Below are 55,627 nucleotides of genomic sequence, written 5' to 3'. Positions count from 1 at the left end.
CAGGCGTGGACCTCTCCGAAGCCCGCCTCGGACAGGGCGCCGAGCAGCGCCAGGATCCGCCCGCGCATCCGGCCGAGGTTCTCCTCGAAGTCGGCGGGGCGGCACCCCGTCACCGTGACCACGGCCCAGGCGGCATGGCGACGGTGCAGGGGCGGCCGGGCGAAGCCGTCCGCGGCGCCGGCTTCCAGGGCTTCCCAGGCCGCGTACAGCTCCCGGCAGAGCAGGTCGCGCGTCGCGGGTCCGACCTGGGTGGTGCAACTGCGCACGGGCGCGGAGGGGGTGAGGACGCGGACCGGGCCGGAGCCCCCGTCCGGGGCGGTCTCCGGGGCCGCCGCCGCCCCGCCCTGGACCGGACCGGGTGCGGGTACGGCTGCGACTGCGGGCTCGGGAGGTCCCGCAGGCCCCGCAGGCCCGGGCAGGGCCACCGGGGTGTGCCAGTCCCATGCGGCCCAATCGGCGAAGAACTCCTGGAGCAGGGGGACGGGGGCGAGACCGGGCGAGGTCCGCACCGTGTGCGCCGCCAGGACCGCCCAGGCCAGCCCGGGGAGCCCGCCGAAGGGGGCCGAGTCCAGGCCGCGGGAACGGGCCCAGGCCTTCACCTTGCGCGCCAGCCGGGCGAACGCGGCGTGTTCCGGGCCCACGAAGGCCCGTACCGCGTCCGCGTCGCTCACCGCGCTCAGGGCCACCGCCGCGGCCGGGCCGAGCTCCGCCCGCCTGGCCACGGCTTCCTCGGGCGGTACCGACCCGGTGGCCACTAGGACGAGGTCCACGTCCAGCGCGGGCCCGAACGGCTCCGCCGGTCCCCGCTCCGCCGATCCCCGCTCCGGCGGGTCCGCCCCGGCGGGGCCGCGCTCCGGCACGCGCAGGCGCAGCCCCGGTACCCGGGCGCCCCGTACTTCCCGGAGGCGGTCGGCCTCCGGGAAGGCTGCGGCGATCCGTGCCCGTACCTCCGCGAGGCCGGCATTACCCGGCAGGCATGCCACCAGGTCCAGGTCCGCGTCCGGGAGGGCGCAGCCCATCGCTCGCGAGCCGGCCACGTGCAGGGCCGCCTCCGGCAGCGCCGCGGCGATCCTGTCCGCGATCCGCGTCGCGAATCCGGATGACACCGGGTCGGTGCCGGGGCCGCCCGGGCCGCCCGGACCGGCGGCCGGTCGTCGCGTCGGCTCCGGTTTCCGCTGCGCCCCGCCCGCCGAGGGCTCCGCCACCCAACGGACCTCGCCCGTGCCGAGCTTCACCGTCGCGCGGACCTCCATTGGCCCGTCCCCGCGCCGCGACAGCACGGCCAGGGTGTCCACGCGTACCGAACGACCGCCGCCGAGGCGGGCCGCGAGACCGGCCTCCGCGCGGATCGGGTCCTTGCTGCGGCCCAGGGTCAGGTGCGGGGTGTAGCCCTCGCTCCGGCCCCGGCACCCCGGGAACCTCTCCTCCAGGGCTCGCCGCAGCTCCTGCCACGGTGCGTCTCCGGCCGCCGCCGGGTCCAGCCACAGGGTCGGGCCGAAGCTGTGCACACCCTCAAGCCGGGCCGTGAACTCCGGTGTCCGCGCCGCGACTTCCGACAGCTGGGGCAGCGCCGCCTCGAAGGAGGACTCCGGTGCGAACCCGAACAGCAGGTTCACGTGCGCGGGCCAACGTCCCGCCTGCGGATCGTGTTCCCGTCGCACCGCCTCCACCGCCGCGTCGTGCGGGGGCAGCCACGCCACCGCCGTCCGTGCGGTCGGCCGTACGTCGAGCAGCGCAGCCCCCGCTCCGTCCGCCGGCCCGAATTCCAGCGTGGCCCCGACCCCGTAGTGGTCGGAGATGAACAGCCCTTCCGAAGCAGGAGAGTTGCCGCGCAGTGCGGCCTCCGTCACCCGGACTCCGCTCGCGCGCAGCAGGATCCGGTCCAGGCGCGAAGCGTGCCCGGTCAGCGAGCCCACGGCGGCAAGGGGGTTGGCGACCGGGTCGAAGGTGGGAGTCCCGTCCGCCGCCCCGTGCACCTCGTTCCAGGCGTCCCGGAGTCCCAGCGCGGCCGCCGGTCCCTCGGCGCCCGAGCGGCCGTCGTTGAAATCACCGAGCAGTGCGATCGTGTCCGCTTCGACGCCCGCCAACCCTTCCGATATCCGGGTCAGTTCGGTCGCGCGCCGGGCGGCCCCGTTCTCGGTGTGATCGCTCGTCAGATGGGTTGCCGCCACCACCAGCGGCCCGCCCGCTGTGTCCACGGTGACGGCGACGACCGCCTTGTGCGGTCCGAGCGCGTGCGCGCCCGCCTCCCGCACCGGCAGCCGGCTGAGCACCAGGAGCCCGCTCTCGGCCACGTCCCGTCCCCGGGGATCGGCGGCGACCGTGTACCCGGCCCGTACCCACGGCTCGGCGAGCAGCATGGCGAGCAGTTCCCGCTCCACCTCCTGGAGCGCGATCACATCGGCGTCGGCCGCCGCCAGGTCGGCCAGCAGGAGCGGCCTGCGCCGCGCGGTGGAGATGAGCGGGGCGTCGTACCGGTCCCAGAGCGTGTTCCACGTCAGCAGTCGCACCCGGGCGGGAGCCGCCCCGCGCGGCCCGCCCTCGGGCGCCGACCGCCAAGCGCCGTCGCCCGCCGGGTCCCACGCGTAGGGCGTCCGCGCCGTGAAGAACGGCGCCCGCAGCAGCCTCGGATCGCGGACCAGGCCGGCCGCGGTGCTGCCGATCAGGTCGATCCCCGTCGCCCGGTCCCACACCAGCTCGCCGTCGGCCTCGACGAACAGCACCCGGTGCCACGGGACGTCGCCGCCGGGCACGAACGAAGGCAGCGGGACCCGTTTGGGCGGCGCGCCGCGCTGGAGCAGTCCTAGCGTGAACCGCGCCGGGTCGAAGCGGGGGTCCCAGCGGACCTGGTGGTAGAGCTCTTCGCTGGTACGCATCAGCCGGCCTCGCCCGTCGTAGTGATCGTGCCCGCCGTGTCCTCGACGGTTCCACCCGCCCCGATGTACCAGGTCCGGTGGGCCTCGCCGGGGTACGGGGGCGCGAACCGGTGCAGCTGCGAGGTCAGCACGTCCGTCGGTACGGGGTGTGCGCGCTTGGCGTTGCGGCGCAGCAGCTCCGCTTCCTCGACGAGGACGACGGCGTGCGTGACCAGCGCGTTCCGCCGCCGCGCGACCGCACCGGCCAGCCCGCGCTGCTGCCGGGTGAGCGAGGTGGCGTCCCAGACCACGGTTGCGCCGCACCGGGCGGCGGCGGCCAGCGCCGAGTCGAGCCGGTCCAGCCCCTCGCGGAGCACGTCCGCGTTGTCCCGCTGATCAGATCGGGAACCCCGGGCCGTGCGCAGATCGTCGAGACTGATGTAGGCCTCCACCCCAGGCAGGGCGCGGGCGTACGTGCTCTTCCCGCTGCCCGAAGGGCCGGACAGCTGCACCAGCCTGGGGAAGGTTGCGCTGTCCCGCCACCGCCAGGTCGCCGCCACCGCCTCCTCCGGGCCCGTCAGCCTGCCCTGCCCGTAGGCCTCACGGGCCTCGGCCCAGCAGCGGTCCGCCGCGTCGGCGTCGCCGAGACCGGCAGCGGCCAGGGCTGCGCGCAGCCCGGCCCGCAGCGGCTCCAGCGGCGCGGGCCCGAGCAGCCCCGCCTCCTCGGCGCACAGGGCGGACCAGTCGACGGCTTCGGCGGCTTCTGCGGCAGCCACGGCTTCGACGGCCTTCCCGCCTCCGCCCCCACCCGGCGCGGCCGGCACCGCCCTCGCCAGCGCGTGCAGCACTCCCAGGTCGGCCGCCTCCGCCATCCGTACCAGCCCGGCGTGCCGTTCGGCGTCCGGGTAGGGGAACGGTCTGCGCAGCGCCGGATACAGGCCGACGAGGTCCGCGACCCGCCGTGCCGTGGCCATCGCGAGCGGCCCCGCTGCCAGCCGCGCCGCGAGCCGGGCCCGCGGTACGCCGTGCAGCGCGGCCGCCAGTATCCCGGCCAGCCGTTCCTCACCGGACCGCCGCACGCCCAAGCCGTCGATCCGCTCGGCCACTTCGGAGACGAGCTCCCCGACCCCGACCCCGACCCCGGCCTCCGTAAGTACGGGCTCGGCCCCCGTGCCGCCGTCCGCCATCCCCACCGCGCGCAGCAGCCCGGTCACATCCGGTTCCGCGCCCGACCGTACGTCCCACAGCACGGCCGCCGGCCCGAGCCCGTTCGGCACCACCTGCGCGTACATCCAGTGCGTGTCCGTCTGCACATGGCCGCCGCGCACCCACTTGGCCACGCGTCGCCCGAAGTCCGCCCGCTCGAAGCCCGCCACCGTCCGGACGACGTACCCCTCCTGGCGCGCGGTGTCGAGCCGCAGCTTGCGCAGCGCGCGCTCGTCGAAGACGCCGCGCCAGAGCACCCGCGGTGTGGGCACCCCGAGGCCGCGCAGGAAGGCCACGGTCCGGTCCCAGTCCAGGCAGTGGTCGCCGTCCCACACGGAGAACGCGTAGAACCACGCGTCGAGTTCCTCGTACGCCAGCGAATGGCGCGCGTACATGTTCTCCCCGCACACCCGCCAACCGGCCGGGATGCCACTGCCGATACGGCTCTGCAGCCCCTTCACCCAGGCACGCGACGGATGGTGGCCCGAGTCGAGCGAGCGCGCGTGCAGGCCGTCGGCGTAGAGGGTGGTGTTCTCACCGTCGAGCTTCTCGGTGACCACGACCTCCCGCCCGGCGAGGCCGTCGGCCCCTGTGGCCCGCAAGTCGTCCGAGGTCACACCCGGTGACCAGGACAGATGCGTGGTCCGGGGGTAGTGGGTGCGCATGGTCCGCTCCTGCTCGACGACGGTGGTGCCCGGTCACTCTAGGTAGCCGGGCCCGGCCGGGCCAGCGAATATCGGCGCCCGTCCCACCGCGTGCGGGTCAGTACCCGATGGTGAACCGCTTGCCCGGGTGCGCGTCGCGCTCGATCTCGTCGACCAGCGCGACGGCGTAGTCCTCCGTGGAGATCAGGCTGTGGCCTTCGTCGTCCACGACCAGATCGTCGTCGCCCAGCCGGTAGGTTCCCGTCCGCTCGCCCGGCTCGATCCGCGCGGCCGGGCTGAGGTTGGTCCAGCGGACCTCCTCCACCGGCACGGTCCGCAGGAAGTCGAGCGCCTTCCCGTGCGCGTGCATGACGGCGAGGATGGGCTCGGGGATTCCGGCCTGGTCCCACACCAGGGGCCCGCCGGGGGTGCGGAGCGAGCCCGCTCCGCCCACGGTGATCACCCGGGGCCGGGATTCGTCCGCGCCGAGCGCCTGCACGCCGCCGATCAGCGATTTGACGGCGCTGACGAGGGCGCCGGGATCTCCGGGGCCCGGACCGAACGCGCTCACCACGACGTCCTGCCCGGCCGCCGCCTGGGTCACGGACGCGGGGTCGAGGACGTTGCCGCGTACGACCACGGCGGTGCCCGCGTCCGCGCCGGAGGGGCGTGCGGGATCGCGTACGACGGCCGTGACCTGGTGCCCGCGCCCGAGTGCTTCGTGCAGCACCCGGGATCCGATGGTGCCGGTCGCGCCGAAGAGTGCGATCTTCGCCATGGCGACTCCTGGGGGTGGAGGCTGTGGGGACCCCGGCCGGGGCCCGCCGGGCCCATCCAAGCGAATCCCGCCGCCCGCGCCCGGCAGCGCCACGCGGTCGGCACCGGACGGCCGACGAGGGACCGTCGGCAGCGGACCGTCGGCCGCGCACGGTCAGCCGCGCACGGTCAGCCGCGGCCGGTCAGCGGCACAGTGCCACGATCGCCGGGTCCACCGTCCCCCGGGCCGCCGCGCACAGCGGTGCCATGTCGTACGTGCGGTTCGGTGCGGGCCGCGGCTTACGGGGCTTCGCGGCCGGAGCCGCACCGGGCCCGGCGGCGGGCCGAGCGGGCTTGGCCCGCCAGGGCCGGTCCGGACTGTCGGGGCCGGCCTGCCGGTGCTGCCCCTCCGCCCCGCCCCGCCGACCGGACCCGGACCCCGACCCGGACACCGGATTTCCGACCTCCGGAGCGACGGACTGCTCCGGCGCGGTCTCGGGCAGGCGCCCCAACGGCCGCGCCTCCACGGTCGGTTGCGGCGGCAGCTCCGTCCGTACGCCCGTCGGCACCAGTCGCGTCCCGGGCGCTGCGCCCGGCGCGTCCGGCCGTACGGTCACACACCCGGCCGTCAGGGCGAGCGCGACAATGATCAGGGGCACCCACGGTCCCCGGCACGACTCCATGCGCCCACCCTGCCGCACGAATCCCCGGTCTCCCGCACGCCCTCACCCGCACGGGTGGCGGTGGGAACGCCGGAGCGGGCCGGGCCGGCGTGGCCCGCGCGGTGCCCCGTCAGCCGCAGGTCACGCTGTCGCGCGGGGTGTAGGTGGTTTTCATCGTCTGCCGCTTGACCTCTTGTCCGCCCTTGACGAACACCCGGTCCACGGCGACGTCGAAGCCCTCCAGCGGGGACTGCGGCTCGCACTTCGGGCCTGTGTCGGTGCGCGTGGCGGGCGGCTTGACGTTCGTGCGGGGACCCTTGGTCGCGCGTATCTCGTCGTACTGCTTGGTCCCCAGGAAGGTGATGGTGATCGAGGTGTCGGTCGCCTCGGCCTGGATGTAGAGGGCCTTGCCCGAGTCGTTGGCGAAGCGCAGGTCCAGGCTGTCCCAGGCGACGGTGGCCTCGCGGCCCTCCGGGTAGCGCTCGATGTAGAAGGAGTGGGCCCCGTACTCGACGGGCTTGACGCCCGAGAAGAACATCGCGTTGAAGACGGTGGTGGCGACCGCCGAGACCCCGCCGCCCGAAGCCTTCTCGTACTGGCCGTTGTTGATGATCAGGCCGTCGACGAAGCCGTTCTCCTCGGTCCGCTCGCCGACCCGGCCGTTGAAGCTCCACGTCTCGTCGGGCATCACGAGCGAGCCGTCGATCAGCTCGGCGGCCCGGCCGATGTTCGTCGTCCGGTACGGGGCCTTCTCGAACTCGACCGTGAAGGTGGACATCCGCTCCTTGATGCCGAGCTGTTCGAGGGTGTCCTTGGACAGCTTCGGCCGCACGGTCTCCGTGGCGACCTCGCCGGTACGCTCCGCCGCGCCCGTCCGGGTCAGCAGCGGCAGCACGGCGGCGCCGAGGCCCTGTTCGCTGATCCGGCGCCCGGGGGTGCCCTCCTCGGCGACGGCCACCCGCCCGGCGGAGTCCGTGCGCAGCTTGGCCTCGACCGGGCCCGGCGTGGCCAGGCGCAGCGGCCCGGCGAGCTCGGGGTCGGCGAGCAGCGCCTTGACGTCGAGGGCGGGGGCGAGGCGGCCCTGGCCGTCGTCCTCGAGGGAGAGGTGCTCGGCGAGGACGGCCGGGCCGACGGGTATGCGCCTGCCGTCCACGGTGAGGGTGACCGGCGCGGACACCGCGGGCTCGGCGAACTCCTTCAGCGCCCGCTCCGTCTCCTGCTTCCCGATACGGGGCTCCGTGCGCCGGACGGGCAGATCGACGGGCTCCCCGGCCGCGGCGGCGGTCCGGGGATAGGCGGAGCGCAGCACTTCGAGGGAGCCGTCGACATCGAGGGCGGTGCCGGTGACCGGGGCCACCGCCTTGGCCCTGCCCTTCTCGAAGGAGACCGCACCCTCCCGGGCCTGCTGCCCGGTCTTGGCCCCGATCCCGTCCAGCGTGGCGCGGGCCGTCCCCTCGTCGAGCCGGACCACCGGTTCGACGTCGGGATCACCGGAGGAGAACAGCCGCCCGATCACGCTGACGGGGCCGGATCCGGAGCGCGCCGCCCGGTCGGCGGTGGCGCCCGTGTCCAGGGACAGTCCGAGGGTGCCCGGGTGCGTCCGCTCGGAGCGCTCCCCGATCCGCAGCCCCAGCGGAGCCGCTGCGGACGGGCCGAGCTCCCGGTCCAGGGTCTGCCGGGCCTCGGCGCGGCTCATCCCGCCTATGTCGACTCCGCGCACCTTCGTACCGGCGGCGACCTCCTCGCCCGCCAGCAGCAGACCGGCGGCGTACAGCCCACCGAAGCCGAGGACCGCGGCGCCGCCGGCCACTCCCGCGACACCCGGCACGGACCACCGCTTACGGGTGGCCGCTCGGGTGCCCGTACGGCGTGCGCGTCGCATGTCGGGGTCTCTCCTCGCTCCGGTGACGTGGTCGGACCGGCGATTTTTCAGGCCGCCAGTCCGCTCCCGAAACCTACCAAGATCCATGTAACCAGGTAATAAGGAGGTATAGGACTGGTAAAGGAGATGGAGTGCTCTCCGTAACCCTGGAGGCGTCCGCGCTGTTGCACAGACGACGGGTCCACCCACGGTGAACGCCCCTACGTTGATGGGAGTCCGATGCCGCAGCTGACCGACGAGGCCACGAAGAACGACGCGGTTGCCATCACGGCCCCGAGCACCTGGATGACGCCGGAGGAGTACGGGGCCTCGCGGGCCGCGCTCTGGGCCGGCGCCGTCGTCCTCGTCACCGACTCGCAGGGGCGCGTGCTCCTCCAGAGCGTCGACTACCGCTCCGACCGGCTGCTGCCCGGCGGCGCGGTGGACGCGGCCGAGGCCCCGTCCGCGGCGGCCGCCCGCGAAATGCGCGAGGAGCTCGGAGTCGAGGACCGCTACCCGCGCGGCCTCGCCGTCGACTGGATCCCCGCCGACGCGCCCGGGTTCCCGCCCGCGATGCGCTTCCCCGGGGAGATCCTGCACATCTTCGACGGGGGCACCTGGACCAGGGAGCGGATCGACTCCGTCCGGCTCCCCGCGCAGGAGATCACCGGGATCCACTTCGCCGAGCCCGCCGACCTGCCCGGCCTGATGGACGCGGGTGACGCCCGCCGCGCCCTCAGCGCCCTGCGGGCGCGGATCAACGGCGGCGGCACCGCCCTGCTGGAGGACGGCCGCCCCACCGCGCCCACCGCCCTGGACCGGCTCGGCGTCCTGCGCACCCGCCGCCCGCGCCAGCACGGCACGTGGCACCCGGGACCGACCCCCGTCCCCGCGCACCTGACGCCACGGGACCCGGCCGGCTGGCTCTTCGCCCCCGACGGCCGGGTCCTGCTGCTCATCACCCGCGCCTGCGGCACGGCGCACCTGCCGTCCCCGGAGGCGGGCACCACCACGGGCGCCTTCCCGCTGGGCCACCGGTACGCCGACCAGTGCGCGCACCCCCGTACCGCCGCCCGGCTCACGGCGGTGCCACCGGGTCCCGACCCGGCGTACGCGCGCCTCCTGGCCACCCCCGAACAGGTCCGCGAACTCAGCGACTGGGGCCCGGCGGGCCTGGAGGAGCTCGCCGCCGTCCACGCCGCCCGCACCCGGCTCTCCCTGCCCTGCCCGCCCCGCACCCCGCCGACGGAACTCCCGCAGGAGGGCCTGCGCTGGTGACCCCCGCCGAGCGCGCGGCACCGCTCAATCCCCGGTCCGCGGCCCGCGGTCCCGCAGCATGGGGGGATGAGCGAGACTGCGATCACCTACACCGTGTACGTCCAGGCCGACCCCGCCCGGGTGTGGCAGGCCCTGACCGAGCCCGCCTTCACCCGCCGCTACTGGGGGCTCGACTTCGAGACCGACTGGCGGGTGGGATCGACCATGGACTGGGTGGAGCGCGGGGCGCGGACCAGCGATCCGGAACAGGTGGTCCTGGAGTGCGTGCCGCACCGACGGCTCGCGTACACCTGGCACACCTTCACTCCGCAGTGGGCGGCCTCCGTCGGCATCGGCGAGGAACTCCGCGCCGAGCTGGCGCGCGAGCGGCGCACGAAGGTGACGTACGAGATCGAGCCGGTCGGGGACACGCTCGCGCGGCTGACCATCCTCCACGAGGACTTCGAACCGGGCGGCACCCTCATCGGCATGTGCGGCCGCGCCTGGCCGATGCTGGCGTCCAGCCTCAAGACCCTCCTGGAAACCGGCGCCCCGCTGCCGGAACAGGGCCACGCCAACGTCCAGGGCGCGGGCGGATACGAGAGCCACGGGACGGGCAGCTAGGCCGCCTCTCTCGGACCCCGGCAAGATCCGAAAGAGACGGCCCAGGAGGATCCGATCGCGTGCGCCACCCTCCCGCGTCGGGCCGGGGACCGGCCTGTGATCATGGTCGGGAGACCACCGACCGGGAGCGCTGATCCGCCGACATGCCACTCGAACTCGCACACCACCGTGCCGTCCTCACTGCCGCGGGGCGGGACCCCGGGCCCGGGCCCGCCCGCCGATCCATTGCCGCCGAGTCCTCCTGTGCCGAGCGGGTGACCCGGTGAAACTCGCCGAGATCCTGGACGCGGCCGCCACCGGCCGCTTCCCCGCGCCCGACGGAACCACCACCGTCGTGCCGCAGCAGAACCCCCGCGACGCCGGGGTGCTCGCCTTCACCGCGCACTCCGTGGTCTTCACCGACGAGGACCCCGACTGGGTGCGGTCCACGCTGGCCGCCATGGACTGCGACGGCCTCGCGGCCACCATGAACCCGCGCTTCCTCGTCGCGCTGCTGGACCGCACCGGCCGGACCCACGACACCACCGACCTGCTCACGGTCGCCGAGGCGCTCCCCGGCGAGCCCGCCCTGGAACTGCGGGAGATCGAGGATCCGGACCACCCGCGGGTCCGCCGGGCCCTGGGCCGCCGCGACGACGTACGGGTCTGGGCGACCCCCACCGGCGGGGGAGTGGTGATACTCGGCCGCGGGGTGGCGGGCCGCTGGGAGACGGCCATCGAGGTGGACGAGGCCGCCCGGCACCGGGGACTGGGCCGCGAGCTGGCCCGCGCCGCCCGGCACCTGGTTCCGGACGGGTCGCCGCTCTGGTCCCAGCAGTCCACCGGCAACACGCGCAGCATCCGCGCGTTCCAGGCCGCCGGGTACCGTCCGGTCGGCGCGGAGGCCCTGATGCTCGCTCCGGTCCGGCCGGAGGGCCGGTCGGCTCCGGCCTGAGGGAACGGCCCGGATGCCACCCTGACCACCGGCCGTTCACCGGAGTCGTGTGGAATGGAGGCATGGGGAGAAGCGAGTACCAGATACGCCAGGAGGGCGGCCCGGTGAACCGGCCCGAGGGGACGACCGCGGCCGTCGCGGCGCCCGGGCAGCTGCCCGGGCAGCCGTCCGCCCAGTCGTCCGCGGAGCAGCCGCCCGGGCAGCCGGCCGAGCAATGGCGCTACGCCCGGTACCTGGAATCCCTGGCCGCCGTGTCCGGTGAGCCTGCGGAAGCCGAGGCCGTGGCCGCCGTCCTGCGCGATCCGGACCCGGTGATGGCCGAGAGCGCGGTGGTCACGCACCTGGACCGGCGGGCGGCCGGGCTCCTGGCCGACGAGGCCTTCCCCGCCTGGGCGCGGGCCGTGGGCGACGTCCTCGTAGGACGTACCTTCGCCGCCCGCCGGCTGCGGGAGTGGACCCTGCTGAAGGACATCACCCGGGGGGATCCCTGGTCGCCGGGGGAGCTGCTCGCCGCCTCCGATTGGTGTCAGCGCACGGCGGCCCAGTCGCTGCACGTGGACGAGGCCCTGCGGTTGCTCGCCGCCGAGGCGCGTACCCGACGCGTCCGCAACGCGGCGGCCCAGCGGCTGCTGCGACGGGCGGCGTGACCCCGTAGGCGGCACGCCGCTCACAGTCCGCGCGGGACATGACGAAGGTGCCGTCCCCCCAGGGGGACGGCACCTTCGCTCACCGAGCCACCGCGTCGCGGTCTCCCGCTACTTCGTGCCCCGTCGCACCCGGGCCGCCGCGCGGGCCTCCGCGGCCTGCCGGGCCTCGATGGTCTTACGGGACTCCTTGCCCTTGCCGGGCCTGCCGGGCCGGGTCCCGATCCCGCGGAAGCCGAGTTCCGTGCCCGAGGGCCGGCCCTTGGCGTCGGTGGCCGCGGCGCCGGCCAGCGGCACCCCGGACGGGGCCTTCGCACCGGTGATCCGGCTCAGCGCCGCCTCGCCGGAGCGGACCTGGGTGATGGTCGGGCGGATCTTGGCGTCGGCCATCAGGCGGACGATGTCGCGCCGCTGGTTCGGGGTGACCAGGGTGACGACCTTGCCGGACTCCCCGGCCCTGGCGGTACGGCCGCCGCGGTGCAGGTAGTCCTTGCTGTCGGCCGGCGGGTCCACGTTGACCACGAGGTCGAGGTCCTCGATGTGGATGCCGCGGGCGGCGACGTTGGTGGCGACCAGGACGGTGAGCAGGCCGTCCTTGAACTGCCCCAGGGTCCGGGTGCGCTGCGGCTGCGACTTCCCGCTGTGCAGCCCCTCGGCCCGTACGCCCATGGCCCGCAGGTGCTTCACGAACTGGTCGACCCCGTGCTTGGTGTCCAGGAACATCAGCACCCGGCCCTCGCGCGCCGCGATCTCGGTCGCGGCCGAGACCTTGTCGGCCGCGTGGATGTGCAGCACGTGGTGGTCCATCGTGGACACGGAGGCGGACTGCGGGTCCACGGAGTGACCGACCGGGTCCTTGAGGTACCGCTGGACCAGCTGGTCGACGTTGCGGTCCAGGGTGGCCGAGAACAGCATCCGCTGACCGGCATGGTGCACCTGGTCGAGGATCTCGGTTACCTGCGGCATGAAGCCCATGTCGCACATCTGGTCGGCCTCGTCGAGGACCACGATCTTCACGCGCTCCAGATGGACGTCGCGCCGCCCGATCAGGTCGCTGAGCCGCCCGGGGGTGGCCACCACGATCTCGGCGCCGGTGCGCAGCGCGCCCGTCTGCTTGCCGATCGACAGACCGCCGACGACCGTGGCGATGCGCAGCTTCAGGGCGTGCGCGTACGGGGAGAGCGCCTCGGTCACCTGCTGCGCCAGTTCGCGCGTCGGTACGAGGACCAGGGCGAGCGGCCGCTTCGGGTCCGCCTGCTGTCCTGCCGTCCGGGCCAGCATGGCCAGGCCGAAGGCGAGCGTCTTGCCCGAGCCGGTCCGGCCGCGGCCGAGGATGTCACGTCCCGCGAGGGAGTTGGGGAGGGTCGCCGCCTGGATCGGGAACGGCTTCGCCACCCCCTGGTCGGCCATCGTCTTCACCAGCTCAGGGGGCAGGCCGAGCTCCGAGAAGGACTCCACCGGCGGCAGCGCCGGCGTGGTCGTCCGGGGCATGGAGTACTCGCCCTGGGGGCCGAGGGTGCGGGGGGTCTTGCCGCCGCCCTTCGAGCCGCCCTTCGGGCTTGCCTTGGCTCCGGCCTTGATGCCGAAGCGCCCATGAGCCGACGGGTTCTTCATGCAGAACCTTCCGTGAGACGAACAGGATGTTCGAGAGTGCGACGAGAACGTCGCGAAAAGTCGAATTTTACCATTGGGACTAAGGGGCCACGGGCCCGAGCTCCGCGGCCCGCACCCGGTCCAGATGGGCGGTGACCTCGGCCGTCGCCCTCCCGAACCAGTCCGCGATGACGGCGATCTCGTCCGGGGAGTACTCGGCGAACACCGCGCCGAGGCGCGCGTAGAAGGGCTCGTAGACGGCGAAGACCCTGGCGGCGGCCGCAGGGTCGGCGACCACCCGGACCCGGCGCCGGTCGGAGGGGTCGGGCTGCCGACTGGCGTAGCCGGCGCGCTCCAGGCGGTTGAGGACCCCCGTCACGGCCCCGGTGGTGAGGTTCGTGAGCTCGGCGAGGTCGCCCGCGCCGAGCGGGCTGTCCCCGGCGCCCAGGATGTGGCCCAGGCAGGTCAGGTCCGTGACGTTCAGCCCCAGCAGCTGCGCCACCTCCTGCTGGCCGAGGATGCCGAGGGCGACGTACCGGTCCATGCGCGACAGCGCCTCCTGGACCGTGGCCGCGGGGCGGGGCTTGCCCTGCACGCAGATACTCCTTAGCATCTAAGTTACTTAGCTCGTGAGATAAATGGTTTTCTCCGTGAGGGAACGCCATTCGAGCCTACTGAACCAGGGGAGAACGATGAGCGCTCACGGCCATGTGGACCTCGGGCACACCGTGGCCGGCTGGACCGGCACGGCGATCGCCCTCGTGGGCTGTACGGCGGCGGGCGCGTCCCTGTGCGCGTCCTGGGCCCCCGGCATCTGGATCGGCCTCGCGGTCGTGGTCGTGGCGGGGATCGTCACCTGGCTGCTGCACCTCGCCGGCTGGGGCAAGCCGAGCGGCCCCCGTCCGCAGGACCAGTGGGACTGGCGGGTCCGCGACACCGCCGCGCACGCCGGTCACTCCGACTGCCTGGGCTGCCGGGTCGGCGGGCCGAGGAGAGCGGGCACGGCAGCCGTTCGGTCTCGTTCCGCCGCGTCGTTGCCCGCCGCGGACGGCAGCGCCTGAACATCGGTGCGAAGTGCCCCCCGGGCCCGTGTGAAGGCCTCGTCCCTCGTATTACGGACGGGGCGGAGAAAAGTTCGAATAGCGGGAAGCACCCCGGTTGGCCGCGCTTGGCGTGTGCTCGAGCCGATCAATGGGCAGGATCGGGACCGGCCGCGTGTGCGGCCGGTGGAACGTTGTGAAGGATCAGTACAGATGGCAACAGGCATCGTGAAGTGGTTCAACTCGGAGAAGGGGTTCGGGTTCATCCAGCAGGACGACGGCGGTCCCGACGTGTTCGTGCACTTCTCCGCCATCCAGACCACCGGCTTCAAGGAGCTGGCGGAGGGGCAGAAGGTCGAGTACGACGTCACGCAGGGGCCCAAGGGCCCCCAGGCGGAGCAGGTGGTGGGCCTCTAACGCCGCTTCACGAGCCCGGCAAATGACGCGAGCCCCGTCCGGTCCTCGGGCGGGGCTCACGCACGTGCGGCGCGGACCGGTAGCGTGGGCCGGATGATGACGGGCACGCCGGACACCCGGCTGATCGTGTTGCGCGGCAACTCCGCCTCCGGCAAGTCCTCGGTCGCGGAGGAGATCCGGGACCGCCACGGCCGCGGCATCGCGCTCGTGGGCCAGGACACCCTGCGGCGGGTCGTTCTGCACGAACGCGACACCCCCGGCGCAGCGAACATCGGACTGATCGGCAGCGTGGCGCGGTACGCGCTGGACCACGGCTTCCACGTCATCGTCGAGGGGATCCTCCACGCGGACCGCTACGGGCCCATGCTCGACGCCCTGCGCCGGGCCCACCGGGGGCGGACCCACTTCTACTACCTCGACGTGCCCTTCGAGGAGACCGTGCGGCGCCACGCGGGCAAGCCCAGGGCCGCCGAGTACGGGGAGGCCGAGATGCGCGAGTGGTACCGGCCGCTGGACCTGTTGCCCGGGGACTGGGAGAGCGTCGTCGGGGTCGAGGACTCCTTGGAGGACACCGTCACCCGGGTGATGGAGGAGACCGGCCTGACGTCCGGCTGACAGACCGCTCAACCGGCCCGGTGCAGGGCCAGCAGCAGCGGCCAGATCCGGTCCGCCAGCTCGGCCGGGTCCGCCAGGTCCGCCGGGAACTCGCCGTGCAGCCAGTCCGCGAGGACGCCGGTGAAGGTGGCCGCCACCGCCGAGGCGACCAGGTCGGGCCGGGGTGCGCCGACCGCCGCCCGCTCGGCCCGGCTTCGGGCGCGCAGCTCCCGGTACAGGCGCTCGCCCAGCGGGCCGCCGCCGCCCGGCAGGAGCAGGGTGCGGTAGAGCGGGGCCCGGTCGGCGACGCCGGCGAGGAACTCGGCCAGCGCGGCGGGCGGGCGGGCCGGGGCGGGCGCCGAGGGCCCCGTCTGCCAGGCGTGCAGGGCGTCGACCGCCGCGTGCACGACTTCGGCGCACGCGTCCACCGCGAGCCCGGTGAGGTCCTCGTAGTGCAGGTAGAACGTGGCGCGGCCGACGCCGGCCCGGCGGACCACCGCCGAGACGCTGACCTCGGCGAGCGGCCGGTCCGCGCATTCCGCGAGGAGGCTTTCCCGCAGCCGAGCCGTCGTGCGGGCGGTACGGGGGTCGGTGCGCGGCCGGCCGGACGTCACGCGGCGAGCAGCGCCGCGCCCAGGGCGAGGGCGGCGGGCAGGGCCTGGGCGATCAGGATCCGGCGGTTGGCGGTCGCGGCTCCGTACACCCCGGCGGCGATCACGCAGACGAGGAAAAAGACCTGCGTGGCCAGTGAGCCGATGACCAGCGACCAGACCAGGCCGGCGGCGAGGAACCCGTTGTAGAGGCCCTGGTTGGCGGCGAGCGTGGCGGTCAGGCGGGCGGTCTCGGCGTCGAAGCCGGACAGGGCCCGGCCTGGCGGCCGCTGCCACAGGAACATCTCCAGCACCAGGAAGTACGCGTGCAGTGCGGCGACGAGGCCGATGAGGATCGATGCGACCGCGTGCACGGCCACCTCCCTGGGGACGGGGTGAGTGAAGACCGGTCCATCCGACTTCCTGGACAACTGTACAGGAAGTGCGGTCGCGGTCCGAGCCCCGCGACGCGGATACCCTGGCCGCATGACTGCGCTCGTATATGAAGACTTCGGCACCGGACGACACCGCGAGGCCTCGCTGATCCGGCACGCGCTCGGCAGCGTGCACGACGAGGCGCTGGTCGCGGGCCTGGCGGGCGGGATCGGCTTCATGTACTTCGTCTTCGAGTACGCCGGCCGCCCGCCGATGCCGACGATCGTCGCCCAGGCCCACCCCGACCCCTGGGTCCAGGTGGCCCTCGGCCGCCTGAACATCCCGTACGAGGCCACGCGCAGCGCCAGGCCCCGCTGGAACCGGGTCGAGGCTGCTCTCGACGCCGGCGCTCCGGTGTTCTGCACCGTCAACAGGTCCGCCCTGCCCTGGCACGGCCCCGCCGCCGTGGCCGAGCTGGCGGCCGCGGATCCGTACGTGGTGGTCGTCGTCGGCCACGAAGGCGACACCTTCTACGTGGAGGACGGGGCGGCGACCCCCTACGCGATCGGCCGCGAGGAGTTCGGCGCCGCCTGGTCCGGACACAAGAAGGGCCGCCACCAGATGGTGGTGACCACCGGCAAGCCCGCCGGGGAGCCGGACCTGGACGCCGCGATCGCCCACACCGTCGGCCGCCTCACCGGCCCGGTGCTCGGCAACCACTTCGACGTCAACTTCGGCTTCTCCGGCATGGAGAAGTTCGCCGCGCAGCTGCGCGACACCACCACGAAGGCGGGCTGGGAGCGCCGGTTCGCCACCCCCGAGGCCTTCGCGCTGGGCACCGGACGGATGCACGCCTGCCTGGAGGAGGAGTGGACCGCCCAGGGCGCCACCCGGCCGCTGTACGCGGACTTCCTCGACCTCGCCGGGCACGCGCAGGCGGCCGGACTCTTCCGGAGCTCCGGCGAGCAGTGGTCGCGACTGGCCGAGCTGGCCCGTACGGCCGACCCGGAGTCGGACGCCGCCGCGCGGCGGGAGCTCTTCGACGCCTGCGCGGAGCTGGTGGACGGAGCCCTGGCGCTGGAGCGGGAGGCGGTCGGAGTGCTGCCGCAGGCCGCGCCGACCGCTTAGGCGGGGCAGGCGCAGGTCGTAGGCCGTAGGAGGGTGCGCGGGCGCGAGGGTGCGTCAAAGGTTGAGTTGCTCAATTTTTGACGCGGTGCAACTGACGGGCGTACGGTGGCTCGTCAACGACGCCTCCGCGCTGGTGCTGCTGCGCTCCGCGATCGCCGCGATGGCCGGAACCGTCTCCCTGGTCGGGGTCGCCGGGAACTTCCTCTTCTCCGTGGCCGTCGCCACCGTGGTGGGGCTGGTCGTCGGCCTCGTCAACGTCCGGGTCCGGGCCCTGCTCAAGGACAGCCTGCTGAACACGGCGATCTCCTTCGTCGTGCCCTTCGTCGCCTTCCTGCCGGCCGAGGAGTTCCGGGCCTCCGGGGTGCTCGCGGTCGTGGTCGCCGGCCTGGTCACCGGGCACCAGAGCCCGCGGTTCCTCAGCGCGCAGGACCGGCTGACCGAAGCCATGAACTGGCGCACCCTCGCCTTCCTGCTCGAAAGCGCGATCTTCCTCCTGATGGGCCTCGGCCTCAAGAGCCTCCTCGACGAGGTCGAGGCGGAGGGGCTGAGCGCCCCGCGCGCCCTGCTCATCGGTCTCGCGGCCGCAGCCCTGGTGATCGTCGCGCGCATGGTGTTCGTCGCCCCGCTCATCGCCTCCGTGCGCAAGGACGCGCAGCGGGCCGCCGAGAAGAAGCCGCGGCTCGACTGGCTGATGGACCGGCTCGGCGCCCCCGAGGCCGAATGGCACGGCATCCCCGGGCGGCCCCGCAGGGCCCTGTCGCCCCGGCGCAAGCAGCAGATGAAGGAGCGGGTCACCCGTGCCTCCGCCGATGTGGACTTCAAGGTCAACGAAAGCCTCGGCTGGCGCAGCGGAGTCGCCCTCGCCTGGGCCGGGATGCGCGGAGCGATCACCGTCGCCGCCGCCCAGACCCTGCCCGCGGACACCCCCTACCGCCCCCAGCTGCTGCTGATCGCCTTCGTCGTCGCCACCACCACCCTGCTCCTCCAGGGCCTGACCCTGCCCTCCGTCATCCGGGCGGTGAAGATCCCCGGCGATGACCCGGACCGGCTGCGCGACGAGTACCAGCGGCTGCTCGCCGAGATCGCGACCGTGGGCCGGGGCGTACTGGAGGAGCCGGGCCTCGCGCGCGGCGACGGCAGCCCGTACACGCCGGGCGTGATCACCAAGGTCCGCGAGGACGCCCGGCTGGACACCGCCGGGAGCGTCCCCGTACGGCAGGACGATCGCGAGCAGTACGTGGACCTGCGGCTCGATGTCATCGCGGCCGCGCGGGACGCCGTACTGGCCGCCCGCTCGACCGGCGTGTACAGCTCCCAGGCCATCAACCAGGCCCAGAACGCGCTGGACCTGGACGAGGCCCGGCTCCAGCGGCTCGGCGGCTGGGCGAACGGCTCGGGACACTGAGCATCCGGACCCAGAGGACAGGGGACCGGGGATCGGGACCGGGGGTCCGGACGCGGTGCCCGGCGCGCCGAGGTGCTATCCGGCCTCCTCGACCGTGATCGCCGACACCGGGCACGCGCGGGCGGCCTCGCGCAGCAGCGGGCTGCCGCCGCCGTCCTCGCGCCCCGGCAGCAGCGCGCCGAAGCCGTCGTCGTCCTGGGTGAACACCCCGGGAGCCGTCAGGGCGCACTGACCGGCCCCGATGCAGACGCCCGTGTCGATGGAGATGTGCGCGGAGGGCATCGGGCTCCTCACCACGCCACAGGGAGTTCGAGCATGCCCTGGATGGTGTCCCCGGGCTTGAACGGGATCAGGTCCGGCTCAGTGGCCAGCCGCAGCCCCGGCAGCCGCTCGAAGAGGGTGCCGAGCGCGATCTCCATCTCGGCCCGGGCCAGGTTCTGACCCAGGCACTGGTGGATGCCGAAGCCGAAGGCCAGGTGGTGCCGGGTCGGCCGGTGCCAGTTTAGGTCGTCGGGCTGGGCGAAGACGGCCTCGTCGCGGTTGATCACGGAGGTGGAGAAGATCACCCCGTCGTCGGCGCGCACGGTGACCCCGCCGATCTCGATGTCCTCCCTGGCCACGCGCAGCATGCCGTCCGCGATCGACAGGAACCGCATCAGCTCCTCCACCGCCGCCGGCATCAGGGCCGGTTCGGTGCGCAGCTCGGCCAGTTGCTCGGGGTGGTTGAGCAGGGTGAAGGTGCCGAGCGAGATCATGTTGGCGGTGGTCTCGTGCCCCGCGATCAGCAGGATCGCGGCCAGCGAGACCAGTTCCTCGACATCGGTCTCCCCGGTTTCCAGCCGCTGGGTGATCAGTTCGTCCAGCAGCCCGTCGCCCCGGTGCTCGCGCTTGTGCCCGATGAGCTCGCGGAGATAGCCGTTGAGCTGGTCGCGGGCGTCCTCCACGTCGGCGACGTCCGGTCCGCGCAGCAGCCGCCGCGACTGGCTCTCGAAGAACTCGTGGTCCTCGTACGGGACTCCGAGCAGCGCGCAGATCACCATCGACGGCACCGGCAGGGCGAAGGCGCCGACCAGCTCCGCGCGCGGGCCGGCCGCGACCATCTCGTCGATCAGCCGGTCCACGGTCTCCTGGATCCGGGGCCGCAGGGCGGCGGTCCGCTTCAGCGAGAAGCTCGGGATCAACATCCGGCGCTGGGCGTTGTGCTCGGGGTCGTCGACGCCGAGCAGGGCGGTGGTCCGCTTCTGCAGGCCCCTGAACCGCCGGGTGGGGGTCGGGAATTCGGGGTTCAGGCGGTCGGAGGAGAGCCGGCCGTCGGAGAGCAGGGCCCGCGCTTCGGCGTGCCCGGAGACCACCCACACGGAGCGGCCGTCGAAGAGCGTGACCCGGGAGAGCGGCCGGCCGGTCCGCAGCGGCTCGTAGGCGGCCGGCGGGTGGTAGGGACAGGTCCGGTCCTGGGGGAAGGCAACAGTTTTCTCGGACATTGAGCACCTCGCACGCGGTGGTTCCGTTCTGCCGAAACCCATTACATGCCTCAGGCACCTATCCGATCCATGTGACTTTCGGCCAGATTGCTGGGCTTCGCCTGGATGGCTCAGAGGTGCGGGTCCAGGAACGCGCGGAACTCCTCGCGCGTCATCGGCCCGGCCTGGGTCGCGACCGCCTCGCCGCCCTTGATCAGGACGGCGGTCGGAGCACCGGTGACCTCGTACCGCTTGGTCTGCGCGGGACAGCGGGTGATGTCCGTACGGACGGCCGTCAGTCGCGTCCCGTACTCCTGGGCCAGCTCGGCGACGACCGAGTCCATCGCGCGGCAGGCCTCGACGGCCTTCGGCCAGCTGCCGCAGAAGTAGGCGAGCACGGGCCCGTCCGTCATGCCGAGGATGAACTCGAACTCCTGGTCCTCCAGTGGCTGGTGTACCAGACGTGCCATGGGTGGTGCTCCGCTCCGTGTGCCGTGCGATCCGAAAGGTGGCTCCCATCATCGCCGGTCGGTCGCGATGGGTGTCCCACCCGTCCGACCAGGGCATTGTCAGTGCCGTCTGTGAAGCTGAGCGGTATGGACGACAGGATGCTCCGGCGCCGGGTCTACGGCGCCGATCACGATGACCCCGACCCGGGTCCGCTCCAGGGGCACGCCTACGGCGAGCTCGTCGGCGGTCCGCTCGACGGGCTGCTGCTCGACATCACGGGCTGGAGCGGGCCGCAGCTCGCCGAGGAGGCCAGGCTCGCGACGGAGATAGGGCGCTACGGTCCGGGCGGCCGGGCGCACTACCGCCGTCGCGAGCAGGATCCCGGCCGCTGGGACTGGACGGGCGACAGCCGCTGAGGCCGGGTCAGCGGGTGGCCGCGGCCCGGCTCACGCTGCGGGCCCACATCACCAGAGGGACCTGGAGCGGCAGCCGGCCGACCGTGACGGCCCGCACGGCGGGGGAGCGGCGACGGGCGTCGGCGGCCATCTTGACGTTCGCGGGGAAGACGCCGACGAAGAACGCCGCCGTCGCCATGGCCGCGACGCGGCGGGTGCGCGGGTGGGCGACCCCGGCGGCCAGGGCGAGCTCCGCGACGCCGCTCGCGTACGTCCACCGGCGCGGGCTGCCGGGCAGCGCGCTCGGCACGATCGCGTCGAACTGCTTCGGGACGACCGCGTGCGCCACCGCGGCACCGGCCAGCAGGCCGGCGAGCAGCATGGGTGAGGAAGGTGTGCGCGGCATCGGGGGATCCTCTCGAAGGGGCCTGGGCCCGGCGATCCTACTCGCCGGTAGCGTCGGGTGGGCGAGCCTTCGGCGGTTGCGGTTGGCAGTCCCGGAAGATTCTCTGAAGAATTTCCGGGGGAGCTGTCGATCCGGGCGTCTCCCGTTCGACGCAAGGGTGAGAGGCGGGGAAAGCCCCCGTCCTTCCCGACCGAGGAGTCACCATGCCGCGCTTCCTTTCGATGGTCCGCATCGACGAACAGAGCTTCACCCCCGACACCCCCTTCCCGGCGGACTTCGAGCAGCGCATGGGCGGGCTGCTGGAGGAGATCACCAAGGCCGGGGTCATGCTGGACACCGCCGGGCTGCTCCCCACCTCCGAGGGGACCAGGGTCACCTGGTCCGGCGGCAAGCTCAGCTACACCGACGGCCCCTTCACGGAGACCAAGGAGGTCGTCGGCGGATACGCCCTGATGCAGTGCAAGGACAAGGACGAGGCGCTGGAGTGGACCAAGCGCTTCCTGGAGGTCCACCCGGAGAACTGGACGGTCGGCATCGAGCTCCGCCAGATCGACGAGGGCCCCGGCGGTCCGCAGGCCTGATCGTCTTCGCGAGCCTGGCCGTCTTCGCGAGGCCCGACCGTCCTCGCGTTTGCCCCGCCTCGTCACGGCTGCTCTGATGGGTGGCCGTGACGGCAGTGAATACGACCCGAGCGGTCGAAGCGGTGTTCAGGATCGAGTCCGCCCGGATCATCGCGGGCGTGGCCCGCATCGTGCGCGACGTCGGCATCGCCGAGGAACTGGCGCAGGACGCGCTGGTCGCCGCGCTGGAACAGTGGCCGCAGTCGGGTGTCCCGGACAAGCCGGGCGCCTGGCTGATGGCCACTGCCAAGCACCGCGCCATCGACCTCGTCCGCCGCAAGGAGACCTACGCGCGCAAGCTCGCGGAGGTCGGCCGCACCCTGGAGGACGAGCCGCCGGCCTCGGAGTCCGCAGAGCTCGCCGATCCCGAGGCCATCGACGACGACCTGCTGCGGCTGATCTTCACCGCCTGTCACCCCGTCCTCGCCACGGACGCCCGGATCGCTCTCACCCTGCGCCTGATGGGCGGGCTGACCACCCAGGAGATCGCCCGCGCCTTCCTGACCTCCGAGCCCACGGTCGCCCAGCGCATCGTCAGGGCGAAGCGGGCCCTGGCCAAGGCGGCGGTGCCCTTCGAAGTCCCGTACGGGGCGGATCGCGAAGAGCGCCTCGCCTCCGTGCTGGAGGTCATCTACCTCGTCTTCAACGAGGGCTACTCGGCGACCGCGGGCGACGACCTGGTCCGGCCCGCCCTCTGCGAGGACGCCCTGCGCCTCGCCCGCGTCCTGGCCGGCCTGATGCCCAAGGAACCCGAGGTCCACGGGCTGGCGGCGCTGCTGGAGTTCCAGGCCTCCCGCATCGCCACCCGCACCGGCCCGGTCGGCGAGCCGGTGCTGCTCGCCGACCAGAACCGGGCAAGGTGGAACCGCATGCTGATCCGGCGCGGTGTCGAAGCCCTGGGCCGCGCCGGCACCGGCCCCTACTCGATCCAGGCCGCCATCGCCGGTTGTCACGCCGACGCCGTCCGGTACGAGGACACCGACTGGCCTACCATCGCCGCCCTCTACGGGCGCCTCGTCCAGCTCGTCCCCTCACCGGTGATCGAGCTCAACCGGGCCGTCGCCGTCTCCATGGCCGAGGGGCCGAGGGCGGCGCTCCCGCTGGTGGACGCCCTGGCCGCGGAACCGGCCCTGCGCTCCTACCACTTGCTGCCCAGCGTACGGGGCGACCTGCTGGAAAGGCTCGGCCGCCCGGCGGAAGCCCGAGCGGAGTTCGAGCGCGCCGCCTCGCTCACGCACAACGCCCGCGAACAGGCCCTGCTGCGCGAGCGCGCGGCCCGGCTGGCCGACTAGGCCGTAGCCGTTCCCGACGGACTTCGGCGTCTCAGGGGCGCCGGGCGAACGCCGCCACGTCGAGCGGGGTACGGGCCACCGGCCGGCGCGGCGAAGTCAAGGCGATCGGCCGACGGAAGGAGCCGTGACGGGCGATCTCCCGGACCGTCTCGCGCAGCGCCTCCTGGAACCCGTCCATGGTGCGGCGGGCGGCGGGGGTGTCGGAGTAGATCGAGTTCATGTGCAGCCCGTCCGTGTCCCGCTGGAACCAGGAGCAGGCCCCGTTGGCCTGCGCCGACCACACGTGGGAGGTGGGCTGCCAGTCCTCGTGCCGCTCGGCACCCGGGCACTTGCGCATGTCGATGTACGAGAAGAAGTTCACCGGGTGGGGCCAGGAGCGGGCGGCGAACTCACGGGGCGCCAACAGCTCCCAGGCCCGCACGAACGGTACGTCGACATGGCCGATCATCTCGCCGAACCCGGCCCGCACCGAGGCCATGACCTGCGTGAAGTCCCGTCCGGGCGAGGCGTCGAACTCGATGGGCATGGTGTTGACGAACCAGCCCACCGAGTTCGTCCACTCGGCGCGGCCGCGTTCGCTCACCGGCATGAACCCCCGGTAGACGCCCGGACCGCCGGCCTCGCGCAGACAGACGGCGACGGCGGCCAGCACCCCCATGAACGGCTTGCCGTCGACCGCCAGACAGGCCTTCTCGAAGACCTCCGCCTCGGCGGCGTCCAGCAGCGGCGAGGCCTCGTTGACGATCGAGTACATCCGGCCCGGTTCCACGCCGAGTTCGAGCGGGAAGCGGGGGAAGAACTCACCGCTGCGCGCCATGAACCGCTTCCAGTAGCCGAGCCGTTCGTCGTCGTCGGCGATGGACAGGTAGCGGCGGCGCTGCTCCTCGGCGAAGTCCAGGTAGCTTGCCGCGGGTGCCGGGTCGATCTCCTCGCCGCGGCACAGGGCCTCGTAGCCGCTCTGCACCTCCTGGACCACGATCGGCATGGACATGCCGTCGCAGACGATGTGGTCGAAGGCCAGGTAGACGGTCGCGGAGTCCTCGCGCAGCACCGCGCCCATCGTGAACAGCGGCCAGGACAGGGTGTCGATGCTCCGCTTGAAGCGTTCGACGAGGAAGCCGGTCAGCTCCTCGGTGCGGTCGAAGGAGGCCACCCGCACCGTGTCCAGAGCCAGTTCCTCGGCGGGGATCGGCGCGCACGCCAACTCCCCGGCGAGCCGCCGGAACTCGCAGCGCAGCACCTCGTGGCGGCGTACGAACGCCAGCAGCGAGCGGGTCAGGGCGTCCTCGTCCAGCACGCCCGCGACCTCGAAGGTGACCGCGATCCACGAGGCTACGGGGTCGTCGGCCGCACGGCTCTCCTCGGCGACGGTGAAGTGCTTGTCCTGGTTGAAGGAAGCCCTCCTGCCCGCCGCGCCGCCCAGCCCGTCGGCTTCCGCCGCCGCGTTGGACCGCAACCGCCACTCGACGACCCGACCGGGTGCCATGTGGTGCATCTCCAGAGGAAACTGCCGCATTCCGTCATCCCTTCGCCCCCCGAGTCAACCCCGAGCCCCTAACGACACCCGGGCCACGGAAGTGACGCGCACCAGCCGGTTCGCCGGTCGGGGCGGGGTTCAGCGGCGGGAGCGCAGCAGGCGGCGCAGCAGCGGGCGGCCCGGGAACGGCAGGCGCAGGAGCGCGGAAGCGGGTTGCGGCCGCCCGTGTTCGAGCTCTTGCGCCAGGAGGGTCAGGAACGCACGGAACTCGGCTTCGCCGTAGGGGCGGTGCCCCGGATACGGCTCGAAGGCCGACGCGAGCACCGCGTCGGAGGCCACTGCCGCGCGCAGGCCCGCCGCCTGGCGGGAGAGGGGCCGTCGGCTGATCGGCTCGACCCGGAGTGCGACCGCGAAGCGCCGGGCGAGGTCCTCGTCCAGTTCAGCCCCGGCATTGCGGAACATCGCGTTGTACAGGATGCCGTTGACCAGCCCCGTCACCCAGGTTTCCGGCATCGCCGCGTCCCCTCCCTCTCCTGGTTCCTCCCCGGCCCGAACTCTGGCAGACCCGGCCCCGGGGCCACCAGCCGGGGCGGCCCCGGCTGGTGACCGGAGCCGCCGTCGGTCACTCCTTGAAGGCGCCCTGGTGCGGGCCCAGATCGGGATCCAGCTCGTGGAGCATCTTGCGGGCGTCCTCCAGGATCCCGGCCGTGCACAGGACGCGCCACTGGGCGTACGCGGGGGACTGGCCCAGCGCCGTGGTCAGGAAGCTGGTCTCGGCCTTGCCCAGCCGGGCCCGCAGGGCCGCGCGCAGCTGCGGACCGGGCGGCGCGGACAGGGTGTGGACGGCTGCCATCTCCGCCAGCATGGCCCCGAGATCGGCCAGTACGCGGTCCAGCCCGTCGGGGGCGTCGGCCGCCTCCGGGACGAGCGAGGTGTGCTTCTGGCTCCAGTGCAGGGCGGGCGGACGGCCCTCGCGGAACGTCAGGTTGTACAGGCCCCGGGCGATGCCGCGCACCTGGTGGCCCACGTGGTCCAGGCCGCGGGTGGCCTCGGCGAGCCGCTCGATGCGCGGGCGCGCCGCCGCGGATCGCGGGCGCCACCGGATCGCGTCCTCGGCCTGGTGCACGGAGCCCCGTACCGTGTCCAGCTCCTTCGACAGCACCCGGGCGCGTTCCACCCAGTCCCCGGCCCGCGCCGCCCAGTCGCCCGTCCGGAGGTGATCGGCCATCTCGGCGAGGAGAGCACTCATCTCCTGGGTCAGCCTGGCGAGTTCCTCGCCGGCCCGGTGGGTGAAGCCGGGCGCAGGCAGCAGCAGGCCGACAGCGGTGCCGATGAGCACGCCGACGATGTTGTCCTCCAGCCGCACCGCGCCGTACCCCAGATGGGCGGAGGCGCCCATCACCAGGACTCCGGTCAGTGCGATCTGGTGCGTCTGCGGACCGAGCCTGAGCAGGCGGCCCGCGTACATCCCGAGGAGGACGACGATCAGCACGCCCAGCAGGTTGGTCCCGACGGCCGCCGCCGTCACCGCCCCGAGCACCAGCCCGAAGCCGACGCCGGAGGCCCGCTGGAGGGCCTTGCGCGCGGTGGCGTACGGGGTCAGTTGCGCGACGAGGATCGCACCGGCCGGAGCCAGGTCGGGCGAGGGGGAGTGCAGCAGGTCGGCGGCGATCCACCAGGACAGCGTCGCGGCCACCCCGGCCCGCAGCACCATGGCCCCGTCGCCGAATCCGGCGACCGAGTGGCTGCGCAGCCGGTCCAGCACGGCGCCGAGCGTTCCACCCGAGGGGCGCGTACGCGTGCTCGACCGCATGTGCTGTGTCCTTACCCGACGTCCGGCGCGCCTCGTCCGTGCACCAGGCTAGTACGGACAACCGGGCGAAATAGCAGGATTTCGGTCACCTCGGCCGGGTCTAACGTCGAGCATCGCGGGTCCTTCGGCCCGTGCCCACGGCCGCCTGCACGGCTCGTACCGCTCGCACGGCTCCGCTCCCGGGATCAGTCCTGGGCGCCGCCCCCGTCGGGGCGCAGCTCGATGTGGTCCGCCGCGAGGTCCACCGCCACTCGGTGTTCCATCCCCAGTGCCTCCAGGAACTTCTGCGGGAGCTGCACCCGGCCCGTGCGGTCCAGCATCACGTACTCCCGCTCGCTGACCGACTCGGCGCCGTGCTCGTCGGTGACCGTACGGCGCAGCACCTCGCTGCTCGTGCGGCCGTCGCGCATCGCCACGGTGCGCCGGACCTCGCCCGCGACGAGCGGGTCGTGGGTCACGATGACCACGGTGGCGCCCAGTTCCCGGTTGACGGTGCGGAACGCCTCGAAGATGGCCCCGCCCGTCTCGGAGTCCAGCTCGCCGGTCGGCTCGTCGGCGAGCAGTACCGCCGGATCGTTGGCCATCGCCACAGCGATGGCCACGCGCTGCTGCTGGCCCCCGGAGAGCTCGTCGGGGCGCCGGCCCGCCAGGTCACCGATGTGCAGGGCTTCGAGGAGCTCCCCGGTGCGGACCGCGTGGCGCTTGGCGGCGCCGCGCCCGCCCCCCTTCAGCTGCATCGGAAGGGAGATGTTCTGGGCCGTCGTCAGGAAGGGCAGGAGGTTGCGGGCCGTCTGCTGCCAGACGAAGCCGACCGCCTCGCGCCGGTAGCGCAGCCGGTCGCGCGCGGACATCTCCAGCAGGTCGTAGCCGCCCACGCTGGCGGTGCCGGCCGTGGGGACGTCCAGGCCCGCCAGGATGTTCAGCAGAGTGGACTTGCCGGAGCCGGAGGCGCCGACCAGGGCCATCAAGTCGCCCTTCTGTACGGTCAGTTCCAGCCCCTGGAGGGCCTGGACCTCCACGCCGTCCGTGCTGAAGATCCGCACCAGGCGGTCGCAGGCGATGGCCGTGTCCGCGCCGTGGCGCACGGGCTCGGCGGCGGCCAGGGCCTGCTGCCGCAGCTCCTCGAAGGTGGGCTGGTCGCTGTGGGGCGCTCGGTTCACCGCTGGTCTCCCGCTCTCAACTCGGTAGTGATCTGTCGCCTGCCGGATATCGCCGCCTCCGCGAGCACGGCCACCGCCACCAGCGCTGCCAGGCCCAGTGCCTGGATCAGTACGGGCCTCGGGAGGAACCCCAGGCCGGTCGCCACCTTGGCGCCCACCAGCGTCGACAGGTCCACGGCCGGACCCAGCAGGGCGAGCGCGCCCGCCGCCACCAGGGCGCCGCCGAGAGCCGCGGCCAGCGCCAGCGGCACCGACTCCGTGAGGATCAGCAGCACCGCCTGCCGGGGCCGCAGGCCCATCGTGCGCAGCCTCGCCAGCAGCGCCGCGCGGTCGGGGGCGGCCCGGACCAGGGTCAGCAGGACCGCCAGCACCGCGAACCCGGCGGCCGCGGCCAAGGTGGCCCAGAACAGCCGCTCGGCCGATCGCTGGAGCGGGTCGGAGCCCAGCTCGGCCACCGCGGCGGCACTGGTACGGACCCGGTACTGCTCCGGAGACGCCGCCGGGTCCGCGGCGCGCACCAGCTCCTGCAGCCGGTCCTGCCCGATCGGGCCGAGCGCGAACCAGCGGTTGGGAAGGCCCAGCTTGGGCGCGGCGGCCGTGGCCGGACCGGCCGGGAGCACCACCGTGGTGGACTTGGCGCCCGGCCGGGCGGGCGTTCCGTCGATCACCCCGGCCACGGACAGCGCGATCTCCCCGCCGGCGTCGAGCCGCAGCCGGTAGGAGCCGGCGTCCTGCGCGGCGAGGTCACCGCTGACCAGTGCCGGGATCGGGGCGCCCGGGGCGCCGCCCGCGAGGACCGCCGGATCGAACCGGCCCCGTCCGACGACCCTGGAGAGCTCCGCGTAGGCCACCGGGTCGGCGATGACCACGGTGACCTGGATGCTGTCCTGCTTGCCGCCGGTCAGGAAGGAGTTGTCGTCGATCCACACGTGCACCGCGGTCCCCACGCCGGGCAGCGCGTCCGCGGCCTTCAGGATCGACTCCGGGAGCCTGGAGCCGCTGGCCGCGATCTGCGCGTCGCCGCCCACGGTCTCGCGCACCACCTTGAGCCGGGAATCCGCCACCGTGGTCAGCACCGTGGCGCCGAAGCCCCCGGTGGTGACGGCCAGCAGCAGCGCGATCAGTGGCAGGACGGACGGGCGGGCCCGGCCGCCGGTGCCCCGCGCGGCGCGCGCCAGCCCGAGGAACCCGACCAGCCCCGGGCCGCGTCCGGCGGCGCGGGCGAGCGCCCCCACCAGGACGGGCTGGAGCCGGGCCAGCAGCAGGCCGCTGCAGAGCGCGAGCAGCAGCGGGGCGGCGACGAGCAGCGGATCCACCCCGGCGCCGACCGGGGCGACCCCGCGCGAGCGGACCTCGAACACGGCCGCCGCGGTGGCGGCGAGGACGAGCAGCTCGACGACGAGACGCCGCCGGGGGCGCGGCCCGTGCTTCGGAGACAGCAGCACGGCTGCCCGTACGGGAACGGCCAGCAGGGCCAGGAGCGTGGCCGCGGAGGCGGCCAGCACGGTGGCCGCCGAACGGGGCGTCGGCAACAGGGTGACGGCGAGCGCCGTGGCGAGCGCGGCGGCGGGCAGGACCGTGACGGCGCTCTCCGCGAGCAGCCGGCGTACGATCCCGGAGCGCGATCCGCCGCGGGCCAGCAGCAGGCGCAGCTCCGTCTCGCGCCGGTCCCCGGTGAGACCGGCGGCCAGGCAGAACACCACGAACGCCACCCCGGCGACCCCCGCCGGGCCGATCGCGGCGAGCGGCGCGGCCGCCTGCTCGCGGGCCCGGGCCTGCTTGAACAGTTCCGGAAGGGTGGAGGCGATCTCCAAGTCGTCGCGGTGCGTCTCCTGCTTCAGGCGCGCCGAGGTGGGGCCGCCCAAGTAGGACGCCACCTCCTTGGCCGTCGCGGGCAGTTGGTCGAACCGCAGGACACCGGTGTCCGCCGGGATCCGCCAGAAGTCGTGCGCGTTGCCATCGCCCCATTCACCGAGCCGGTCGAGCGACTCGGCTCCCACCAGGCCGACGGTGGCCCAGTACGGCTGCGGCGGCCTGTTCGAGTTCTGGGTGAGGCAGGCGTCGGTGATGCAGTTGAGATCGGTCCAGTAGACGTCGGCCTCGTCGTTCGCGGCGAACAGCCCGACGACCTCCGCCCCGAGGGTTCCGCCGCCGCCCCCCACGCCTTCCAGCACCATCCCGAGCCGGGCGCCGATGGTCTTGGCGGAGCTCTGCGACAGGGCGATCGGGATCGGCCCGCCGGGTACGGGCGCGCCCGGCCAGCGGCCCTCCACCAGCCGTACGTGGTCGGTGGCCTGGCGCAGGTGGTAGAGGCCGAGTGTCGGGGGGACGCCCTCCGGACTGGCCAGTCCGGGGTTGGCGAGGGAGCGCACCTGCGCGACGGTGCCGTGGACCGGGCCGTCGGCGGCGACGCCGATGCGGGGGCCGGTCCTGGAGACCAGGGTGGCCAGCACCTCGTCGAGGTCCTTCGCGGTCTGGTTCCCGAAGCGGGGCCGCGAGGTGATGGTCAGGCTGGTCGCGCTCGGGCCGCGGGCCTCCAGGAAGGTGCGGAGCGCCTGGTCGGTGCCCCGGTCCACGGCGCGCGGCAGCGCGGCGGCCAGCAGGACGGCCACGAAGGCCAGGGCCGCGCCGAGGAGGGTGGCGAGCGGGGCCGCGCGCAGCCGGGTCCGCACCCAGGGTGCGGGCGGGGGCACGCGGGGAGCGGCGCCCGCGGTGGCCCCGGGAGGGGTCCTCCCCTCCGGGGGGCGCCGGTCGGTGTCCTTCGCGGCCGGCCCGGTCATACTTCCTCCACGTGCCGCAGCCGGTCGGCTGTCTTCAGGCTGTTCTTCTTGCGCCGTCCGCCGAACACCGCGGACAGCAGGGGTACGGCGGCGATGGCGGCGGCCAGCAGCAGGGTCTGCCCGGCGGGCAGGTCCACCAGCACCTCGGGCACCGGCCGGCCCGCCGCCGGAGTCAGCACCATCAGCGGCACCACCAGATGGACGATGACCACACCGAGCCCCAGCCCGACCGTGGTTCCCAGGCCGACCAGTACGCAGCTCTCGGCCGTGGCCGTCCGGGCCAGGTCCCGGCGGCGGGCCCCCAGCGCCAGCAGCACGGAGAACTCCCGCGCCCGCTCGCGGGCGGCCGCCGCGGCGGAGGCCGCGAAGCCGATCGCCGCCAGGACGGCGCAGGCCACCGCGAGCGCGGCGAGCGCCCCCTGCGGTCCCGCGCTGAGCGGGTCGTCCAGCAGGACCCGGGCCACCTCCTCGCGCAGCCGGACCTGCTGGGTGCCCGCGCCGGAGCGCAGTTCGGCGGCGGCCCGCGCCGGAGCCGGGTCGTCGGCGGAAGCGGCCGGCAGCCACCAGTCGGTGGGCATCGGCAGTTCCCGCCCGCCGTTCGCCGCCAGCACCTGGCCGACGGTGCGCAGGTCGACGGCGATCGAGGTGTCCCCCGCCACGGGCAGCGACCCGACCGCGCCGGTGATCCGTACCGAAAGGGAGACGCCGCCCAGCGGAACGGGCACCAGATCGCCCACGGCCGCGCCGATCGACGCCAGGTACGCGCGGGTGGCGATCCCGGGGACCTCGGCGGCCGGAGCGGGCCCCGGCGTCAGGCTGACCTGGACACCGCCGAGCCCGGCCGAGCCGTCGCGGTAGCGCAGCCGGGCCAGTGCCGGAGCCTCGGGCGTCGCTTCCGGAAGCAGTTCGGCGGCCGGGGTGCCGTCGTTGAGCGGGGGAGTCGAGAGCTTCCAGGCGGAGGCGGCGACGGCCAGCGGAGCGGCCGGGCCGGTCCTGGACTGGGAGACCGCGAGGCTCCGTACCGTCAGCTCGTCGTAGATCTTGGCCGCTTCGCCCGGCTTGCCAGGAACGGAGTCGGGGTCGGCGTTCGGATCGCCCGGGAACCAGCCCTCCCGGTCGTACGAGAACACGATCCCGGCCAGGCTCAGCGGGGCGGCGGCCGATCCCAGGGGGGCGCCGACGAGCGAGCCGACGTCCGTGGAGGCCGTCCAGTCGCCCTTCTCCGGGAGCTGGACCATCGGAGTGCGGTAGGTCAGGCCGAACCGGTCGCGCAGCAGCAGCCCGATGCCCGGCCGGCCGCCCGCACCGCTGGGGCGGACGTTGACGGCGAGGTCGATGCGCTGGGGGTCGCCCGGGAGCGGGATGCCGGCGGCTGCACCCTGGTCCGGCGCGGGTGCCAGCGGGGCGAACAGCTCCCGCATGCCGCGCCCGTCGCGCAAGTCGGCCCGCAGCGAAACCCGTTCGGCGGCGGCCGTCGTGTCCAGGGCCATCACCTGCCCGATGCGCCCGCCGGGCAGTTCCTGCTTCGTGCGGAGCACCGGGAAGACCCGCTCCCCGCCGGGCAGCGCCGCGTACCGGCCGCCCCGGCCCATCGGGGCCAGGTCGCTGCCGGATATCAGCAGGCCGCCCGCGGTGGTGAAGTCGGCCTGGTCGCGCTGGGACTGGGACCAGGCGGTGTGCTGGCCGAGGGCGAGCACCCCGCTGGATACGGCCAGGACCAGCAGCAGCACCGGCCCGGTGGCCCGGCCCGGCCGCCGGGCGAGCTGCCAGCCCACGAGCGCCGGACCGAGCCCCCGGCCCCGGGCGGCGATCCGGGAGCCCAGCCGCGCCGCGAACGGCAGCAGCCGCAGGACCAGCAGGGTGCCCGCGCACAGCGCCAGCGTCGGGGCGGCGACCAGCACGGGATCCACGCCGAACAGTCCGTCGGCCTCCGCCACCGGCCCCCGGTCCGCGGAGCGGTACCGGGAGAGCTGCTCGTACGCGAGCACGGCCAGCGCCACCAGCGCCAGGTCCGCGCCGGAGCGGACGGCCCCGGCGACGAGGGCCTGACGGCGGCCCGCCCGGTGCAGCGCCGCGGCCGCGGCGCCGCGCAGGGCCACCGGCAGGGTGGTCAGGGCCACGCATCCGAGGGCGCAGCCGGCCGCGACGGGCCAGAGCAGCCAGCTCCGGGTGACGGTGAAGGGGACGTGCGCCAGCGACCCGTAGCTGCCGAGCAGCCGCAGCAGCGGGGGGCTCAGCAGTGGTGCGAGGACGGCCGCGGGCAGCGCCAGCAGCAGTGACTGGGCCGAGGTGAGTGCGGCGAGCCGGCGGCGGGAGGCGCCGCGTGCGGTGAGCAGCACGCGCTCGCTCTCCTGCCGCTCCGTCAGCAGGTGCGATACGAGCAGCAGCGCGGCCCCGGCCAGGACGGCGAGCTGCAGCGCACCGACGAGCAGGGTGGAACGGGCCACGGTCAGACCCGAGTGCAGTTCTCCGAGCAGGACCGGGAGATCGGTCTGCGCGTGCAGGCCCGAGCGCTCGGCTGCCTCGACGGCGCCGGCCGCCCGCGCTCGCACCGCCTCGGCCCCGGCGGCGTCGATGCCCGCGAAGTCGGGGGTGAGCAGGACGGCGCGGCTGTCCTGCGCCAGCCCCCCGGCGGTGAAGGCGGAATCGTCCACGAACAGCGGTCCGTACGTGGTGAAACTGCCGACCTGCAGACCACGGGCGCCGAGCGGATCGAGCCGCCAGTACGGGGCGTCCGGGTCGACAGGCTGGTAGACGCCGGTCACCAGCACCGTCAGCGGGGAGCCGCCGTACCGGTCGTCGAGGCGGACCTCGGCCGGCAGGGCGCCCTCGGTCAGCCCGAGCCGGGCCAGCGTCGCCTTCGGCACGGCCACGGGAACACGGGCGCCAGGTCCGGAGACCGGCCCGCCCACGGGCTGCGGCCAGGCACCGGCCAGGAGCCGTACGCGCTCCTTGGCGAAGGCCGCCATCAGGGTCAGGTCGGAGTCCTTGCCCGGGGGGCGCGGACCGGGCAGCCCGAACGAGCGGCTGCGCGCCACGCTCTCGGAGCGGGCGGGCAGCGGGCCGAACAGCTCGCGCGCGAAGTCCCGTACCGTCGTGTCGTCCTTGGGACGGTCGGCCGTCGGATGTCCGGCGGTGAGCAGTACGGTGCTGCGTGCGTGGCCGGGTCCCTGGAGCGCCTGGCGCAGTCCGGCCTCACCCACATCGCGGGTGAACGCGAAGAGCGCGGTGAGCACCGTGGTCGTGATCAAAACGGTCAGCAGTACGGCGGCGGCGAGCGGCAATCGCCCGCGCAGCCGGCGCACGACGAAGCCGAGCATGAGCCTTTTCCTCCCCCGCACCGGACGTTTCATCCCGGATAGCGGACGATGCTGCCAGATTCGAACAGATAGCGGAAGGGACTTGCGTGAATGGTGCATCAGATGAACAAATCGACCGGGACGGGCACGCAAGGGCGCGTTTTCGGACACGGGGGAGTCGCAGCATGACGCAGCAGCAGGAGTCGCAGCCACAGCGGGAAGGCGCCGCCACGCAACCGCCGATGGTGGTCGTGGACGGCGTACGACGCAGCTTCGGCACCGGAGCGCAGGCCGTACACGCGCTGCGCGGAGTGTCGTTCGAGGTCCGCAGGGGCGAACTCACCGCGCTCAAGGGGCGGTCGGGATCCGGCAAGACCACCCTGCTCAACCTGGTCGGCGGCCTCGACACCCCCACCGACGGCAGCGTCCGCCTCGACGGCACCGACCTGGCCGGTCTGGACGAGGAGGGCCGCCTCGCGCTGCGCCGCGACCGGATCGGCTTCGTGTTCCAGTCCTTCGGCCTGATCCCGGCCCTGACCGCCGCCGAGAACGTCGGGGTCCCGATGCGGCTGCGCAAGGTTCCGGCGAAGCAGCGCGAGGAGCGGGCCCGTACCCTGCTGGCCCTCGTCGGCCTCTCGGAGCAGACCGAGCAGCGCCCCGGCGAACTCTCCGGCGGGCAGCAGCAGCGGGTGGCCGTCGCCCGCGCCCTCGCGAACGAGCCCGACCTGATCATCGCGGACGAACCCACCGGCCAGCTCGACTCCGACACCGGCCGCCAGATCATGCGGCTGCTGCGCGCGGTGGTGCGCAGCGAGGGGGTCACGGCGCTGGTCGCCACGCACGACCCGGCCCTGATGGAGCTGGCGGACCGGGTGGTGGAACTGCGCGACGGCCGGATCGTGGACGTGGCGACGGAGCCCGGCGCGCAGTCGGCGAGTTGACGGTCTAGTTCGTCGGGCGAGGCGGTCCGGATTTCGTCAGGAGGTGCAGGCGCAGGGCGAGTTGGAGCTCCAGCGCCCGGGCGGGGCCGTTCCAGTCATCGCCCAGGAGCCGGCCGATCCGGTCGAGGCGCTGCACCACCGTGTTGACGTGGATGTGCAGGGCGTCCTTGGCCTTGGAGAGGCTGGCGCCGTGCGTGTAGTAGGCCTGGAGGGTCTGCACGAGCTCCGTGCCGCGCTGGGCGTCGTAGTCGATGACCGGGCCCAGCACCTGGTGGACGTACCCGCCGACGTCGCCGCCGTCGCCGAGCAGGAGCCCGACGAAGCCCAGATCGGCGAGGGCGGCGCCGTAGCCGGTGTGACCCAGCGCGTGCAGGGCCTCCAGACAGCGCACGGCCTGCGCGTACACGTCCGGCAGGCCGCCCGGACGGCCGGTCGGGCCGGCGGATCCCACGGTGACGGGCGCCCCCAGGGCCCTGCCCAGCTCCGCCGCCAGGGAACGCGCGAGCTCCCCGGGCCGGTCGGCCGGGGCGAGGAGCGCGATGTGCCCCTCGTGCAGCCCGGCCAGGCCGTCGAGGGCGCGCGCGTGCCGGGCCGCCTCCGCGGACAGCCGGGGCCGCAGGGCCGCGTCGCAGTGCAGCACCAGGACGGCGTGCGGCTGCGAGAGGTCGACGCCCAGCTTGCGGGCCCGGATCGTCTGGCTGCCGCTGTCGCGGGTCCGCCCGGGGCTCTGCGGGGTCAGCAGGTCAGTGAGCAGTTCGCCGCGGACCCGGTCCTCGGCGTGGGCCACCGACCGGCGCAGCAGCAGCAGGAGCGCGGTGACCAGGCCGGTGCGCTCGAACAGCCGGCGGTCGGTGTCCGAGAGGTCCGCCCGCCCCGTCAGGGCGATGCTGCCCAGGAGTTCCGGCCCGGCCAGGACCGCGCAGACCCATACGCCGTCCACCGGAACGGCCCGGCCGCCGGAGCGGGAAGCGGCGACCCCCTGGGCGGGCGGGCCGATGGGCTCGGTGGCGACCCGGGCCAGTTCGGTCCCGTCGGCGTCGTGCACCACCAGCCCGCCCCGCAGCAGCGCGGCGACCTCCCGGGCCACGTCGGTGACGTCCCCGCCGCGCAGGACCAGGTCGGTGAGCCGGTCGTGGGTCTCGGTGGCCAGCCGCATGGCCTCGCTGTGCGCACGCGCCGTCTCGGTGGCGGAGTTGAGCTCCACGAGGGCCGTACGCGTCTCCTCCAGCAGCCGGGCGCCGTCGATGGCGACAGCCGCGTGGTCGGCGAGCGAGGACAGCAGCGCGACCGCGTCGGGGGCGAAGTCGCGCACCGAGCGGTCGGCCGCGTAGAGCACCCCGATCACGCGCGTGCCCACCCGCAGCGGGACGCCGAGGATGCCCCGCAGCCCCTCCTCGCTCACTCCGGAGTCGATGGTGCTGGTGTGCCGGAAGCGGTCGTCCACGCGGTAGTCGGCGCTGGCGTACGGGCGGGCGGTCTGCGCGACGAGGCCGCCCAGCCCTTCGCCCATGCCGAGCCGCAGCTGCTGGAAGGCGGCGGACACGGAACCGTCGGTGACGCGCATGAACGTGTCGCCCACGACGGGGTCGTTGAGCGTGAGGTACGCGACGTCCGTGCCCAGCAGGGTCCTGGCCCGCCGCACGATGGCCCGTAGCACCGCGTCGAGATCGCGCAGCGCCGCCAGGTCCCCGGCCGTGTCGAAGAGGGCGGTGAGTTCCGCCTCGCGCCGACGGTGCTGCTCCAGGGTGCGCCGGATGTCCAGGGCGACCCCGGTCGCCTCCTCGACGAGGGCCTGCGCGGCGGCCGGTGCCCCGGCGCTACGGGCCTGCGCGCCGGGCCGGGCGAAGTCCTCGACGGGGGCGCCCTGGGCGAGCAGGTCGAGCAGTTGGCGCAGCGCGGTCATGGGCTCGTCGGTATCGGTCACGGGGGCCATGCTGGCAGCCCTTCGGCGCGGGGGCGGGGACGGGGTCCGCCCGCCGTACCGGGAGCACCGGCGGCGGCGGGCGGAGGTGGGGACGCGGGAGGGTCAGTCGGAGACCGAGGCGGTGGACCGCCCGGCGTAGCCGTTGCCCGCGAGGGCTTGGCCCTGGCCCTGGGTCTCTGCCTTCGGCCGCGACAGGTCCCGGCCCCGGGTCTCGCGGGCGAAGGCGACCGTGAGGGTGGTGACGAGGGCGGCCGCCGACAGGTAGACGGAGACCGGTACCGAGGAGCCGTAGTCCTTCAGGAGCTCGACGGCGATGATCGGAGCCAGGGCGCCCGCGACGATCGAGGCGAGCTGGGAGCCCATCGAGGCACCCGAGTAGCGGACCTTGGTGTCGAACATCTCGGAGACGAAGGCGGCCTGCGGCCCGTACATGGCGCCGTGCAGCAGCAGACCCGCGGTGACGGCCGCCGTGATGACGGCGAAGGACTTGGAGTCGACCAGGGCGAAGAACCCGAACGCCCACAGCGCCATCCCCACCGAGCCGATCAGCGTCACCGGCCGGCGCCCGATCCGGTCCGAGAGCGCGCCCCAGGCGGGGATGGTGACGAAGTGGACGGCCGAGCCGATCAGGAGCGCGTTGAGCGCGGTGGTCTTGGGGAGCCCGAGGTGGGTGGTGACGTAGACGAGGAGGAAGGAGGTGAGGATGTAGTACGAGATGTTCTCGCCGAACCGGGTGCCGATCGCGGTCAGCACCTGCCGCCAGTCCTTGCGGAACACCTGCACGACGGGCGCCTTCTCCTCGACCGCGGTGAGCTTGGCCTCGGCCTGCGCGGCGAGGAAGACGGGGGACTCGGAGACGGACAGCCGGATCCACAGCCCGACCACCACGAGGACGCCGGAGAGCAGGAAGGGGATGCGCCAGCCCCAGGCGAGGAACGTGGCGTCCGACTGCACGGCGGCGAGCAACGCCAGTACCCCGGTGGCCAGCAGGTTCCCCCCGGGCGCCCCGGACTGCGGCCACGAGGCCCAGAACCCCCGGTGCTCGGCCCCGCCGTGCTCGGAGACGATCAGCACGGCCCCGCCCCACTCACCGCCCAGCGCGAACCCCTGCACCAGCCGCAGCGCGGTCAGCAGGATCGGGGCACCCACCCCGATGCTCGCGTGGGTGGGCAGCAGCCCCATCGCGAAGGTGGCCCCGCCCATCATGACGAGGCTGAGCACGAGCAGCTTCTTGCGCCCGACCTTGTCACCGAAGTGCCCGAACACCACCCCGCCCAGCGGCCGGGCCAGGAACCCGATGGCGTAGGTGAGGAAGGCGATCAGGGTGCCGGTGAGCGGATCGGCGGTGGGGAAGAACAGTTTGTTGAAGACCAGCGCCGCGGCGGTCCCGTAGAGGAAGAAGTCGTACCACTCGATGGTGGTCCCGATGAGGCTGGCGGCGACGATCCGCCGGATTCCGGATGGAGCCTGCGGGACGGTTCCGGGGGAGACCATGTGCACCACTTCCAGGTGTCTGCGGGGACGTCGGGTGTGGCCACAACGTAGGAGTCTCCAGGTCAACGGGATATGTGGCCCGCCATCACAATCGGGCCACGACTGATGTGCCCGCGCACCACATGACCCGAACACCGACCCAGTAGCCCCTCCGGAACGGGGCCGTGAGGCTCGTGAGGACCTGTCGGAATTGCAGAGTTGCAGCTGTTTTGAGGAGGCGGCGCTGGTTCCCGTGCTGGTTTGGTGCTGACCTGAAAGCCCACATCAGCACCCCTCGCAACCCACCCCGTGCTGGTTCGGTGCTGGTTACGCTGTGTTGAGCGCGAGCTGTTTATGGTCGAGGTGGGGCAAAGCGGAAGCGCGGAGAACCAGGCTGAGTTCCACCTCTCGGGCCCGTTCCGCACCGGCGTTTTGCTGGCGCCGCGGTGACAAAATTCGAGGGCACGAGCCACCCCGCCAGAGCACAACGAAGACCGGACTCCCGCAGGACTCGGACTTTGAGTACCGGCAGATTCTTCGTCTGCTGGTGGTACAGCAGCTGCACCCATGCTGACCAGGGGAAACGAAAGTTGGAGCGGCCCTTCGGCGGGGGCTGGACCGGAATTGGTCCTGGTGGTCCCTGGCGGAGAAGCTGGCGTGGGATGGGAAGTTCTGGGTGCGATCCAGGTCCTGTACGTCTGCTGCGCTCGCCAGCTGGGCCCGAGGCTGTGGTCGTATTACCGCCAAGGTGCCTGGGCGCGCTGTGCCTGTTGTTGTGCGGAGGCGGCGTCTGCGCGTGCCATGGACAGGAGGTGGGGGAGCCGGCCATCTGCTTGGGTGTTGGGTGTTCCACCAGCCGTGGGCGTCGGGCGAGAACGCGGCCTTGGGGACGTTGTCGATGGTTTTTTGGTACACGGCGGGCGAGTCGTGCCATTCGGTGTCGCCGATCGTGGCCAGCTTCCGCCGGCTCATCGAGGAGCGGGCCCAGCGTGCACGGGACGGCGCGGACCTTGCTACCGGCTGGCTGCCCTGATGGCGCCTAACCCGGCGGTACCGCTGCTGCGCGGCGTGGCGAGTCCGCCCGGGCCCGTACTACTCCGGCGGCACGGCGGGACGCGGCGGTCTTGCGCGGGGACCGGCGCAGCAGCTCGGGTGGGCCCGCGGCCGCCGGGCCCGGGACTGGGCGGCCACGGTAGTGGGGTCGCCTGAGGTCATGGCCTGCCGGTTTTCGCGCCAAGGGGGCCTGACCAGTGCGTTCCCTCGTACGCGAAGGCGTCGGGGACCACCTCCAGGTCAAGGAGACCCACTCCCGCCTTGGGTACGTCGAACACGCAGGTCACCGTTGCGGACCGGCCGGGGCTGATGCTGCCCTCGAAGTCCGATCCGGCGCCCTTGGCACTGTCGAAGACCCGCTCCGCCTGCTCGCCGGCAGCCCCGTATTTGGCGTAGACGCTGACGAGGCCGGTCGTGACGAACCGGGGGTCCCGTTCTTCACGGTGATCTTCCAGGCCGCAGCCTGACTGCCGGCGACGGCGACCAGACGCCGACTATGACGACGTCTTCCCGGGCGGTGGATGGTGTTCTGACACCGTGGCCACACCCGGCCACACCCGGCCACACCCGGCCACACCCGGCCACACCCGGCCACACCCGGCCACACCCGGCCGCGCCTGCGGGCACGGCAACGGGAGCCGTCCACCGTGGAACCGCCGGTGCTGTCAGGAACCGCAGCCCAGTGCCTCGTACATGGACCCGGCCCCGCCATCCCCAGCGCCGGCCGCAGGGCGCCGCTCGCGCACCAGACCACCGAGCGCTCCCACAGCACCCTGGTACGGCGGCCGCAACCCGCAACCCGCAACCCGCAACCCGCAACCCGCAACCGGCAGCGGGTTTCCTGGTGCCGGTCTTGCTGGGTGCGAGGCAGGGGCTTTGGGCTTGTCTGACTGCTGGCTACGGTTCCAGGAATGCGAGCGCCCGCGGGACGAATCTGTCGTGGTGCTGGAAGATCCCGCCGTGTCCGGCGTCGGGGTAGAGGGGCTCGAGTTCACCCCGGGGCAGTCGGGCCGCCAGGTCGATGGTGTTGACGCTCGGGACCATCCGGTCGCTCTCGCCGTTGGCCACCAGGACTGGCTGCTGGATGCGCGACAGGTCCTGCGGTGCCGTGCGGCCCCAGCGTTTGATGGCCTTCAGCTGGGCGCGGAACGACGGCACCGAGATCGCCTTGTCGCGGTCGTCCGTGCGCTCCTTGAGCCGCGCCAGGAATTCGCGCGCGGCCCGTTGTCCACCCTCGGTCTGGGTGAAGAAGAGGTAGTGCTTCGGGTCCTTGCGCCGCAGCGTCGCCTTCAGCATGTCCTGGACGGTGAGGGACGTGACCTTGTCGATGCCGGGGCCGCCGGCGGGGCCCGTGCCCGCGAGGATGAGTTTGCGTACGAGGTCGGGTTCCTCTGCCGCGATGACCTGGGCGATGAAGCCGCCCATCGACAGGCCGAGCAGGTCGACCTGGTCGAACCCGAGGGCCCGGATGAACAGCACGGTGTCGCGGGCCATCGCCTCGATGGTGTCGGGTGTGGAGCCGCCGGACGCGCCGACGCCGCGGTTGTCGTAGGTGATCACGCGGCGTCGGGCGGCCAGTCCGTCGACGACCCGTGGATCCCAGTTGTCCAGGACCGCGGACAGGTGGTTGAGCAGGATCAGCGGTACGCCGTCGTCCGGGCCGAGCTGCCGGTAGGCGAAGTTGACGCCCTGCACGGACACGGAGCGGGTCGGCGCGTTCTTGTACGACGACGGGGTGGGTGTGTGAGAGCTGAACGATGCGCTCATGGCCGGGTCCTGGTGTGCGGTAGGGGACGGGGGTGTGGGGGTTGGGCTTCTCGTTGCGACGGGCTGCCTCGGCGTCCGGCTGGGCTGTGCCCGCGCTCACGTCATGGAGACGACGACTTTCCCAGCCTTCGCGCGGCCCTTCTCGACGTACTCCATGGCCTGATGGGTCTCGTCGAAGGGGAAGACGCGGTCGACGACGGGGCGGATCTTCCCGGCGTCGATGAGGGGGGTGAGTTCGCGCAGCTGGTCGCCACTGGCCTTCATGAACAGGAAGGAGTACGTGACACCGAGACGCTTGGCCTGGCGCCGGGTCTTGGCGCTGAGCGCGGCGATGCCCAGGCGGAGGACCGGGTTCGAGCCGAGTTCGCGGGCGGTGGCCGGGTCGGGCGGGCCCGCGACGGAGATGGCCAGGCCGCCGGGCTTCAGGATGCGCAGGGACTTGGCGAGGTTCTCGCCGCCGAGGGAGTCCAGGACGAGGTCGTAGCCGGTGAGGAGTTCGGAGAAGTCCTGTGTGCGGTAGTCGATGACTTCGTCCGCGCCGAGTTCCTTGACCAGGTCGACCTTGGCGGTGCTCGCGGTGGCGGCCACATGCGCGCCCAGCGCCTTGGCCAGCTGGACGGCGATGGATCCCAGGCCGCCGGCGCCCGCGTGGATGAAGACCTTCTGACCCGGCTGTAGGTGTGCCCGCTCGACCAGGGCCTGCCAGGCGGTCAGCGCGACCAGGGGGAGGGAGGCGGCCTCGGTCATGGTGAGCGTGGCAGGCTTGGGGGCGAGGTCGTCCTGGTGGACGGCGAGGAGTTCGGCGAAGGTGCCGATGCGGTCCTTGTCGGGCCGCGCCCAGACGTCGTCGCCCACCGCGAAGCGGGTGACGGACGATCCGACGCGGACGACGGTCCCGGCGAGGTCGTTGCCCAGGACGAGCGGGAGACGGTAGGGCAGGATCTGCTTGAGGTCACCGTCGCGGATCTTCATGTCCAGCGGGTTGACACTCGCCGCGTGGATCTTGACCAGGACGTCGTCGGCGCTCACCTGGGGGTCGGGTATCTCGGCGGCGCGCATGTTGGACGCGTCACCGTACTTCTCGACCATGAAGGCCTTCATCGTCATTTCCGTTCGTGTGGTCTCCCGTCCAAGCGGGAGGGGTGTTCTGTCCGTGAGGGGTTTGTCTCGTTACGGGACAGTTTGTGGTGTTCTTCTAGTCCGTGCGCTCCGCGTCGGCACGACAGTGGCCCGTGCCTGCGCGGAGAGCTCTGCGTCGGCCGTGTTTCCGGGCTCAGGCCACCGGCACGACCGGGGTGATGACGCTGCTCGCGTCGCCGCCCTGGAGGTGTCCCAGCGAGCCCGCGATGCCCTCGTGCGGTACGCCGAGCGGCACCGCGCTGACCTTGTCGAGGCGCGCGTACTGCTCGTCGGTCAGCTGGACGTCGAGGGCTGCGAGGTAGCTGTCGAGCTGGGACAGGTTGCGCGGGCCGACGATCGGGACGAGCGTGGCCGCGGAGCGTGCGGCGCGCTCGCGCAACCAGGCCACCGCAATCTGGGCCGGTGCCACCCCCGTCTCCTGGGCGATGGCCAGGACGGTGTCGACGACGGCGGTCTTCTGGTCGGTGCTCTCGGTGTGGATGACCATGCCCAGGTCGCTGAGGCGCCCTTCGGCGGAGCTGCGGTACTTGCCGGTGAGCAGTCCGCCGCCGAGCGGGGACCACAGCGCGGCGCCGAGTCCGAGGCTCTCGGCCATCGGCAGCAGCTCCCGGTCGGCGGTGCGCTCGACGAGGCTGTACTCGTGCTGGATGCCGATGATCGGGGCCCAGCTCTTCAGGTCCGCGAGGGTTACCGCGCGCGAGACGCGCCAGGCGGGGAAATTGGACAGCGCGGCGTGGTGGATCTTGCCCGCGCTCACCAGGTCGTCGAGCCCGCGCAGGAGCTCCTCCATCGGAGTGAGCTCGTCGGGGAAGTGCACCCAGAGCAAGTCGATGTAGTCGGTGCCCAGGCGCTTCAGGCTGGCCTCCACGGAGGCGACCATGTTCTTGCGGCTATTGCCGGTCCTGGAGATGTCCGGCTGCGGGGCGGCGCCGAGGGCGAACTTCGTGGCCAGGACGAAGTGGTCACGGTCGGCGGAGATCAGCTTTCCGGTCAGTTCCTCCGACTCGCCGAACTGGTAGCCGTCCGCGCTGTCGAGGAAGGTGCCGCCCGCTTCGGCGAACCGGTCGAAGATCCGGCGTGCCTCGTCCGGCTCGGCGCCCGCGCCCCAGCCGGTGCCGAAGTTCGCGGTGCCGAGCGCGTACTCGGACACGCGAAGGCCGGTCCGGTGTCCGAAGGTCGTGTAACGCATGAGATGTCCTTGCATAAGGGGTGAAAAGGCGGCAGCGCCGGGGTGGAGGGGCGAGCGTCAGCCCGAGATCTGCTGGAGTGCAGCGGACAGGCTCTGCTTGACGTACCGGCTGGTTTCGTCGGCGAGGATCTCGGGCAGGCCGGTCTCGATTCCGGCCAAGGCCTGGGCCGCGACGTCGGCGGCGGCGACCTTCTGGTCGGCGGGCACGCCGGCGGCCATGTCGGTGTCCATGTAGCCGACGTGCAGCGCCGAGACGGTGATCCCGCGCGGTGCCAGCTCCTCACGCGTCGCGTCGCTCAGCGCCCAGGCGGCGGCCTTGGACGCGGCGTAGGAGCCGAGGCCGGCCGGGTGGAACCACGACAGGGCGGACAGGACGTTGAGTACGGCGCCGCCGCCGTTGCCCTCGATGACGGGGGCGAAGGCCCGGGTCGCGGCGAGCGGGCCGAAGAAGTTGGTCTCCATCTCGCGACGTACCTCGTCCAGGCCGCCTCCGACCAGCGTCGCACCGGTGGAGATGCCGGCGTTGTTGATCAGCAGCGTCGCGTCGGACGCCACGCGGGCGGCCTCCCGTATCGACGCCTCGTCCGTCACGTCGAGGCGCAGCGGGGTGACGCCCGGCAGGTCCACCGTTTCGGGGCGGCGGGCCGCCGCGTACACCTTCGCTCCGCGGTCCACGAGCTGGGCGGCCAGATGCCGTCCGAGCCCCCTGTTGGCACCCGTGACCACCGCGACCGCGTCCTTCAGCTCCATGACCACTCCCAGCTTTTCGGGGTCGGTGAGCGACCCGCATCCATTAGATGATGGATGCAATCTAAAGCAGGGCGTACGATAGATGTCAAACGGCATCCAAATGGGAGGTGGTCGATGGGCCGCGTATCGCAGGCGCAGGCGGAGGAGAACCGCCGCCGGGTCGTGGAAACCGCCTCCCGGCTGTTCCGGGAGCAGGGCACGCACGTCAGCGTCGCCGACCTCATGAAGGCGTCCGGCCTGACCCACGGCGGCTTCTACAAGCAGTTCGCCTCCAAGGAGGCGCTCATCGACGAAGCCACCGCCCACGCCTTCGGCGAACTCACCCGGCTTCGCGACGCCGGACTTGCGCAACACTCCGGACGGCGCGACGCCGCCCAGCAGGCCCTGATCGACACCTACCTCTCGGTCGAGCACCGCGACAGTGCGGCGGACGGGTGCCCCGCCGCCGCACTCGCCGCCGATATGGCGCGCGAGCCCGGCGATCGCGAGGCCCACCGGGTCTACACCGAGGGAGTGATCGACTTCGCCGAGTGGCTCGCCACCGAGGACGAGGACGGCATCGCCCGGCTGTGCACCATGCTCGGCGCACTCGTTCTCTCACGGGCCACCAAGGGCTCCCCGGTCTCCGAGCGGATTCTCACCACCGCACGCACAGCCTTGACCGCGACCAACTGATCTACAGGAATCAGCGGCCCGACGGAGCGCCGGCTGCACAGGTGCAGTTTCCGGAGGGGTGATGATCGTACCGAGATGCGGATCTGCCGGATCTGACGAGCGAAGGGCGCGTGGCAGGTGAGCGAAGGTGCGGGGATCACTTCGGCGCAGGAGGCGGCCAACGATGAGCTGGTGCTCGCGTTCGGGCGGCTGCAGGGGGCCGCGGGGCGGCTGGAGTACCTGCTCGGCGGTGCGATCGAGGAGGAGTTCGGGATCACTCACCTGATGTACGAGGTGCTGCTGATCGTTGGCCGGGCGGGCGGCGCGGGTATGTCGATGCGGGCGATCGCGCAGGAGCGGGTCCTGACCACGGGCGGGATGACCAGGTTGGTGGACCGGATGGAGGCGGCCGGGCTGGTGGTGCGCGCCGACGACCCCGCCGACCGTAGGGGCAAGCTGGTGCGGCTCACCGAGCGGGGCGAGGACCTCGTGGTGCGGGCAAGCCGGCTGCACGTGGAGAACATCCGCCGCCACTTCCTGGCGCCGCTGCCCGAGGAGGCGCGGGAGCAGTTCATGGAGTGCCTGCGGATCCTCTCCTACTCGGCGCGGGACGCTCTGCCCCGCCTGCGATAGGACCGGAAGCCCCGAGATCGAGGGCCTTTCAGCATGCCGGAATATCTGACACAGCAGATACTGTTGAAGCAGGTACATCGCTTCGGTGTGAGCGACTCCCTCTGCGAAGGCCTTCCCATGAAACTCGTCTACGTCTTCGACGCCTACTGCGGCTGGTCCTACGGGTTCGCCCCCACCCTGGCCGAGGTCACCCTGCGCCACCCCGGACTGCCCGTCGAGGTCGTGTCGGGCGGTCTGTTCACAGGGCCGCGGGCCGTGCCGATCCGCGAGTTCGGCTACGTCCAGGGCGCCAACGCCAAGATCAGTGACCTGACCGGTGTCGTGTTCGGGGCCGGGTACGAGCGGCTGATAGCCGACGGCTCGTTCGTCATGGACTCCCTGGACGCCGCCCGAGGCATGGCCGTGCTGCTGCAGGCGGCCCCGGAGCGGGCGGTGGAGCTGGCCATGGCGGCGCAGGCCGCGTTCTACGAGGACGGCCTGAGCCTCTCCGATCCCGACACCTTCGCCCGGATCGCGGCGGCAGCCGACCTCGACCCGGCGGAAGCCGGAGCGGCGCTCACCTCACCGGCCGCACGTCGCGCGGCCGAGGCCGACTTCCGGCGGGCGGCAGCCCTCGGCGCGAAGGCCTACCCGACCCTCCTGGCCCAGGACGGCGACCGCACCGCGGTGCTCGCCGTCGGCCACGCCCATCCCGACACGATCGACACCCTCCTGGAGCAGTTCGGCTCGGCCCGCTCCCGGTCGGCCGCGTCCGGCCGCTGAGTCCTGGCCCGACACACCCGCACGGTCTGCTCCCGCCCGGAGATGACGGGCGAACCTGAACCCCAGGCGACCGGCAGCCCGCGCCCCGCACGCTGATCCCAGCAAAGGACATGATCATGAGCACTCTCGACTTCAAGGTCATCGACCTGGACTTCCCCGTCGGCTCGAAGAACAAGACGGCCACCCTCATCACCGGTGAGCGCGACGCTTTCCTCATCGACACCGGGTTCACCCGCGCCGACGGGCACCGGCTGGCCGCCGAGGTCCTCGACTCCGGCAAGAACCTCACCAAGGTCTTCATCAGCCACGCCGACCCCGACTACTACTGGGGCGCCGAGGTCATCGCTGATGCCTTCCCCGACGCCGAGATCCTCGCGACACCGCTGGTGATCGAGCACATCAAGGCCGCGTACGAGGGCAAGCTCAAGGCCTGGGAGCCGGTTGGCGCCAACCGCCCCACCCGGCTGGTCGAGATGGCCGAACTGACCGGTGACCTCGCCTTCGAAGGGCACGTCTTCCAGCTCAAGGGCGGCCACCCGGGGCTGCCCGACCGCCACTACCTGTGGCAGGCCGAACACCGGGCGATCGTCGGCGGCGTCCTGCTCTTCCAGAACGAGCACGTCTGGGTCGCCGACACCGGCAAGCCCCAGGACCGCGCCGTGTGGATCGAGCTGCTGGACGAGATGGCGGCCCTGAACCCGGCCTTCGCCGTCCCCGGCCATCGCCTGCCCACCACCAGCCTGGATGCCAGCCCGATCGCCTACACCCGGGACTACCTCACCGCCTTCGAGGCCGAACTGGACAAGGCCGACAGTGGCGAGGCCCTGACCGGCGCACTGGTCGCCCGCTACCCGGACGCGGGGATGCTCATCGCGGCCCAGCTCGGAGCCAAGGTCGCCAAGGGCGAAATGACCTGGGGCTGACCCGCACACCACGTTCCGGTGCCGGGCGCCCAGCCGTCCGGCACCGGACAGACCCTGATGCTCCCTGTCCCGAGCGTCCTGAGAAAGGCCATCATCATGAGTGAGACGACCGAATTCCACACCTCCACCGCTCCCGCCGATGTGGTGCGCCGCCAGTACATCGCCTCGGCGAACGGCGACCTCGAAGCGCTGCGGGCCACCCTGGCCGACGACGTGGAGTGGACCGAGATGGCGGGCTTCCCCCTGGCCGGCACCTACCGCACCCCGCGCGGCGTCACCTCCGCCGTCATGGAACAGCTGGGCAAGGACTGGGACGACTGGACCGCCCATGACGACACCTACGTCGTCGACGGCGAGAACGTCGTGGTCCTGGCCCGCTACACCGCCACCAACAAGGACACCGGCAAGGACATCGACGTACGCGTCGCCCACCACTTCATCGTCCGCGGCGGCCGCATCGTCCGCTTCGAGCAATTCGTGGACACCGCCAAAGTCCGCGACGCCATGAGCGCCTGAGCACCCGGGGCTCCGGCCCGCGCACAACCTGGCATCACCTGAGCGCGCCGGTGTCCCGCCATGGCCGCGTCGCACTCAGCCATGGCGGGACGTACCGGTCTCGGCCGGTCTCCCCGCTCAGCGGAGGGTGAAGGTGTGCTGGACCTTCTTTCCGTTGGCGAGGATCTCGCAGGCCATGATGCTCGTGGTCGCGGGATCCTTGACGGTGAAGTTGAGTGCGAAGGTGCCGTCGAGGCCTATGACGCGGGTGACGTAGTGGTCGGAGGTCTGGCTGCCGGTAATGGTGCGGCCGGTGACCGAGACGGTGGCGACCGGAGCGAAGCCCGTACCGGTCACCTGGACGACGGTCCCCAGCGGCCCCTCCGGCGGGGAGAGCGCGAAGGCGGGTGCTGCCGGGGCGGTGCCGTCCTGGACGCTGAAGCCGGCCGTCGCCGTACGCGGGTTGGCGAGGACCTCCTTCACCTGGAGCGCGACGGTGTCGCCCGCCTTGACGGCGAAGGTCTGGGAGAAGGCGCCGTCGAGGCCGACGACCTTGGTCTTGACCGCGTCGGCGGTGCGTGAGCCGTCGGCTCGCAGACCGCTGATGGTGACGGTGCAGACGGGTGCGAAGCCCTGGCCGACGACCGTGACCTGCGTACCGCTGGGTCCGTGCGTGGTGGACAGGGCGATGTACGTCTTCGCGACGGTCAACGGCGTGAGGGCTTGGGCGCCGCCCGCACTGACCTTGAGCTGGTACGCCGCCTGCGCGGTTCCCGCGCCGACGGAAACGGTCCCGCTCAGCGTGCCGTCGGCCGCGACCCGCAGCGTGCTGCCGGTGAGGAGGGAGGCGTCGCAGCCGGTGGCGTCGAGGGCGCAGAGGGCGGCGGCCGGGGTGGAGCCGGCGGGCCATCCGCTGCCGGAGACTGCCGTTGTTCCGCCCGGCTTGACCTTGCCGCTGTCGGAGGTGAGCGTGGCGGCGGCTTCGGTGACGGTGAAGTCTGCCGCCAGTAGCGTGTCGGGGTTGTTGCCCTCGTCCACCTGTACGGCGGCGATGGCCGGGTCGCTGATGGTGAAGTCGGCGCTGAAGGTGCCGTCGGCCGTGCTCTTCACGTAGACGGCGGTGTCGTCCAGTGTCAGCCCTTCGGCGGCACGGCCGACGATGTTGATCCACTGGTCCTGGTGGTAGTTGGTGCCGGAGACGGTGATGACCGTGCCCACCGGGCCGCGGGTCTGGGAGAGGGCTATGGCGCGCGGTCCGGTGGGCGTGAAGGCCTTGACCGACAGGGGTGTGGTGGCCTCCTTGGTGCCGTCGTTGACCTTGACGAGGTAGTTGCCGTCGGGGACGGCTCCGGCTTCGCCCAGCGTGGCCGTGCCGCTGAGGGCGCCCCCGCTGCTGATCGTCAGGGTGTGGGCGGTGAAGCGGCCGGGGTCACAGCCTCCGCCGTCCGCTGCGCAGAGCGAGGGTACGGGCGTGCCGCCGGGCGTCCACAGGGTGCCGGACAAGGCGATGCCGGTGCTGGGCCGGGTCTCCGCGGGGCCGGTGAGGGTGGCCGGCGTGCCCTCGGCACCTTCGGCGCTCACCGTGCCGATGCTGCCGCTGCCGCTCACGACGTCGCACGGGGTCTCGTAGGTGGAGCCGAACACCTTGGTCTGGGTGAGGGTGCGCAGCGGAGCGAAGGAGATGGGGCCGGTGGCGTTGGCGGGGATGAGGAAGTCGCCTTCGTAGGGCGGGATGGGGACGGCCTCGCCGGCGGGGATGTCGAGGACGACTTCCGGGCCGCGGACCGTGACGGTCCCCGTGGCCCCGCCGGACATGGCGAGGTCGATGCTGGGCGTGGTCGGCACGTCGTTGAGGGAGATCCCGCCCTTGGCCGGGCCCGGTCCGAGCGTCACCTTGGCGTGGACCGTGCCCCCGGGCAGTACCACGGAAGGCGTGAGTTCCACGTTCATCTCCTGCGGCCCGGTGGCTTCGCCCTGGCCGGCCGGCATGACGCAGTGCACGGTGGGGGTCACGGTGCCGGCGTGGGCGGCGTGGGCGGCGGGTCGGCGAGGAGCTCGGTATGTCCCAGATGCACGTCTCCCGCTTGATCCGGCGTATTTGTGAGTCCCTGCGCGATCAGGTGATGGCCGAGGCCGCCTGAAGGCGCCGCCCGCGCGGCAGTTGGCCGTTGTGGAGGATGGCGAACACGTTGTCGGCCAACGGCGTGCATCAGACCTGCGATCGGGGGCACTCGGGGCTCAGGACGTGTACCGCACGCCCACAGCGAAGGAAGGCATCGTCATGTCGTCCCACACACACGGGCGGGGCCGAGCCTCGAGATTCGCGCCGCGCCGCTCCGCCGAGAAGGAGACGTTGACCGCCGCAGGGCGGGCGGGCTTCGTCGCACGGGGTGTCGTGTACGTGCTAATCGGCGCCCTGGCCGTCAGGATCGCCATGGGAAACGGTGGCGAAGAGGCGGACCGACAGGGCGCACTCCGCCAGGTCGCCGAGCAGCCCTTCGGGAGGGCGATGCTCTGGGCGCTCGTCGTCGGGTTCGGCTGCATGGCGCTCTGGCGGGGCGCTCGCGCGATGCTGACCGGCGGCCCTCGACGGAAGGCCGTAGCACGGCTGTCGGACGGCGGCCGTGCGCTCTTCTATGCCGCGGTCTGCTGGGCGACCGCCGTGTACGCCGTCGGGGGCGGACAGGGCTCCAGTGGCAACGCGAAATCTCAGGACTGGACGGCATCGGTGCTGAAACTGCCGTACGGACGTGTTCTCGTGGGGGCCGCGGGCTGTCTCCTCATCAGCGTCGGCGTGGTGCTCGCCGTTCGGGCAGTTCTGCGGCGCTTCCTACGACAGTTGGACACCGGTGCCATGAGCCGCCGCATGCGCCAGATCGTGACCGGGCTGGGCGTGGGCGGAGGCTTGGCACGAGGCATCGTGTTCGGCGCGGCCGGGATCTTCATCCTGGTGGCGGCCGTCCAGTTCGATCCGAACGAGGCCAAGGGAATGGATGCCACGCTACGAAGCCTCACGCACACCCCGATGGGGCCGTGGTTCCTGGTCGCGGTGGCGGTCGGGCTGATCCTCTTCGGGGTCTTCTCCTTCGTATCGGCGCGCTGGCGCCGCATGTGACTCCTCACCGGAGCGGTGGTCGCTGCGATGCCGGCCGTGTCGGGTTGCTGCATGAGGTGTTCGACAATCCGGGTGTCCAGCAGCACCGGGGTCGCCGTGTCGGCAACGCCATCGCATCGGCCAACTCCCCAGCGTCCAGCTCGGTCGGCACCCTGCAGTAGAGGTCAAGAACTCCCGGGATTATCGCCCCGATTTGTAAAGGGAGCGCGAAGACCGCCCCAGCCCCGACGTGCGTGGCGGCTTGGGCGAACAGAGGCCAGCAGCCTTGAACCTCTCTGGTGTGCAGATCGAGTGTCAAAACGGCTGCGCCGACGGCGAATGGGTCCACGCACGGTCCTTCGCCCAGAGTCGGCTGTAGTTCTTCCAGTTGCTCACTGATGTCGTCGGTGCTGCACAACGGGTGACCGGCCGCGGTACGGGACATCGCCGACACTCCGGCCCCGCAGACCGGAAGCGCAGCCACCGCCGCGGTACACACATCCACTACGCCCACCCGCGCGCCACGCAGCGCCGCCTGTTCGGCCATCAGCACACGGATCCGTGCCGACCGGCTTCGAGGCATCACAAGGGCCACCGAGTCCTGGCGTGGCAAGGAAATCGGGCCTGCCGCCAGGCCGTTCGCCTCAGGGGCCATCCGGGTAGCGGATGCGGCGATGCTGGGCCTCCGGCTCCACCTTGCGCGCTTCCGGTGGGGCGTACTTTCGGCGGAGGTGGCCAAGTAGCCGAGCCAGCAGCCCGTGTACCAGGACAGGAGGCCCGCCTGGTTCCGCTCCAGGTAGTGCGGTAGGTGATCGGACGGAAGATCCGCTCCCCGCAGCCAACTGCGTTGAGCGACAACATGCTGCCGGCGTCTGTGGCTTCCGTACAACAGCACTGCCCTCAGCCAGGTCTGACGGATGACCGAAAGCCCTTGCTCTCAGCAACCTGCCATCGCCCTAGCCGGAGATGTCCGCGAAGGGGGCGAAGCCGTTCTCTTGCTCGCCGTCGGCATCTGCTTCGTGGGGGACTACCCGGAGGCCACGCCCCCGATGCGTACGGGCGGATTGGCCTCCGCCGTGGACGGCGAAGCTGAGGAACTGGACGGCCAGGAGTACGACCGCTGTGCACCAGAGGACCAGCGTGGGGAAGCCCAACCCGGACAGAATCAGCAGGAGGAGAATCCAGAGCAGCACGCCCAGGCCTCCAGGTCGAGGCAGTCTTCCTGTGTTCCGCGAGGTCTCGGCGATGCGGAAGGAGGAGAACTCCGCCCGGAGAATCCGAAACGCCCCGTTGGAGACGTGTGGCCGGCTTGTCTTGGTCCCTCTGTGGGAGTGGCTACTCACAGCTCCCGACCGCCTGGGACAGCGGGCGGGGCCCTCGGCGCTCATCAGCGGCTCTCGCGCCTGCGGTCGGTTCGGTTCGAGGTGGGCGTGGGGCGCTCTACTCAGTGCGACGCGGGTTCTGGGCCGGGGCTGCTGTGCGCGTTCGGGGCCGTACGTCATTGTCTGCGCCTTCTGAGGTGGGTCGACGAACTGCTCCTGAGTTTCGTCCCGAACAGAAGCAGGATCAGCAGAAGGAGAAGAATCCAGACCATTATGGCTGCGCCTCCACGCGGTCACAGGGACATGTCCTGCGTTTCGCGGGGTCTGGGCGAAGCGAAGGCGAAGGCTTGGCCCGGGAAATCCGGAGCACCACACAGCCCTACGCCGTCGGTGTCAGTCAACGCCGGGCGGCGATCGTTGTCAACGGGGCAGGATTGCTGGAGGGTTGTGGCGCGTCGGGCGGGCCGCTGGTGTGGACGGAGCCTCGGCAGGGGTTTGTGCCGGAGCCTCGGACGGTGGCAGGACGTGGTCCTCCCACCAGGACAGGCCCATCACGATGCCGAGCAGGACGAAGGGGAGCACGACCGGAACGATCAGCGCGTACATGTGGACCGCCAGTTGTCGGATACGTGCGACGCGGCAGGCAGCCGAAAAACGGTGCCCGCATGGGGCACATCGAGGCTGCGCCGGATCGCGTAGCGACGGCGACTGCGGGACGGCCGCGCTCGTGACGAGGCGGGCTCCGGCATCGATGCGCAAGGTGCCCCCGAGGGAGCGCGATGACTTCTCTGCGCTGCCGGGGGCCGGGGCCGCACCACGCACGCTAGCCCTCCTCACGCTCCCTGAACAGGCGCAAGGCGGCCATCCGGCAATCGGCAGGGCTTCGCGCACAGGACCGTCTGCGACGCACGGGCAGGACTGGGTTGGCCGGAGAGTCACGTCCCCGTGGCAGTGGTGACCTGATCCGCTCCGAGCGATCACGCGGGCTGTCCTGTGCACGCCGGCTCCCCGCATTCCCGGAGCCAGTGTTACGTAGCCATCCACACGAGGCAGTACGCGTCGACAAGGGGCGCTACCCGTATCCCTTGGGCACGCTACGCTCCTCGGTGCGGCCCCAGCCCCTGGCAGCGATGACCTGTTCCGCTCCGGGGAGGCACGTCAGGTTCGTCCCGCTTTTCCTCCTCGTGGTGCTCTGCTTGGCTTCCTCAACCCCATCCGATGACCCTATGTCAGGTGCTCCGGGGTGCTTTCCGCTCAGGCCGGACGCGATGACTGTGATGCGAGGTACGCATGATGCATCGAACGATCACGATCCATGAAGAGGCGCGGACGTTGACGGATGTGGGTTCGTTGGCGGATGACGCCCTGATCGCCGAGGTCCTCGAATTGCGTGCTGAGGTTGAGCAGTTGAGCAAGGCGCTGGAGAGTCGTGCGGTGATCGATCAAGCGCGGGGCATGGTGATGGCCCTGGCTTCGTGTTCAGGTGAGAAGGCCTGGGGTCTTCTGGTGGACGTTTCGCAGCACCGCAACGTCAAGCTCAGGGACGTAGCTGCGGCTCTGGTCGGCAGCATGGAGGGCGAGGTGCTCCCCGACACACTGCAACGTGCGCTGCGGGATGCCTTCCGCCGCCTTCACGCAGCCGATCGCCTGTGACAGCTCACGCCCACCGTCGTACAGCGGGGAGCCGGGCTCGGCGTTGCGGTAGTTGTTGAAGTACAGCAGCGAGTTGTCGCCGTAGTTGCCGCGGTAGGCGTCGTTGATCCAGCCCCAGGAGCCGGCGGCGTCGAGGCCGTCGCCGATGTCCTGGTAGACCTTCCAGGAGACCCCCGCCGCCTCCAGGCGCTCGGGGTAGGTGGTCCAGCCGTAGCCGGCCTCGGCGTTGTTGAGGACCGGGCCGCCGCCCGTGCCGTCGTTGCCGGTGTGGCCCGACCAGAGGTAGTAGCGGTTGGGGTCGGTGGAGCCGATGAACGAGCAGTGGTAGGCGTCGCAGATGGTGAACGCGTCCGCGAGGGCGTAGTGGAACGGGATGTCGTCGCGCGTCAGGTGCGCCATGGTGGTCGGCGTCTTGGCGGGCACCCAATTGTCGTACTTGCCCTTGTTGAAGGCGCTCTGTCCGCCCGCCCAGTCGTGGTTGAGACCCTGGAGGAACTCCATGCCGAGGTCGTCGGACGGCGGCCGGAAGGGGAGCGTCTCCTTCGTGCCGTCGGACTGGTGGAAGACGGACTTGCCGCTGGGCAGGGTCACCGGACGCGGGTCGCCGAAGCCGCGGACGCCGCGCAGCGCGCCGAAGTAGTGGTCGAAGGACCGGTTCTCCTGCATGAGCACCACGATGTGCTCGACGTCCGCGATGCTGCCCGTGGTCCCCTGCGCGGGGATGGCGGCCGCGCGCGCGATGCTCTCGTTGAGCATGGTCAGGGCGGCGGCGCCACCGGTGAGCTGCAGGAAGCGGCGGCGGTTGAGTTCTGCCATGGCGTGAACGACCTCTGTGGTTGAGGGGTGCTGTGCGGTTCCCAGGACAGCGCGCCCGCGGTACCGGAGAGGGAGCCTGGCGTGACGGCAGCGGATACGCCAGGCGAACGGCAGTCGGATTTCGTCGAAGTTCGGCCATGCCGAGCCACTGGGGGAAGGCCGACCGGCCCGTGCCCAAGTCGCCGCGCGTAGCTGACGGACAGTCGCGCGCTCAAGGGGGCGTGCGGCCTTGTCGGCCGCGGTCGTGTGCGCCACCACCGCGGGCGTCCGACGGGTGATGTCCAGGCGGTAGTCGAACCCGCTCCTCATGCCTCCCTGCGCGTGCCGAGCGGATCGGAGCTGCTGCCAAGGACGTTGTCGATGTGGGCCGCGAGCGAGGCCCGCAGGGCTTCGGGTGTCATCTTCTGATCGTCGATCAGGTGGGCGACGAGGTCGGCGCGGATGGCAGCCAGCAGTGCGTGGGCGGTGAAGTCCGCGGCGTGGACCGTTGGTACCTGGTCCAGTGCCGAGCGAAGGATTCCGTGCCACCAGCCGTAGTGCTCGGCCTGGTACGGGCTGCTGAGCCCGGCGTCCTCCGCGGCCGACATCAGGTTCCGGTTCTCGATCTTGAAGCGCAGTGAGGCATCGAGGAGGTCCAGCACCTGCTGCCGCGGTGATGACGCGGCAGCGTCCTGCGCTTCCCGAACGGCTTGTTGGAGGGGTTCGATTCGGGAGGTGATCACGGCGCCGATCAGGCCGGCGCGGTCGCCGAAGCGGCGGAAGAGGGTGCCCTTGCCCACGCCCGCGGCCGAGGCGATGTCGTCCATCGACACACTCTGAGGGCTGCTGCTGGCCGCGAAGAGGGCGTCGGCTGCGGCCAGCACCGCTTCTCGGTTACGCAGGGCGTCTGCGCGTTCTGGGCGCTGGGCCACGGGTCCTCCTCGGTTCACGGCCTGTCCCCGGCCCTCGGGAATGATATTCGGTGGGTTCGGCTGAGCGGCGGCCGCGCCCCGTCCGGCTCGCCGCCTTGCGCGCAGCCGGGCATCGTGCCGGCCCTCGTAGTCGCCGGTAGTGACCGTGATGCGGAACCGTCAGCTGCTTGACTGCATCTCCCGTTCGACGAAGGCGCGGAAGGCGCCCGGCGGGCGGCCGGTGAGGCGCTGGACGGTGTCCGAGGTGCGGTCCTCAGCCCCTTCGGCGATGGTGCGGTCCATGCCGGCCAGCATGACGGCGAACTCCATCGGTATTTCGGCGGCCCAGCGGTCGCGCAGCTGCTCGAAGGTCAGCTGCCGGTGTTCTACGGGCCGCCCGGTGGCCTCGGT

Annotated in this window: 50 protein-coding genes and 2 pseudogenes (2 of these 52 only partly in view); 21 read left to right on the top strand and 31 right to left on the bottom strand. The window is 72.5% G+C overall.

What is annotated here, in order from left to right; translation table 11 throughout:
• The 5 genes from AC3IYJ_RS04720 to AC3IYJ_RS04700 all read right to left on the bottom strand — a co-directional run.
• Positions 1–2,876, bottom strand: partial view of a poly(A) polymerase gene (locus AC3IYJ_RS04720; RefSeq protein ID WP_489400081.1) — the 5' portion only. 181 nt of this gene lie to the left of the window's left edge; the window shows 2,876 of its 3,057 coding nt (coding positions 1–2,876); the start codon lies at positions 2,874–2,876; its stop codon lies beyond the left edge, outside the window.
• The gene (locus tag AC3IYJ_RS04715) at positions 2,876–4,726 is read right to left on the bottom strand and encodes an RNA ligase family protein (RefSeq protein WP_489400080.1); all 1,851 of its coding nucleotides are present in this window, start codon (positions 4,724–4,726) and stop codon (positions 2,876–2,878) included. Before AC3IYJ_RS04715 ends, AC3IYJ_RS04720 begins: the two co-directional genes overlap by 1 nt.
• 97 nt (positions 4,727–4,823) lie before the next feature.
• Positions 4,824–5,483 (bottom strand): NAD(P)-dependent oxidoreductase, encoded by a 660-nt coding sequence (locus AC3IYJ_RS04710; RefSeq protein ID WP_489400079.1) that lies wholly within the window; start codon positions 5,481–5,483, stop codon positions 4,824–4,826.
• Positions 5,484–5,664: 181 nt separating this feature from the next.
• Positions 5,665–6,120: a hypothetical protein gene (locus tag AC3IYJ_RS04705; protein WP_489400078.1), complete on the bottom strand. Its 456-nt coding sequence runs from the start codon at positions 6,118–6,120 to the stop codon at positions 5,665–5,667.
• Between the two features lie 133 nt (positions 6,121–6,253).
• Positions 6,254–8,005, bottom strand: coding sequence for a VanW family protein (locus AC3IYJ_RS04700; RefSeq protein ID WP_489400077.1), 1,752 nt, complete (start codon positions 8,003–8,005; stop codon positions 6,254–6,256).
• A 219-nt stretch (positions 8,006–8,224) separates the two neighbouring features.
• On the opposite strand from AC3IYJ_RS04700, the gene AC3IYJ_RS04695 reads away from it, so the two are divergent.
• The 4 genes from AC3IYJ_RS04695 (at position 8,225) to AC3IYJ_RS04680 (ending at position 11,446) form a co-directional block, all read left to right on the top strand.
• Positions 8,225–9,262 carry an NUDIX domain-containing protein gene (locus tag AC3IYJ_RS04695; protein ID WP_489400076.1) on the top strand — a complete coding sequence of 346 codons (1,038 nt, stop codon included), beginning with the start codon at positions 8,225–8,227 and terminating at the stop codon, positions 9,260–9,262.
• 66 nt (positions 9,263–9,328) lie between these two features.
• Positions 9,329–9,865, top strand: coding sequence for an SRPBCC family protein (locus AC3IYJ_RS04690; RefSeq protein ID WP_489400075.1), 537 nt, complete (start codon positions 9,329–9,331; stop codon positions 9,863–9,865).
• A gap of 262 nt (positions 9,866–10,127) precedes the next feature.
• Complete coding sequence (locus AC3IYJ_RS04685; RefSeq protein WP_489400074.1) at positions 10,128–10,799, top strand: GNAT family protein; 672 nt, start codon at positions 10,128–10,130, stop codon at positions 10,797–10,799.
• A gap of 62 nt (positions 10,800–10,861) precedes the next feature.
• The gene (locus AC3IYJ_RS04680) at positions 10,862–11,446 is read left to right on the top strand and encodes a hypothetical protein (RefSeq protein WP_489400073.1); all 585 of its coding nucleotides are present in this window, start codon (positions 10,862–10,864) and stop codon (positions 11,444–11,446) included.
• 108 nt (positions 11,447–11,554) lie between these two features.
• Here the strand turns inward: AC3IYJ_RS04680 and AC3IYJ_RS04675 are convergent, their stop codons facing one another.
• Positions 11,555–13,057 (bottom strand): DEAD/DEAH box helicase, encoded by a 1,503-nt coding sequence (locus AC3IYJ_RS04675; RefSeq protein ID WP_489400072.1) that lies wholly within the window; start codon positions 13,055–13,057, stop codon positions 11,555–11,557.
• 79 nt (positions 13,058–13,136) lie between these two features.
• A complete protein-coding gene (locus tag AC3IYJ_RS04670) occupies positions 13,137–13,631 on the bottom strand; it encodes a MarR family winged helix-turn-helix transcriptional regulator (RefSeq protein ID WP_489400071.1) in 495 nt (164 codons plus the stop codon).
• A 97-nt stretch (positions 13,632–13,728) separates the two neighbouring features.
• On the opposite strand from AC3IYJ_RS04670, the gene AC3IYJ_RS04665 reads away from it, so the two are divergent.
• From AC3IYJ_RS04665 to AC3IYJ_RS04655, 3 genes are all read left to right on the top strand, one after another.
• Entirely contained in the window at positions 13,729–14,097 is a 369-nt protein-coding gene (locus AC3IYJ_RS04665) for an HGxxPAAW family protein (RefSeq protein ID WP_489400070.1), read from the top strand.
• A 192-nt stretch (positions 14,098–14,289) separates the two neighbouring features.
• Entirely contained in the window at positions 14,290–14,493 is a 204-nt protein-coding gene (locus AC3IYJ_RS04660) for a cold-shock protein (protein ID WP_330294876.1), read from the top strand.
• A 96-nt stretch (positions 14,494–14,589) separates the two neighbouring features.
• Positions 14,590–15,108 carry a kinase gene (locus AC3IYJ_RS04655; protein WP_489402687.1) on the top strand — a complete coding sequence of 173 codons (519 nt, stop codon included), beginning with the start codon at positions 14,590–14,592 and terminating at the stop codon, positions 15,106–15,108.
• Between the two features lie 8 nt (positions 15,109–15,116).
• On the opposite strand, the gene AC3IYJ_RS04650 is transcribed toward AC3IYJ_RS04655, so the two are convergent.
• Positions 15,117–15,701: a TetR/AcrR family transcriptional regulator gene (locus AC3IYJ_RS04650; protein WP_489400069.1), complete on the bottom strand. Its 585-nt coding sequence runs from the start codon at positions 15,699–15,701 to the stop codon at positions 15,117–15,119.
• Complete coding sequence (locus AC3IYJ_RS04645) at positions 15,698–16,051, bottom strand: DUF1304 domain-containing protein (protein WP_489400068.1); 354 nt, start codon at positions 16,049–16,051, stop codon at positions 15,698–15,700. Before AC3IYJ_RS04645 ends, AC3IYJ_RS04650 begins: the two co-directional genes overlap by 4 nt.
• Before the next feature lie 112 nt (positions 16,052–16,163).
• Between AC3IYJ_RS04645 and AC3IYJ_RS04640 the strand changes: the two genes are divergently transcribed.
• Positions 16,164–17,180: a BtrH N-terminal domain-containing protein gene (locus AC3IYJ_RS04640; protein ID WP_489400067.1), complete on the top strand. Its 1,017-nt coding sequence runs from the start codon at positions 16,164–16,166 to the stop codon at positions 17,178–17,180.
• 85 nt (positions 17,181–17,265) lie between these two features.
• Positions 17,266–18,585, top strand: coding sequence for a cation:proton antiporter domain-containing protein (locus tag AC3IYJ_RS04635; protein ID WP_489400066.1), 1,320 nt, complete (start codon positions 17,266–17,268; stop codon positions 18,583–18,585).
• Between the two features lie 75 nt (positions 18,586–18,660).
• Here AC3IYJ_RS04635 and AC3IYJ_RS04630 read toward each other — a convergent pair whose 3' ends face one another.
• The 3 genes from AC3IYJ_RS04630 to AC3IYJ_RS04620 all read right to left on the bottom strand — a co-directional run bounded on the left by AC3IYJ_RS04630 (position 18,661) and on the right by AC3IYJ_RS04620 (position 20,515).
• On the bottom strand, positions 18,661–18,867 hold the full coding sequence (locus tag AC3IYJ_RS04630) for a ferredoxin (RefSeq protein WP_489400065.1): 207 nt from the start codon (positions 18,865–18,867) through the stop codon (positions 18,661–18,663).
• Between the two features lie 8 nt (positions 18,868–18,875).
• On the bottom strand, positions 18,876–20,066 hold the full coding sequence (locus AC3IYJ_RS04625) for a cytochrome P450 (protein ID WP_489400064.1): 1,191 nt from the start codon (positions 20,064–20,066) through the stop codon (positions 18,876–18,878).
• A 110-nt stretch (positions 20,067–20,176) separates the two neighbouring features.
• On the bottom strand, positions 20,177–20,515 hold the full coding sequence (locus tag AC3IYJ_RS04620; RefSeq protein ID WP_371614436.1) for a thioredoxin family protein: 339 nt from the start codon (positions 20,513–20,515) through the stop codon (positions 20,177–20,179).
• A gap of 126 nt (positions 20,516–20,641) precedes the next feature.
• Between AC3IYJ_RS04620 and AC3IYJ_RS04615 the strand changes: the two genes are divergently transcribed.
• Complete coding sequence (locus tag AC3IYJ_RS04615) at positions 20,642–20,911, top strand: hypothetical protein (RefSeq protein WP_489400063.1); 270 nt, start codon at positions 20,642–20,644, stop codon at positions 20,909–20,911.
• Between the two features lie 7 nt (positions 20,912–20,918).
• Here the strand turns inward: AC3IYJ_RS04615 and AC3IYJ_RS04610 are convergent, their stop codons facing one another.
• Complete coding sequence (locus AC3IYJ_RS04610; RefSeq protein WP_489400062.1) at positions 20,919–21,296, bottom strand: DoxX family protein; 378 nt, start codon at positions 21,294–21,296, stop codon at positions 20,919–20,921.
• A gap of 203 nt (positions 21,297–21,499) precedes the next feature.
• On the opposite strand from AC3IYJ_RS04610, the gene AC3IYJ_RS04605 reads away from it, so the two are divergent.
• Entirely contained in the window at positions 21,500–21,877 is a 378-nt protein-coding gene (locus tag AC3IYJ_RS04605; protein ID WP_489400061.1) for a YciI family protein, read from the top strand.
• Positions 21,878–21,957: 80 nt separating this feature from the next.
• Positions 21,958–23,208, top strand: coding sequence for an RNA polymerase sigma factor (locus AC3IYJ_RS04600; protein ID WP_489400060.1), 1,251 nt, complete (start codon positions 21,958–21,960; stop codon positions 23,206–23,208).
• Between the two features lie 31 nt (positions 23,209–23,239).
• Here the strand turns inward: AC3IYJ_RS04600 and AC3IYJ_RS04595 are convergent, their stop codons facing one another.
• The 6 genes from AC3IYJ_RS04595 to AC3IYJ_RS04570 all read right to left on the bottom strand — a co-directional run bounded on the left by AC3IYJ_RS04595 (position 23,240) and on the right by AC3IYJ_RS04570 (position 33,758).
• Complete coding sequence (locus tag AC3IYJ_RS04595; RefSeq protein WP_489400059.1) at positions 23,240–24,724, bottom strand: condensation domain-containing protein; 1,485 nt, start codon at positions 24,722–24,724, stop codon at positions 23,240–23,242.
• Between the two features lie 99 nt (positions 24,725–24,823).
• Complete coding sequence (locus AC3IYJ_RS04590; RefSeq protein WP_489400058.1) at positions 24,824–25,198, bottom strand: hypothetical protein; 375 nt, start codon at positions 25,196–25,198, stop codon at positions 24,824–24,826.
• A 109-nt stretch (positions 25,199–25,307) separates the two neighbouring features.
• Positions 25,308–26,498, bottom strand: a complete 1,191-nt coding sequence (locus AC3IYJ_RS04585) for an FUSC family protein (RefSeq protein WP_489400057.1) — start codon at positions 26,496–26,498, stop codon at positions 25,308–25,310.
• Between the two features lie 185 nt (positions 26,499–26,683).
• Positions 26,684–27,658, bottom strand: a complete 975-nt coding sequence (locus AC3IYJ_RS04580; protein ID WP_489400056.1) for an ABC transporter ATP-binding protein — start codon at positions 27,656–27,658, stop codon at positions 26,684–26,686.
• Entirely contained in the window at positions 27,655–30,438 is a 2,784-nt protein-coding gene (locus tag AC3IYJ_RS04575; protein WP_489400055.1) for a hypothetical protein, read from the bottom strand. Before AC3IYJ_RS04575 ends, AC3IYJ_RS04580 begins: the two co-directional genes overlap by 4 nt.
• Entirely contained in the window at positions 30,435–33,758 is a 3,324-nt protein-coding gene (locus tag AC3IYJ_RS04570; RefSeq protein ID WP_489400054.1) for an FtsX-like permease family protein, read from the bottom strand. Before AC3IYJ_RS04570 ends, AC3IYJ_RS04575 begins: the two co-directional genes overlap by 4 nt.
• A 164-nt stretch (positions 33,759–33,922) precedes the next feature.
• Between AC3IYJ_RS04570 and AC3IYJ_RS04565 the strand changes: the two genes are divergently transcribed.
• Complete coding sequence (locus AC3IYJ_RS04565; protein WP_489400053.1) at positions 33,923–34,678, top strand: ABC transporter ATP-binding protein; 756 nt, start codon at positions 33,923–33,925, stop codon at positions 34,676–34,678.
• 4 nt (positions 34,679–34,682) lie between these two features.
• Here AC3IYJ_RS04565 and AC3IYJ_RS04560 read toward each other — a convergent pair whose 3' ends face one another.
• From AC3IYJ_RS04560 to AC3IYJ_RS04535, 6 genes are all read right to left on the bottom strand, one after another.
• Entirely contained in the window at positions 34,683–36,611 is a 1,929-nt protein-coding gene (locus tag AC3IYJ_RS04560) for a helix-turn-helix domain-containing protein (protein ID WP_489400052.1), read from the bottom strand.
• 93 nt (positions 36,612–36,704) lie between these two features.
• Positions 36,705–38,096 (bottom strand): MFS transporter, encoded by a 1,392-nt coding sequence (locus tag AC3IYJ_RS04555; RefSeq protein WP_489400051.1) that lies wholly within the window; start codon positions 38,094–38,096, stop codon positions 36,705–36,707.
• A 1,929-nt stretch (positions 38,097–40,025) separates the two neighbouring features.
• Positions 40,026–40,895, bottom strand: a complete 870-nt coding sequence (locus tag AC3IYJ_RS04550; protein WP_489400050.1) for an alpha/beta fold hydrolase — start codon at positions 40,893–40,895, stop codon at positions 40,026–40,028.
• Positions 40,896–40,991: 96 nt separating this feature from the next.
• Positions 40,992–41,996 (bottom strand): NADP-dependent oxidoreductase, encoded by a 1,005-nt coding sequence (locus AC3IYJ_RS04545; protein ID WP_489402686.1) that lies wholly within the window; start codon positions 41,994–41,996, stop codon positions 40,992–40,994.
• Positions 41,997–42,168: 172 nt separating this feature from the next.
• A complete protein-coding gene (locus AC3IYJ_RS04540; protein ID WP_489400049.1) occupies positions 42,169–43,224 on the bottom strand; it encodes an aldo/keto reductase in 1,056 nt (351 codons plus the stop codon).
• Positions 43,225–43,281: 57 nt separating this feature from the next.
• Positions 43,282–43,974, bottom strand: a complete 693-nt coding sequence (locus AC3IYJ_RS04535; protein WP_489400048.1) for an SDR family oxidoreductase — start codon at positions 43,972–43,974, stop codon at positions 43,282–43,284.
• Between the two features lie 114 nt (positions 43,975–44,088).
• Between AC3IYJ_RS04535 and AC3IYJ_RS04530 the strand changes: the two genes are divergently transcribed.
• From AC3IYJ_RS04530 to AC3IYJ_RS04510, 5 genes are all read left to right on the top strand, one after another.
• Entirely contained in the window at positions 44,089–44,649 is a 561-nt protein-coding gene (locus tag AC3IYJ_RS04530) for a TetR/AcrR family transcriptional regulator (protein WP_489400047.1), read from the top strand.
• A gap of 117 nt (positions 44,650–44,766) precedes the next feature.
• Positions 44,767–45,261, top strand: coding sequence for a MarR family winged helix-turn-helix transcriptional regulator (locus tag AC3IYJ_RS04525; protein ID WP_489400046.1), 495 nt, complete (start codon positions 44,767–44,769; stop codon positions 45,259–45,261).
• A 117-nt stretch (positions 45,262–45,378) separates the two neighbouring features.
• Positions 45,379–46,023 carry a DsbA family protein gene (locus AC3IYJ_RS04520; protein WP_489402685.1) on the top strand — a complete coding sequence of 215 codons (645 nt, stop codon included), beginning with the start codon at positions 45,379–45,381 and terminating at the stop codon, positions 46,021–46,023.
• A gap of 116 nt (positions 46,024–46,139) precedes the next feature.
• A complete protein-coding gene (locus AC3IYJ_RS04515) occupies positions 46,140–46,946 on the top strand; it encodes an MBL fold metallo-hydrolase (RefSeq protein WP_489400045.1) in 807 nt (268 codons plus the stop codon).
• A gap of 96 nt (positions 46,947–47,042) precedes the next feature.
• Positions 47,043–47,462, top strand: a complete 420-nt coding sequence (locus AC3IYJ_RS04510; protein ID WP_489400044.1) for a nuclear transport factor 2 family protein — start codon at positions 47,043–47,045, stop codon at positions 47,460–47,462.
• A 117-nt stretch (positions 47,463–47,579) separates the two neighbouring features.
• Here the strand turns inward: AC3IYJ_RS04510 and AC3IYJ_RS04505 are convergent, their stop codons facing one another.
• On the bottom strand, positions 47,580–49,454 hold the full coding sequence (locus tag AC3IYJ_RS04505; RefSeq protein WP_489400043.1) for a hypothetical protein: 1,875 nt from the start codon (positions 49,452–49,454) through the stop codon (positions 47,580–47,582).
• Between the two features lie 26 nt (positions 49,455–49,480).
• Between AC3IYJ_RS04505 and AC3IYJ_RS04500 the strand changes: the two are divergent.
• Positions 49,481–49,582, top strand: a pseudogene (locus tag AC3IYJ_RS04500) (sigma factor-like helix-turn-helix DNA-binding protein); the annotation flags it as partial.
• A 140-nt stretch (positions 49,583–49,722) separates the two neighbouring features.
• Positions 49,723–50,556, top strand: coding sequence for a DUF1206 domain-containing protein (locus AC3IYJ_RS04495; protein ID WP_489400042.1), 834 nt, complete (start codon positions 49,723–49,725; stop codon positions 50,554–50,556).
• 935 nt (positions 50,557–51,491) lie between these two features.
• Here AC3IYJ_RS04495 and AC3IYJ_RS04490 read toward each other — a convergent pair.
• Together AC3IYJ_RS04490 and AC3IYJ_RS04485 are read right to left on the bottom strand one after the other, a co-directional pair.
• Positions 51,492–51,728 carry a hypothetical protein gene (locus AC3IYJ_RS04490; RefSeq protein WP_489400041.1) on the bottom strand — a complete coding sequence of 79 codons (237 nt, stop codon included), beginning with the start codon at positions 51,726–51,728 and terminating at the stop codon, positions 51,492–51,494.
• Between the two features lie 549 nt (positions 51,729–52,277).
• Positions 52,278–52,463 carry a hypothetical protein gene (locus AC3IYJ_RS04485; RefSeq protein ID WP_330294846.1) on the bottom strand — a complete coding sequence of 62 codons (186 nt, stop codon included), beginning with the start codon at positions 52,461–52,463 and terminating at the stop codon, positions 52,278–52,280.
• A gap of 684 nt (positions 52,464–53,147) precedes the next feature.
• Here AC3IYJ_RS04485 and AC3IYJ_RS04480 point away from each other — a divergent pair.
• Positions 53,148–53,510: an ANTAR domain-containing protein gene (locus AC3IYJ_RS04480; protein ID WP_489400040.1), complete on the top strand. Its 363-nt coding sequence runs from the start codon at positions 53,148–53,150 to the stop codon at positions 53,508–53,510.
• A 6-nt stretch (positions 53,511–53,516) separates the two neighbouring features.
• Here AC3IYJ_RS04480 and AC3IYJ_RS04475 read toward each other — a convergent pair.
• The 3 genes and pseudogenes from AC3IYJ_RS04475 to AC3IYJ_RS04465 form a co-directional block, all read right to left on the bottom strand.
• Positions 53,517–54,326, bottom strand: a pseudogene (locus tag AC3IYJ_RS04475) (alkaline phosphatase family protein); the annotation flags it as partial.
• Positions 54,327–54,631: 305 nt separating this feature from the next.
• Positions 54,632–55,237 (bottom strand): TetR/AcrR family transcriptional regulator, encoded by a 606-nt coding sequence (locus tag AC3IYJ_RS04470; RefSeq protein ID WP_489400039.1) that lies wholly within the window; start codon positions 55,235–55,237, stop codon positions 54,632–54,634.
• Between the two features lie 159 nt (positions 55,238–55,396).
• Positions 55,397–55,627: the 3' portion of an NmrA family NAD(P)-binding protein gene (locus AC3IYJ_RS04465; RefSeq protein ID WP_489400038.1), read on the bottom strand. It continues 618 nt past the right edge of the window; only the last 231 of its 849 coding nucleotides appear in the window; its start codon lies beyond the right edge, outside the window; its stop codon occupies positions 55,397–55,399.

Source organism: Streptomyces sp. GL_140, from assembly GCF_057834465.1.
The sequence above is the reverse complement of the archived record's forward strand: the minus strand, read 5'-3'. Positions and strand labels throughout refer to the sequence as shown.

Excerpts from the sequence above, each read along its gene's own strand:
- AC3IYJ_RS04715 (WP_489400080.1), bottom strand. The coding sequence starts at position 4,726 with ATGCGCACCCACTACCCCCGGACCACGCATCTGTCCTGGTCACCGGGT.
- AC3IYJ_RS04710 (WP_489400079.1), bottom strand. The coding sequence starts at position 5,483 with ATGGCGAAGATCGCACTCTTCGGCGCGACCGGCACCATCGGATCCCGG.
- AC3IYJ_RS04700 (WP_489400077.1), bottom strand. The coding sequence starts at position 8,005 with ATGCGACGCGCACGCCGTACGGGCACCCGAGCGGCCACCCGTAAGCGG.
- AC3IYJ_RS04695 (WP_489400076.1), top strand. The coding sequence starts at position 8,225 with ATGCCGCAGCTGACCGACGAGGCCACGAAGAACGACGCGGTTGCCATC.
- AC3IYJ_RS04690 (WP_489400075.1), top strand. The coding sequence starts at position 9,329 with ATGAGCGAGACTGCGATCACCTACACCGTGTACGTCCAGGCCGACCCC.
- AC3IYJ_RS04680 (WP_489400073.1), top strand. The coding sequence starts at position 10,862 with ATGGGGAGAAGCGAGTACCAGATACGCCAGGAGGGCGGCCCGGTGAAC.
- AC3IYJ_RS04675 (WP_489400072.1), bottom strand. The coding sequence starts at position 13,057 with ATGAAGAACCCGTCGGCTCATGGGCGCTTCGGCATCAAGGCCGGAGCC.
- AC3IYJ_RS04665 (WP_489400070.1), top strand. The coding sequence starts at position 13,729 with ATGAGCGCTCACGGCCATGTGGACCTCGGGCACACCGTGGCCGGCTGG.
- AC3IYJ_RS04660 (WP_330294876.1), top strand. The coding sequence starts at position 14,290 with ATGGCAACAGGCATCGTGAAGTGGTTCAACTCGGAGAAGGGGTTCGGG.
- AC3IYJ_RS04655 (WP_489402687.1), top strand. The coding sequence starts at position 14,590 with ATGACGGGCACGCCGGACACCCGGCTGATCGTGTTGCGCGGCAACTCC.
- AC3IYJ_RS04640 (WP_489400067.1), top strand. The coding sequence starts at position 16,164 with ATGACTGCGCTCGTATATGAAGACTTCGGCACCGGACGACACCGCGAG.
- AC3IYJ_RS04630 (WP_489400065.1), bottom strand. The coding sequence starts at position 18,867 with ATGCCCTCCGCGCACATCTCCATCGACACGGGCGTCTGCATCGGGGCC.
- AC3IYJ_RS04625 (WP_489400064.1), bottom strand. The coding sequence starts at position 20,066 with ATGTCCGAGAAAACTGTTGCCTTCCCCCAGGACCGGACCTGTCCCTAC.
- AC3IYJ_RS04620 (WP_371614436.1), bottom strand. The coding sequence starts at position 20,515 with ATGGCACGTCTGGTACACCAGCCACTGGAGGACCAGGAGTTCGAGTTC.
- AC3IYJ_RS04615 (WP_489400063.1), top strand. The coding sequence starts at position 20,642 with ATGGACGACAGGATGCTCCGGCGCCGGGTCTACGGCGCCGATCACGAT.
- AC3IYJ_RS04610 (WP_489400062.1), bottom strand. The coding sequence starts at position 21,296 with ATGCCGCGCACACCTTCCTCACCCATGCTGCTCGCCGGCCTGCTGGCC.
- AC3IYJ_RS04605 (WP_489400061.1), top strand. The coding sequence starts at position 21,500 with ATGCCGCGCTTCCTTTCGATGGTCCGCATCGACGAACAGAGCTTCACC.
- AC3IYJ_RS04595 (WP_489400059.1), bottom strand. The coding sequence starts at position 24,724 with ATGCGGCAGTTTCCTCTGGAGATGCACCACATGGCACCCGGTCGGGTC.
- AC3IYJ_RS04590 (WP_489400058.1), bottom strand. The coding sequence starts at position 25,198 with ATGCCGGAAACCTGGGTGACGGGGCTGGTCAACGGCATCCTGTACAAC.
- AC3IYJ_RS04585 (WP_489400057.1), bottom strand. The coding sequence starts at position 26,498 with ATGCGGTCGAGCACGCGTACGCGCCCCTCGGGTGGAACGCTCGGCGCC.
- AC3IYJ_RS04575 (WP_489400055.1), bottom strand. The coding sequence starts at position 30,438 with ATGACCGGGCCGGCCGCGAAGGACACCGACCGGCGCCCCCCGGAGGGG.
- AC3IYJ_RS04570 (WP_489400054.1), bottom strand. The coding sequence starts at position 33,758 with ATGCTCGGCTTCGTCGTGCGCCGGCTGCGCGGGCGATTGCCGCTCGCC.
- AC3IYJ_RS04565 (WP_489400053.1), top strand. The coding sequence starts at position 33,923 with ATGACGCAGCAGCAGGAGTCGCAGCCACAGCGGGAAGGCGCCGCCACG.
- AC3IYJ_RS04560 (WP_489400052.1), bottom strand. The coding sequence starts at position 36,611 with ATGGCCCCCGTGACCGATACCGACGAGCCCATGACCGCGCTGCGCCAA.
- AC3IYJ_RS04555 (WP_489400051.1), bottom strand. The coding sequence starts at position 38,096 with ATGGTCTCCCCCGGAACCGTCCCGCAGGCTCCATCCGGAATCCGGCGG.
- AC3IYJ_RS04550 (WP_489400050.1), bottom strand. The coding sequence starts at position 40,895 with ATGAGCGCATCGTTCAGCTCTCACACACCCACCCCGTCGTCGTACAAG.
- AC3IYJ_RS04545 (WP_489402686.1), bottom strand. The coding sequence starts at position 41,996 with ATGAAGGCCTTCATGGTCGAGAAGTACGGTGACGCGTCCAACATGCGC.
- AC3IYJ_RS04540 (WP_489400049.1), bottom strand. The coding sequence starts at position 43,224 with ATGCGTTACACGACCTTCGGACACCGGACCGGCCTTCGCGTGTCCGAG.
- AC3IYJ_RS04535 (WP_489400048.1), bottom strand. The coding sequence starts at position 43,974 with ATGGAGCTGAAGGACGCGGTCGCGGTGGTCACGGGTGCCAACAGGGGG.
- AC3IYJ_RS04530 (WP_489400047.1), top strand. The coding sequence starts at position 44,089 with ATGGGCCGCGTATCGCAGGCGCAGGCGGAGGAGAACCGCCGCCGGGTC.
- AC3IYJ_RS04520 (WP_489402685.1), top strand. The coding sequence starts at position 45,379 with ATGAAACTCGTCTACGTCTTCGACGCCTACTGCGGCTGGTCCTACGGG.
- AC3IYJ_RS04515 (WP_489400045.1), top strand. The coding sequence starts at position 46,140 with ATGAGCACTCTCGACTTCAAGGTCATCGACCTGGACTTCCCCGTCGGC.
- AC3IYJ_RS04510 (WP_489400044.1), top strand. The coding sequence starts at position 47,043 with ATGAGTGAGACGACCGAATTCCACACCTCCACCGCTCCCGCCGATGTG.
- AC3IYJ_RS04495 (WP_489400042.1), top strand. The coding sequence starts at position 49,723 with ATGTCGTCCCACACACACGGGCGGGGCCGAGCCTCGAGATTCGCGCCG.
- AC3IYJ_RS04485 (WP_330294846.1), bottom strand. The coding sequence starts at position 52,463 with ATGTACGCGCTGATCGTTCCGGTCGTGCTCCCCTTCGTCCTGCTCGGC.
- AC3IYJ_RS04480 (WP_489400040.1), top strand. The coding sequence starts at position 53,148 with ATGATGCATCGAACGATCACGATCCATGAAGAGGCGCGGACGTTGACG.